Annotated in this window: 55 protein-coding genes (1 of these 55 running past the window's edge); 37 read left to right on the plus strand and 18 right to left on the minus strand. The window is 42.1% G+C overall.

The features are described from left to right. Positions 1-69 precede the first annotated feature (69 nt). The 5 genes from G3569_RS06645 to G3569_RS06665 all read left to right on the plus strand — a co-directional run bounded on the left by G3569_RS06645 (position 70) and on the right by G3569_RS06665 (position 3845). Complete coding sequence (locus G3569_RS06645; RefSeq protein ID WP_165267344.1) at positions 70-588, plus strand: hypothetical protein; 519 nt, start codon at positions 70-72, stop codon at positions 586-588. Positions 589-862: 274 nt separating this feature from the next. Next, the gene (locus G3569_RS06650; protein ID WP_165267345.1) at positions 863-1885 is read left to right on the plus strand and encodes an IS110 family RNA-guided transposase; all 1023 of its coding nucleotides are present in this window, start codon (positions 863-865) and stop codon (positions 1883-1885) included. Positions 1886-2157: 272 nt separating this feature from the next. After that, positions 2158-2391 (plus strand): DUF2281 domain-containing protein, encoded by a 234-nt coding sequence (locus G3569_RS06655; RefSeq protein ID WP_165267347.1) that lies wholly within the window; start codon positions 2158-2160, stop codon positions 2389-2391. 3 nt (positions 2392-2394) lie between these two features. Beyond that, positions 2395-2793 (plus strand): type II toxin-antitoxin system VapC family toxin, encoded by a 399-nt coding sequence (locus G3569_RS06660; protein ID WP_165267349.1) that lies wholly within the window; start codon positions 2395-2397, stop codon positions 2791-2793. A 704-nt stretch (positions 2794-3497) separates the two neighbouring features. Continuing rightward, on the plus strand, positions 3498-3845 hold the full coding sequence (locus G3569_RS06665) for a hypothetical protein (RefSeq protein ID WP_165267351.1): 348 nt from the start codon (positions 3498-3500) through the stop codon (positions 3843-3845). A 520-nt stretch (positions 3846-4365) separates the two neighbouring features. On the opposite strand, the gene G3569_RS06670 is transcribed toward G3569_RS06665, so the two are convergent. Next, complete coding sequence (locus G3569_RS06670; RefSeq protein WP_165267353.1) at positions 4366-6093, minus strand: IPT/TIG domain-containing protein; 1728 nt, start codon at positions 6091-6093, stop codon at positions 4366-4368. Positions 6094-6288: 195 nt separating this feature from the next. Here G3569_RS06670 and G3569_RS06675 point away from each other — a divergent pair, with 195 nt between their 5' ends. Beyond that, positions 6289-6855, plus strand: coding sequence for an ECF-type sigma factor (locus tag G3569_RS06675; protein ID WP_165267355.1), 567 nt, complete (start codon positions 6289-6291; stop codon positions 6853-6855). 65 nt (positions 6856-6920) lie between these two features. Further along, positions 6921-7181 carry a hypothetical protein gene (locus G3569_RS06680; protein WP_165267357.1) on the plus strand — a complete coding sequence of 87 codons (261 nt, stop codon included), beginning with the start codon at positions 6921-6923 and terminating at the stop codon, positions 7179-7181. A 152-nt stretch (positions 7182-7333) separates the two neighbouring features. Here the strand turns inward: G3569_RS06680 and G3569_RS06685 are convergent, their stop codons facing one another. Continuing rightward, positions 7334-9223 carry an outer membrane protein assembly factor BamB family protein gene (locus G3569_RS06685; RefSeq protein ID WP_165267359.1) on the minus strand — a complete coding sequence of 630 codons (1890 nt, stop codon included), beginning with the start codon at positions 9221-9223 and terminating at the stop codon, positions 7334-7336. Positions 9224-9896: 673 nt separating this feature from the next. Between G3569_RS06685 and G3569_RS06690 the strand changes: the two genes are divergently transcribed. The 11 genes from G3569_RS06690 to G3569_RS06740 all read left to right on the plus strand — a co-directional run bounded on the left by G3569_RS06690 (position 9897) and on the right by G3569_RS06740 (position 21275). Then, positions 9897-11645: a serine hydrolase domain-containing protein gene (locus G3569_RS06690; RefSeq protein WP_205720060.1), complete on the plus strand. Its 1749-nt coding sequence runs from the start codon at positions 9897-9899 to the stop codon at positions 11643-11645. Between the two features lie 126 nt (positions 11646-11771). After that, on the plus strand, positions 11772-12755 hold the full coding sequence (locus G3569_RS06695) for a hypothetical protein (protein WP_205720061.1): 984 nt from the start codon (positions 11772-11774) through the stop codon (positions 12753-12755). Between the two features lie 280 nt (positions 12756-13035). Then, positions 13036-13383 (plus strand): hypothetical protein, encoded by a 348-nt coding sequence (locus tag G3569_RS06700; RefSeq protein WP_165267365.1) that lies wholly within the window; start codon positions 13036-13038, stop codon positions 13381-13383. 338 nt (positions 13384-13721) lie between these two features. Continuing rightward, positions 13722-14225, plus strand: a complete 504-nt coding sequence (locus G3569_RS06705; protein WP_165267367.1) for a hypothetical protein — start codon at positions 13722-13724, stop codon at positions 14223-14225. Between the two features lie 333 nt (positions 14226-14558). After that, positions 14559-16004, plus strand: coding sequence for a pyridoxal phosphate-dependent decarboxylase family protein (locus G3569_RS06710; protein ID WP_165267369.1), 1446 nt, complete (start codon positions 14559-14561; stop codon positions 16002-16004). 274 nt (positions 16005-16278) lie between these two features. Next, complete coding sequence (locus tag G3569_RS06715) at positions 16279-16632, plus strand: VOC family protein (RefSeq protein WP_165267371.1); 354 nt, start codon at positions 16279-16281, stop codon at positions 16630-16632. 184 nt (positions 16633-16816) lie between these two features. Further along, complete coding sequence (locus G3569_RS06720) at positions 16817-17698, plus strand: TlpA family protein disulfide reductase (protein WP_165267373.1); 882 nt, start codon at positions 16817-16819, stop codon at positions 17696-17698. A 561-nt stretch (positions 17699-18259) separates the two neighbouring features. Continuing rightward, the gene (locus tag G3569_RS06725; RefSeq protein ID WP_205720062.1) at positions 18260-18958 is read left to right on the plus strand and encodes a DUF5694 domain-containing protein; all 699 of its coding nucleotides are present in this window, start codon (positions 18260-18262) and stop codon (positions 18956-18958) included. Positions 18959-19043: 85 nt separating this feature from the next. Then, on the plus strand, positions 19044-19826 hold the full coding sequence (locus G3569_RS06730) for a hypothetical protein (RefSeq protein WP_165267377.1): 783 nt from the start codon (positions 19044-19046) through the stop codon (positions 19824-19826). Between the two features lie 316 nt (positions 19827-20142). Further along, positions 20143-20604 carry a GNAT family N-acetyltransferase gene (locus tag G3569_RS06735; RefSeq protein WP_165267379.1) on the plus strand — a complete coding sequence of 154 codons (462 nt, stop codon included), beginning with the start codon at positions 20143-20145 and terminating at the stop codon, positions 20602-20604. 200 nt (positions 20605-20804) lie between these two features. Beyond that, the gene (locus tag G3569_RS06740) at positions 20805-21275 is read left to right on the plus strand and encodes a hypothetical protein (protein ID WP_165267381.1); all 471 of its coding nucleotides are present in this window, start codon (positions 20805-20807) and stop codon (positions 21273-21275) included. A gap of 23 nt (positions 21276-21298) precedes the next feature. Here the strand turns inward: G3569_RS06740 and G3569_RS06745 are convergent, their stop codons facing one another. Both G3569_RS06745 and G3569_RS06750 read right to left on the minus strand, forming a co-directional pair. Further along, positions 21299-21763 (minus strand): hypothetical protein, encoded by a 465-nt coding sequence (locus tag G3569_RS06745; protein ID WP_165267383.1) that lies wholly within the window; start codon positions 21761-21763, stop codon positions 21299-21301. A gap of 166 nt (positions 21764-21929) precedes the next feature. Next, positions 21930-22316, minus strand: coding sequence for a response regulator (locus G3569_RS06750; RefSeq protein WP_165267385.1), 387 nt, complete (start codon positions 22314-22316; stop codon positions 21930-21932). 185 nt (positions 22317-22501) lie between these two features. On the opposite strand from G3569_RS06750, the gene G3569_RS06755 reads away from it, so the two are divergent. The 4 genes from G3569_RS06755 (at position 22502) to G3569_RS06770 (ending at position 27999) form a co-directional block, all read left to right on the plus strand. Continuing rightward, positions 22502-22891, plus strand: a complete 390-nt coding sequence (locus G3569_RS06755; RefSeq protein ID WP_165267387.1) for a response regulator — start codon at positions 22502-22504, stop codon at positions 22889-22891. Between the two features lie 183 nt (positions 22892-23074). Next, a complete protein-coding gene (locus G3569_RS06760; protein WP_165267389.1) occupies positions 23075-24556 on the plus strand; it encodes a DUF5343 domain-containing protein in 1482 nt (493 codons plus the stop codon). Between the two features lie 389 nt (positions 24557-24945). After that, on the plus strand, positions 24946-26682 hold the full coding sequence (locus tag G3569_RS06765) for a methyl-accepting chemotaxis protein (RefSeq protein WP_165267391.1): 1737 nt from the start codon (positions 24946-24948) through the stop codon (positions 26680-26682). A gap of 129 nt (positions 26683-26811) precedes the next feature. Continuing rightward, a complete protein-coding gene (locus G3569_RS06770; protein WP_165267393.1) occupies positions 26812-27999 on the plus strand; it encodes an aminotransferase class V-fold PLP-dependent enzyme in 1188 nt (395 codons plus the stop codon). On the opposite strand, the gene G3569_RS06775 is transcribed toward G3569_RS06770, so the two are convergent. From G3569_RS06775 to G3569_RS06810, 8 genes are all read right to left on the minus strand, one after another. Then, entirely contained in the window at positions 27996-29780 is a 1785-nt protein-coding gene (locus G3569_RS06775) for an ABC transporter ATP-binding protein (protein ID WP_165267395.1), read from the minus strand. The genes G3569_RS06770 and G3569_RS06775 overlap by 4 nt on opposite strands. Positions 29781-29792: 12 nt before the next feature. Further along, positions 29793-31052, minus strand: a complete 1260-nt coding sequence (rnz, locus tag G3569_RS06780) for a ribonuclease Z (RefSeq protein ID WP_165267397.1) — start codon at positions 31050-31052, stop codon at positions 29793-29795. 85 nt (positions 31053-31137) lie between these two features. Continuing rightward, positions 31138-32940 (minus strand): ABC transporter ATP-binding protein, encoded by a 1803-nt coding sequence (locus tag G3569_RS06785; RefSeq protein WP_350356551.1) that lies wholly within the window; start codon positions 32938-32940, stop codon positions 31138-31140. A gap of 47 nt (positions 32941-32987) precedes the next feature. Beyond that, the gene (locus G3569_RS06790; RefSeq protein ID WP_165267399.1) at positions 32988-34019 is read right to left on the minus strand and encodes an NAD(P)/FAD-dependent oxidoreductase; all 1032 of its coding nucleotides are present in this window, start codon (positions 34017-34019) and stop codon (positions 32988-32990) included. 91 nt (positions 34020-34110) lie between these two features. After that, positions 34111-35472, minus strand: a complete 1362-nt coding sequence (locus G3569_RS06795) for an acyclic terpene utilization AtuA family protein (RefSeq protein WP_165267401.1) — start codon at positions 35470-35472, stop codon at positions 34111-34113. A gap of 314 nt (positions 35473-35786) precedes the next feature. Next, positions 35787-36455, minus strand: coding sequence for a response regulator transcription factor (locus tag G3569_RS06800; RefSeq protein ID WP_165267403.1), 669 nt, complete (start codon positions 36453-36455; stop codon positions 35787-35789). A 1830-nt stretch (positions 36456-38285) separates the two neighbouring features. Beyond that, on the minus strand, positions 38286-41258 hold the full coding sequence (locus G3569_RS06805; protein WP_165267405.1) for a sensor histidine kinase: 2973 nt from the start codon (positions 41256-41258) through the stop codon (positions 38286-38288). 26 nt (positions 41259-41284) lie between these two features. Next, positions 41285-41644, minus strand: a complete 360-nt coding sequence (locus G3569_RS06810; protein WP_165267407.1) for a hypothetical protein — start codon at positions 41642-41644, stop codon at positions 41285-41287. Positions 41645-41874: 230 nt separating this feature from the next. Between G3569_RS06810 and G3569_RS06815 the strand changes: the two genes are divergently transcribed. Genes G3569_RS06815 through G3569_RS06825 form a run of 3 tightly spaced genes read left to right on the plus strand, consistent with a single transcriptional unit; the run spans position 41875 to position 42488 of the window. Continuing rightward, positions 41875-41970 carry an NAD(P)-binding protein gene (locus tag G3569_RS06815; RefSeq protein WP_165267409.1) on the plus strand — a complete coding sequence of 32 codons (96 nt, stop codon included), beginning with the start codon at positions 41875-41877 and terminating at the stop codon, positions 41968-41970. A gap of 30 nt (positions 41971-42000) precedes the next feature. Continuing rightward, entirely contained in the window at positions 42001-42318 is a 318-nt protein-coding gene (locus G3569_RS06820; RefSeq protein WP_165267411.1) for a phytoene desaturase family protein, read from the plus strand. Beyond that, positions 42318-42488, plus strand: a complete 171-nt coding sequence (locus G3569_RS06825; protein WP_165267414.1) for a hypothetical protein — start codon at positions 42318-42320, stop codon at positions 42486-42488. Before G3569_RS06820 ends, G3569_RS06825 begins: the two co-directional genes overlap by 1 nt. Positions 42489-42542: 54 nt before the next feature. Here G3569_RS06825 and G3569_RS06830 read toward each other — a convergent pair whose 3' ends face one another. Both G3569_RS06830 and nfi read right to left on the minus strand, forming a co-directional pair. Continuing rightward, positions 42543-43070, minus strand: a complete 528-nt coding sequence (locus G3569_RS06830) for a transposase (protein WP_165267416.1) — start codon at positions 43068-43070, stop codon at positions 42543-42545. 279 nt (positions 43071-43349) lie between these two features. After that, entirely contained in the window at positions 43350-44054 is a 705-nt protein-coding gene (gene nfi / locus G3569_RS06835; RefSeq protein ID WP_165267418.1) for a deoxyribonuclease V, read from the minus strand. 71 nt (positions 44055-44125) lie between these two features. Here nfi and G3569_RS06840 point away from each other — a divergent pair, with 71 nt between their 5' ends. From G3569_RS06840 to G3569_RS06850, 3 genes are read left to right on the plus strand one after another with little or no spacing between them, the layout of a single operon-like run. Further along, positions 44126-45547, plus strand: coding sequence for a pyridoxal phosphate-dependent decarboxylase family protein (locus tag G3569_RS06840; protein ID WP_165267420.1), 1422 nt, complete (start codon positions 44126-44128; stop codon positions 45545-45547). Between the two features lie 49 nt (positions 45548-45596). Continuing rightward, positions 45597-46301: an SDR family oxidoreductase gene (locus G3569_RS06845; RefSeq protein ID WP_165267422.1), complete on the plus strand. Its 705-nt coding sequence runs from the start codon at positions 45597-45599 to the stop codon at positions 46299-46301. Positions 46302-46304: 3 nt separating this feature from the next. After that, the gene (locus tag G3569_RS06850) at positions 46305-47411 is read left to right on the plus strand and encodes an aromatic ring-hydroxylating oxygenase subunit alpha (protein ID WP_165267424.1); all 1107 of its coding nucleotides are present in this window, start codon (positions 46305-46307) and stop codon (positions 47409-47411) included. Here G3569_RS06850 and G3569_RS06855 read toward each other — a convergent pair. Then, positions 47393-47734, minus strand: a complete 342-nt coding sequence (locus G3569_RS06855) for a gamma-butyrobetaine hydroxylase family protein (RefSeq protein WP_165267426.1) — start codon at positions 47732-47734, stop codon at positions 47393-47395. The genes G3569_RS06850 and G3569_RS06855 overlap by 19 nt on opposite strands. Positions 47735-47819: 85 nt before the next feature. Here G3569_RS06855 and G3569_RS06860 point away from each other — a divergent pair, with 85 nt between their 5' ends. Further along, entirely contained in the window at positions 47820-48521 is a 702-nt protein-coding gene (locus G3569_RS06860; RefSeq protein WP_165267428.1) for a DUF5673 domain-containing protein, read from the plus strand. Between the two features lie 2 nt (positions 48522-48523). On the opposite strand, the gene G3569_RS06865 is transcribed toward G3569_RS06860, so the two are convergent. Continuing rightward, a complete protein-coding gene (locus tag G3569_RS06865; protein ID WP_165267430.1) occupies positions 48524-48943 on the minus strand; it encodes a CoA-binding protein in 420 nt (139 codons plus the stop codon). 105 nt (positions 48944-49048) lie between these two features. Between G3569_RS06865 and G3569_RS06870 the strand changes: the two genes are divergently transcribed. After that, positions 49049-50143, plus strand: a complete 1095-nt coding sequence (locus G3569_RS06870) for a DUF2914 domain-containing protein (protein WP_165267432.1) — start codon at positions 49049-49051, stop codon at positions 50141-50143. Between the two features lie 76 nt (positions 50144-50219). Then, positions 50220-50657 carry an FKBP-type peptidyl-prolyl cis-trans isomerase gene (locus G3569_RS06875; RefSeq protein ID WP_165267434.1) on the plus strand — a complete coding sequence of 146 codons (438 nt, stop codon included), beginning with the start codon at positions 50220-50222 and terminating at the stop codon, positions 50655-50657. A gap of 61 nt (positions 50658-50718) precedes the next feature. Here G3569_RS06875 and G3569_RS06880 read toward each other — a convergent pair whose 3' ends face one another. Next, a complete protein-coding gene (locus G3569_RS06880) occupies positions 50719-51345 on the minus strand; it encodes an O-methyltransferase (protein ID WP_165267436.1) in 627 nt (208 codons plus the stop codon). Between the two features lie 88 nt (positions 51346-51433). On the opposite strand from G3569_RS06880, the gene G3569_RS06885 reads away from it, so the two are divergent. Then, a complete protein-coding gene (locus tag G3569_RS06885) occupies positions 51434-52096 on the plus strand; it encodes a lysophospholipid acyltransferase family protein (RefSeq protein ID WP_165267438.1) in 663 nt (220 codons plus the stop codon). A gap of 2 nt (positions 52097-52098) precedes the next feature. On the opposite strand, the gene G3569_RS06890 is transcribed toward G3569_RS06885, so the two are convergent. After that, a complete protein-coding gene (locus G3569_RS06890; protein WP_165267440.1) occupies positions 52099-53184 on the minus strand; it encodes a hypothetical protein in 1086 nt (361 codons plus the stop codon). Positions 53185-53285: 101 nt separating this feature from the next. On the opposite strand from G3569_RS06890, the gene G3569_RS06895 reads away from it, so the two are divergent. The 5 genes from G3569_RS06895 to G3569_RS06915 all read left to right on the plus strand — a co-directional run. Then, complete coding sequence (locus tag G3569_RS06895; RefSeq protein ID WP_165267442.1) at positions 53286-54452, plus strand: glycosyltransferase family 2 protein; 1167 nt, start codon at positions 53286-53288, stop codon at positions 54450-54452. A gap of 71 nt (positions 54453-54523) precedes the next feature. After that, positions 54524-55447, plus strand: a complete 924-nt coding sequence (locus G3569_RS06900) for a tyrosine recombinase XerC (protein WP_165267444.1) — start codon at positions 54524-54526, stop codon at positions 55445-55447. 14 nt (positions 55448-55461) lie between these two features. Continuing rightward, positions 55462-55761 carry a ribosome hibernation-promoting factor, HPF/YfiA family gene (gene hpf, locus G3569_RS06905; protein WP_165267446.1) on the plus strand — a complete coding sequence of 100 codons (300 nt, stop codon included), beginning with the start codon at positions 55462-55464 and terminating at the stop codon, positions 55759-55761. Positions 55762-55767: 6 nt separating this feature from the next. After that, positions 55768-56796, plus strand: coding sequence for an HPr(Ser) kinase/phosphatase (hprK, locus tag G3569_RS06910; protein WP_165267448.1), 1029 nt, complete (start codon positions 55768-55770; stop codon positions 56794-56796). Positions 56797-56916: 120 nt separating this feature from the next. Further along, a protein-coding gene (locus G3569_RS06915; RefSeq protein ID WP_165267450.1) for a M23 family metallopeptidase crosses the window boundary here: on the plus strand, positions 56917-57671 show its 5' portion. Its footprint extends 220 nt past the window's final position; only the first 755 of its 975 coding nucleotides appear in the window; the start codon lies at positions 56917-56919; its stop codon lies off the right edge, out of view.

A 57671-nucleotide genomic window follows, 5' to 3' on the forward strand; every position in this document is an offset into this window, starting at 1 on the left:
CTCCGGCGCCTGCAGCTGTAGCGCCATCCGTTAGGGCAAGTAATCAATTTCCAAATTTTAATAGCTTTTATGTCAAATATTGATCTAGATGAAGTAAAAAAATCTGCCGCTGAAGTCATAGTAAACTGCAGCCTCATTGAAAAAAAAGTTAAAAATATTCTATCCAGTTATATCGATTCATCTAAGAGCTTTTTTATAAGTGAGATACTTCTTAACAATTCATTTATTTCTCTAGCTAAAAAATTTAAGCTGCTTGGATATGTTATTAGAAAAGAAGACATCAAAGTGAATAGTGATTTTCGGAAATGGTGTTTTATCCTAATGAGTAAAAGAAATATGATTGCTCATTCCGATAGATTGTTGGAAGACTATGCAATCGTTGACGTTGATGTCGATGCAGGTCCAGAAGGTGTTGAATATTTTCCGGTTTATGAAGATGCTCCTCCTAAAGTATCAACTATTGAAAACGGGAAATTTAGGTTTGAAGAGGTCGAAAAAACCTGTAAAGATTTCGACAAATATTATGAGAAGCTTGACAAGGAGTTAGATAAAATTTCGCACCAAATTAAAAGACTTAATTCAAGTTAATAACTTGCCCTAACCCGCGCATTTATTAGACTACCCTACCAAGTTGAGATGTGCAAAACCATCTCTCATATTTAACAATACCAGCACGGCGGGAGACAAGCTAGCCCGCGCATAAGGCCTAGAGCCTAACGCCCCAGTCAGTCCTCCCGCCGATGGTATTACCAAAACCTAAATAGCATTCCAGCCGGGATTACTCCCAGGCATTTAATAGAGTCAGGTTCCGTAATACAGTGCTGGTATTATCAGCATACCATGAATAAGATGAGCATTTGTTATGGATACTACAACTCCTACTCCCTATCAGCTTTTCCTGGGCATCGACGTCTCAAAAGATACCATCGACTGTTGGCTGCGTCCCCGAGGGGAATACAGCCAGTGGACCAATCGCGATGAGGGCTTTCAGCGATTACATCGGTGGCTAAGCTCCCACAACTGCCCCCAACAGCACACCATCATCTGTATTGAAAATACCGGTATTTACAGCGAGCGTCTGTTGGCCAGCCTCACCCGTCGGGGCTGGAAATGCGCCCTGCTTAAAACCACTGCAGCCAAGAACGTTGCCCCGGAGCACCATCGCAAAGACGATCGCTTTGATGCCCGCCTGCTGGCCGAGTATGGCGATCGCTACGCTGATAAGCTCACCCTGGCATCGCCCCCTCAAGAGCGTGTTAAGCGGCTTCACCAGCTCTACGCGGAACGACAGCGGGTAATTGCCGCACGCAGTGCCACCCAAAATCGCAGCCAACAAGCCACCCACGCCCAGGTACCCTCTGCGTTGCTCGAGGAGCAGTGGCAGCAACAACTGCAGCTATATAAACAACAAATTGAACAACTGGAAGATCAGATCCACCAGCTTATTACCACTCATCAGGGACTGAATCGATATTACCAGCTGCTGCTAAGCATCCCCGGCATAGGAAACGTCACCGCCTGGCTGTGGCTTACGTTGTTTTATGGACAGCAAACCCTCAATCACAAAAAGATTGCCTCACGGTTTGGGTTTGCCCCGCACGGTCACCGCTCCGGCACTTCGGTACGAGGTCGGACCCGTTCCTCCGGACATGGCAATAGTCAGATGAGGAGCTGTATGACCATGGTGGCCCGATCAGTAAGCCATCACCACGAACGGTTTGCCCGTTATAAACAGCGCAAACTCGATGAGGGGAAACCGTGGCCAGTGGTTCGCAATAATCTGATCAATAAAATGATTAAAATTATCTGCGCCATCTGGAATAGCGGCCAGCCGTACCAGCAGGATTATGAGTCTCGTTTTGATCGGCAAAAAAATGCAGCATAATACTTGACAAAGTCATAGCATTCAAGTGGGACGTGCCTCGCTCACCTACGCTTCAAAACCAAAGCTTCGGTGAGCAGGCCACTGCCAACTTCTGGCTTTTTAACTCTCCGTTTGTTATTTAATAAATTAACATTCATTTGCCTGCACCTTATGCGCAATGTCGTTAGGCCCACCACTCAACTTTCAATTCTTGGTAAGCTTAATAAAAGATTTTCTGCTTTTTGGCGTTGTTTTATTACTTTTAATTAATAGTTGAATTAAATAATACCGATATGAGTAAGAAGCCAGTTTTAGACAAATTTGATAAACTTCCTCCTGAAGCAAAAAAAGAAGCTAATGACTTTGTAGAGTTCTTATATGATCAGTATGTCAAATCCACTTCTAAAAAAACAAAGCAACCTATCTCTGAAAGTTCTTTTGTCGGGATGTGGAAAGATCGTTCTGATTTAAGCAATAGTTCAGCTTGGGTAAAGAAACAACGCCAAACCCAGTGGACTAAACGCTAAGTTATGGCTGACCAATTTATTCTTGTTGACACAGATATTCTCATTGATGTCAGTCGTGGTATTACGCAAGCCATTAAAACACTTGAAGACCTACAACAAGACCATATTCTCTCAATAAGTGTTGTGACACAAATGGAATTGATGGTCGGTTGCGAAAACAAAAAGGAGTTCAAACAACTGGAGAACTTCTTAAAACGATTTAAGATTATGCAACTTTCTGTGAGCATTTCAACGAAAGCTGTTGAACTCTTCAAAGAATACCGTCTTAGTCATGGTGTTTTGATTGCTGACATGCTCATTGCATCTACCTCCATAACTCACGAAATCGAATTGATTTCTAAGAACCAGAAAGACTATACCTTTATCGAGGATTTAGAACTTAGAAAATATATTAAAGAATAGTGCTGGGCCTAACCAGCGCATTTATTAGACTACCCTACCAATTTTTAGTTCCTAAATTTCTGTAGCACATTTTGTTTTTAAATCAACGCCTAGCTGCACGCACCTTATGCGCAATGTCGTTATCAGCGGGCAGGCCTGTGCCTTTTTGTTTTCTTGGTACCAACAACTAAACTGCAATCGAATTCATGGCAAACCTTGCGTCGGTTATGCACAATTCCGCCATATTGAAACGTTTTTTATTTGGATCCAACAATCCCTGTAGTTCCAATATCTTTTTAGGATATGAGAAAACGGATCAACTAATAGATTTTTTTGAGAGGGATCTATAAATCTGAATCTCAGCAGCGATAAACAGGCTAAGAAACATTTAGAGAATGCCCGAGACCAGCTAAAAAATCCTTAAATCCTTCTAGTCATATAACAATGTCTTTAATCGGACAATTTTGCGTTTTTCGGCTCAATAACGTTGGTCTTCTCGCCGCTTAAGCCCTGAGCCATTCATCACAAAAAAAGTCCAATAACATTTTCAGTCAGCCGATTTTTTGGGTTGATATAATGGAATTTCACATGTCTGTGTGGTGATATTCAGGATGAAAGATATTTTTTTACGGGTGATGAAACGTTCATCAAAAACAGGTTAGTCCACATGAAGGCACACAGGTGGTCTAACTTAAAACCCATTGTGCCAAATTAAGGAGAGAATTATGGAAAAGTTAGAAGGTGATCTTGGCGAATTCTTACAAAAAAGCATCGAGACTGAGGAAACAGTTTCAGATTGCGTAAATTTCAACTTTGACATCAAGATATTGAGCGTCAAGGGGAAATTCTGCAAATCTGGAATTTTAGACGTCACAGTTACAGTAGCCGGAGTTCAAATACAACACTTACAAATAGATCTTTCGGACGGTGAATACTGTAACAAAGTAAGTGTTGGCGTCGAAGAGGTGCGGTATTGTTTTTATGTGAAGAAGAATTGCCTTTACACAAAGGGCTACGTCGACGGCTGGTTTCATCCTAAAGAAACTTGGGATGAAAAAATAGTTTGTATCTAGATGTAGTTGAGGCCTAATAAATAATTCCAGCGGACGGGATTGGCTTCCGCTTAACCTCGTTCCCAACCACCCGGTTGGGAATACCATAGCGGGCCACCCGATCCGAAGGAAAAGCTGTAAGGAATTTCTTTATCCTTCAGTAGTAGGTCTTTTGGCAATTCAGACTGATTAAGGCTAATAATCGAGTAGGCGGCTCCGCCCAAGATTGAGCGGAGTGCGCCTCTCACATCATCGTACGTATGGATCGCGTATGCAGCGGTTCACTAACCATCACTCCAACCGTACTTTTCACCGATTGAAACTATCCCAACCTTTCATCCGGGGCTATAGCGCTGCTGGAAAACTATCCGTAACGCCCTTGCAGTTTACTTAATGATTCAAAAACCCAATCCCTTCAAAAAGGAAAATATCAGGCAGACCGTTACCTGAAGATCGCAGTACTAGAAATATTTCGACATAAAAAAACTGCTGCATCCTGCGAGGGTGCAGCAGTTTAGGAATGGAGCTATAATCAGCGATTTTATTTGGGTGTTCCCCAGTCCGGCCCGCCGTTGCCGCCCGGCATAGGTGCCCCACCGGCTGTCATCTTATATAGTTGAACTCCCGGCACCCATTTTCTATTCGACCCGTCGGGCATGATATAGGACAGGTAGGTATCACCGTCACTGTCATATTTACCATGAAAAGCGATATAGGATCCGGTCGGTGACCACGTCGGGTGGTACGACTCTTCGTCAACCAACAGCGTCATATTACTTCCGTCGGCATCCATCACATAAATTTTACGTGGTTTGTAGCCGGTGTTATCATCCAGGTAGGCATGGAATGCTATTTTAGAACCATCGGGAGAAATACTTGGTTCACGATAGGCGTAACTATCGTTTGTCAACTGTTGGAAATCACTACCGTCTACTTTAACTGTACAAAGCTGGGTGGCGGCGGCGCCAAATCCCTGGTCACAACGGAAGAGAATTTTACTGCCATCAGGGAACCAAGCCGGGCTCTCAACGCCATCGGTATTTGTTTTATCGGTAATTTCAACCTCATTGCTACCATCTGCATCCATCAAAACAAGATTAGCCGAACGGACAAACGCAGTTTTTTTTCCATCGGGAGACCATGCCGGAGTACTCGCATTATCGGCCAGTTTGGTATTGCCGGAGTTATTGGCATTGACTTTCCACACAGAAGGACTATTCTGATTCATCTGATAAATCAACTGCGTTCCATCTGGAGAGATATCAGGCAGCAGCAGGTTGTTATCACGATCTCGCCTAATCAGCCGCTTATCGGTACCATCAGGATTGATCACGTAGAGTGCCTGATTACCGGTACCGGAATGGGTTTCCACAAACACAATCTTTTTGCTCAGATCATTTTCAGTACCGCCCGTTGATGTACAAATCACCTCCATCGCTACCTTGGTAGTATCTCCCGCTGCCACATCACCATCCCTGGGGTTGGATCCACTCACATCACAATTATCAGCCATATTGGTAAGCTCAACGGTATAGGTATCTGGCGATAGATCCTCAAAATAAACGGTATCCTCGCTGGCAGTACTTTTGCCGGTACCCGCATTGGTGAGAGTCACCATATAACCATCCTGGTCTTTATCTTCACCAGTTGTTTGAACGATAAATTCGAGTGTACCCTCCGTTATAACATCAAAGTCTGTTGGGCCGGTAGCAGTTTTCCCGTCTACAATCACTTTAACAGGCCCATCTGTGGCTCCGTCGGGTACCTCTGTAACCAGCTCCGTTTCCGATGCCTGTTTTACTACGGCATTTGTACCATTAAAAGTGATATTGTTCTCAGTAGCAGTTACACTAAAGTTCATTCCAGTGATGACCACTTCCGTACCTACCGCCCCGCTTTCAGGATTTATAGCTTTAATGCCGGGTGATTGCTCCTCAACAGTAAAAGCCGGGCCTTGGGCCGTCATCCCTGCTACCGATACGCTTACAGAACCGGTGGAAGCGCCATCCGGCACGGTTGTCTTAATTTGAGATGTCGTAGCAGATTGTATCTCGGCCGCTGTACCGTTAAAGGATACGCTGTTTGAGGCTGGCGATGTGCTAAAATTACTCCCGTTGATCGTTACAGCAGTCCCGACGGGACCGCTTTCAGGTTGAATGCCCGTTATATCGGGCGGTGCTTCTTCACTTGAAGTTGCCTTCTTACAGCTTGTGAATGCTACTGTAAGGAGTATTAATAGAAAAATTATTGGAGATAGTAACTTCTTCATAGTTTTCTTGTTTGGGTTCATGTTATATAGAACAGCATGATGATTAGGTATTTTCAAATTGTTTTTTATTGTTGCATATTTGTAGTATTTGATTCAAATCATCTCGCAAATAGTTCGGGCTTCTACTTATACTAGGCGCAAAATAAACGCAAGAGAGGCTCACTACCAGCTCAACAAAAATGGAGACGTAATTAAATGGATGAGATAACCGCTATTCTGAGAGAATCCACAGATAATCCCGATGCTGCATATGACAAGCTGATGCCGCTTGTGTACAATAAGCTTCGTAACATTGCAGGTATGCGGATGAATAAAGAGTCGCTGGGACACACCTTTTCCAAAACTGATCTGGTTCATGAGGCCTATATCAAGCTGGTTGATATCAACCAGTTAAAATGGCAAGGCCGTGCCCATTTTTATGCTGTGGCCTCCCGCTGTATGCGACGTATTCTTATCGATTATGCCCGCAAGAAGAACTCTCAAAAACGGGGCGGAAAGCAAGAGCCTCTCACCTATCTTGATCACCTTTTTTCTGCTCACAAACAGGCCAAGTGGCTGATTGACTTGGATATGGCCCTAGATGAACTGGCTGATCGTAACGAACGATTAGCACAAGTGGTTGAGTGCCGTTATTTCGGAGAGATGCAGATCGATGAAACTGCAAAGGCCCTAAATATATCCCCGGCAACCGTCAAACGTGACTGGAAAAAAGCGAAAGGCTGGCTATACCACCGGCTGCGAAGTGATATCACCTCTAAATGACCTCTCTAGACTGTTATTTCCGCCTGTAATAATAAGAGCTTAAACCCAAACTACATCTCTCCCCTATGGAACCGCGGCAATGGGATTTTATCGAATCAGTGCTGGATGAAGCACTGGAACTGCCCAAAAACAAGCGAGAAAGCTTTGTATGTAAACAGTATTCCGATACCGGGCTCCGCAAGCGAATACTGCAACTACTTAATTCGATAGACCAAGCAGAAAAAAACCAGTTTCTTGAGCACGGTTCTTCCGAAAATGAAGAATTATGGGAGGAGATGAATCCGGAAGATCTATGGGATATTTCAGGTTTGGGCCGACCTAAATAACTTGCCTGCTGTCTTGGAAAAAAGGGCCAAACAGAGCAGGCTTTGGAATATTCAACCATATTTTGAGATACGCTCAACATTGCTGGAACAAATAAAAGCCCCGTCTGTAATTTACGACAGGGCTTTTTGTTGGCACTATGTAACGGAAAAAATTACTCCATCCGGTAGCTCTTTAGCCCCGTTGGAGTTATTGTCATCAGTAGCTGGGATCTTCTTAATGGAGCATATCCCATATTATAAATATTGCCTCTTATCCGCTGTTCCGGGCGCTCGAGGGTAAACGCTGTGACCTTTCGGTTAGCTTTAAGATCATACACATATAACGTCTGCTTTTCAGAAAGCAGTTTCTCGGTCATGGCGTAATAGTACCGGTCATCAAGCCGGTAAGTTTGCAGTCGGCCTGCATATTCGGCCCCATATTCTGCCTTAAGACTGTCTTTACCGATCATTGCAAAACCGTTTTGACCTCTCACCAAAATCTCGTTTGTCCCCTTCTCATGGAGCATATAGATGGTGCCCACATCCGGATCTTCAAGGGTACTCTCTGCCATCACTTCTCCGCTGTTCAGGTCAAACTTGAAGACTGAATTTTTGCCAGCAGCCCATCCTTCCCTATCCCCGTAAATCACGTTTGAGATATGCTTTGAAAATGGCTCAGTATAAGACCAGAGCTCTTTCCCGGTATCCTTGTCAAAAGCATACATTCCCAGCTCTTTAGTACCACCTACAATATTTCCTTTAACGCCCAACCCCTCATCAGGAGTGTTCATCGATATTCTGGCAAGTACGACATCATCCCGAACTAACAGGTCACGAATATCCGGCGTCTTTTCCAGTACCGGGCTTTCCCATACCACTTCACCCGTGCGGTAGTTAAATTTGGTGATTTTTTTGTCGGGCATACCAACGACTCGTGTTCCGGCAGGGTTCACAGCATACACAAAATCTCCTTCAAATTGTGGTTCAGCCGTATCTCTGGTTTCCATTATACCGTATTCGCCCCCCATTGCACTTGCAGTACGTGTTGTACCCATCATGTTGCTATCACGAGTACCAAAATTTCGCGTCCCCTTGTCGGAATTGAACAGTTCTACAGAACCTCCATAAAAGCTGATATGCACGAGGTTATCAACTTTTTTAATGCTTCGGACCTGCTCCTCACGTCCCAGGTATTTGGTGGCCCACTGTAGCTTACCGGTGTCGGCATCAAACAGGTAGAGCTGCTTCATGGTCTCCTGGGCGTCTGCACTTTTGATAATATCTTTAAGTCCGGCCATATCTCCGGCTACCAGCAGCTGATTAGTTCCCTCCAGGTAGGTTACCGCGGCAATACCAGTACTACTCATATCTTCTGTCTCCCAGTGCTTCTTGCCGGTATCAGTATCGATCATCTGGAAATTACCATCTACTGTACGGAATAAGAAAGCATTCTTTCCGGGCACCTCTGCAATCATGCCGTCAATAGCACGTGTCTGAAGCATAACATTCGTGAGTACATCGGCCCCCATTGCCGTCTGGAGTGAGGATTGGGCAAGCAACTCTACAGCAAAATTCGCCTCATCACGAAACTTCTCCAGGTTCCAGGGTAGCTGGGTGGAGGTCCATTTCTCGGTACCGTCAGCAGGTTGTATGGCCCGGATGGTTCCCTCATCTTTGCTTCGATCGAACAGAAGAAGAACCTCTGATCCAGGTAAAAACTTATGCCAATATCTTATGCTCACATCATTTTTTGCAGATAATGGATTTTGTACTGATTCCTTTATCGCCTTGCCAAATGCTGCAAAAACTCCGCCACTGTTTTTCCTCACTTCGTTTACAACTGCCGCTCCCTTTCGATCTTCAAGAATCAGCAGGTCCTCCTCGTTTTGTAATACTGCGTAAGCATCGCCCACTAATTCCGCGCTGGTAAACAGTTGCCAGTCAACAGATTGGTTCCATGCTGTAGCAATGGTGGCTTTTTTTGTTGAAGCACATCCCACGGCCAATAACAGGCCAGCTATAGATAATGCAGTTATAAATATTGGTCTTTTAATGGATTCCATGAGCCCTTATTTTTCATTTTCGTTATTGCTGTAATTGGTATCTACTCCTATAGGCGAAAAAGAAACCTATTGTAGCTCAAAAGAAACGGGATTACATGGACAAGATGTCCAATGCGGTCTCATCTGCTTGTTCGTTTATTTCTTTTTTAAATATCTCGCTGTAACCCTGCCTCCCCTCCTGTGGGACAAGTCTGACGACCGGCCTCAATAATAAAACTTGGATTCACCTCTCTTCTTGGCCCGGCAAAATCTACTGAAATCCAAACCAGGTCGCTTAGCTACTTTGGCGTAGTGGACCACCAAATCGGTATGTTATAACTTCAAATAACTAAAAGGAATCGTAACTATTTTCTCTAAAAGGAGTATCCCAGTTGTGAAATTGTTCTACTCTCTAAACCAACATGACAAATACTTATAATTACTCCTCCATGGAAAGAGTAATTTTTATACTCCCATTTTTCCTTTTCATCAATTCAACAGCATATTATCATTCCAATAATTCCTGTTTAACCTATAATTGTCGCTATTAGTTTTTTCACTTCTGATCGTTATTCAACAGATCAATATTCATCCTTGCGCAGTTTATGTCCAAGATCGTTAATTTATCAATCTTCTCAGCTTCCTTGTGAAAATATTTACTGCTACACTTCTTTTGTTATTTATACTGCAGCCCTTGAAAGCAGAAACTAATGAGTCCGAGCTCGATGATAAAATCCGTAAACTACTTGCGGAGCAAAAGTTAACAGGAATTGTATGGTCAGGTTACAGTCATGACGGCCCTATAATGGGTGCGGCTGGGATGGCTAACATTGCCAACGGTATTGAAATGTCGGTTGATACCAAAGTTAATGTTGGTTCTGTGACCAAGACCGTCCTGGCACTGGGCGTGTTAAGACTGATTTCAGAAGGCCGGCTTGCCCTGGACGCCAACGTTGAAAAACTGCTGCCTGCGCTCAATTGGCAGAATTCATGGGGTGGTGCGACTCCAATTCGGGTACAGCACCTATTGGAACATACTGCCGGGCTTGATAATATTCGGATGTGGCAATTCCTCAATACAAAAGTTACACCGGACACCCCACTTAGCGACGCCTTTACCTCATCCCATGATGAGTTATTACAAGTGCGAACAAAACCAGGTAACCAGTATTCTTATTCCAATATGGGATATACCTTACTGGGTATGATCATCGAAACAGTAACGAAACAACCTTATGAAGATTATCTGAAGCAATCACTGCTTGGACCGCTTGGTATGAACAACAGCAGCTTTCATTTTATAACCCAAGCAGAAGACCCAAGGCTGGCTATGGGGTATCTTGAACAAGGAGTACCACAACCGTCTGTGCCAATTTATTTACGTCCGGCGGGACAATTTACCACTACCGCCCCTGATATGCTGCGACTACTCGAATTCATGCTGGGAAATGGTACCATCAATCAGCGGCACTTTATTTCGCCAGAACTTATGGCAATGCTCGGTAAACCATCATCCACAAAAGCATTTAAGGAAGGGCTTGATATCGGACATGGCCTTGCTTTAGCTTCGAGAGATCGCCATGGTGTATTGAGCTATTGCCACCCCGGAACGACCTTTGGTTTCAGGGCATATCTGTGTTTATATCCGGAAGAGGATAAAGCATTTTTTTATGCTATCAACACGGATAATGAAAAAGCAGACTATGAAAGATTTAATCAACTATTCATTGAGCAGTTGGAAGTAAAGCCGGTGAAGCAGGTCAAAACAACATCCGTGCCAAAGGATTTATCTGATTATACCGGGCTATATGTACTTTCGCCGAACAATATGGCCCAATTTGCTTGGCTTGATTGGATGTTTAACTCTATTTGGCTCAGTGAACAAAATGGGTACCTTGTAATAAGGTCGCTGCAACAGCCTGAACGCAGACTCGAAGCAATAAACACAACATTATTCCGGGATACAAACAGGCAGTTGGCCTCGCATATATTTATCACAAATGAAGAAGGAATAAAGCTGAGCAATGGCCTGAAGACGTATCAAAAGGCTTCACCCTTTTTACTGCTTATCAATTGGGTAGGGTTAATATTGGGATTGCTCGGATTGGTATATATTCTTCTTCGTGGCACTTGGCTTGTCCTCCATAGAAAGCGCACTATTCCCACTGCTTTGCTTTTGCCGTATCTAAACATAGTTTTATTTGCTGTCCCTGCCTACCTTTACTTCCACCAGCACTTTTTGGAATTTGGTAATAAAACAGCTGCAAGTATATCCCTCGCTACCTTCACCGGAATGATACCCATTGTGCTATTGATTTCTATTGTCTTGATGATAAAAAATAAACCTGCGAATAAATTCGATTATTTAGGACTTGGGGCACTCTTACAGCTATGCCTCGTTTTGGTGTATTGGGATGTTCTACCAATGATATTCTGGTCATGAAACAAAAAACTGACAAGAGAATAAACAATGAATATGCTATCAACTTATATAATATTGGCATCAATATTGATAACCTCCTATGGTAGCAACCAGGAAATGAAGCCTACGGGCTGTGCTGATATAAAGATGAACAAGAATCTAAACTATGAAGACATAATTCATGGGATAGACAATAAGCTGTTGTTACAGACAACTGAGCGACCTGACTCAAATGGAGCATTATCAAGAAATAAAGAGGGTTATTTTAGCGTACGATTCCAGATGGGCATGTCTAAATTGGCTGATATAGCAATCAGAAATAAAAGAACAGACGCACTGCAGGAGTATATTAAAACTTTGGAATACGCTTTTGATCATCAAAATCCAGACGGGAGTTACAAATTAATTCTGCCAAAAAATGTAACAAATGTCCCAGCTATAGATGCACCAACGAAAGGTGATTCTGTAAGTGCTATTGCCTTTTTCGGTTATTCTCTGGGCATTAGCCTTAATGCAATAGAAGAATCAGGCTGGTTTGTCAATAAGAATGATATCCCTCAGATTAAACATGACCTTGAGTCATATAGGTCAAATATAGACAAAACATTAACCTACTTAATGGACCATGAAAATATATTGAGACAAACAGATGCTGATGCTCCGAACAGATTACTTTTCGATGCCATTGCATTTTATACCTTGGGGAAATATACCGGAAATACCAAAGCTCAATCACTGGGAATTGATTTTCTAAATCTCGCACTTAGCTCTACGAATCGAGAGGAAGGATATTTTATTGAAAATGGAGGATGGGATAGCAGCTATAACGGGGTGGCAGTTAAACTTGGATTAGAACTGTTTTCAATTCTGCCTGCAACTCATTCCTCAAAGGATTTGTTGGCAAGACGTCTTGCATGTGCAACAAAATGGCAAGAATCAAGAATTTTAGCGAGTGGTGAAATATCTACGGATGGAAATACTCGAGTTTATCCGGGTGGCGAATCTTTTTTAGGTACAGAAAAAGAGGTTGATGTTGAAAAGACGATAAGAACATTCTATTACTCTTCGATACTTACCGATAACAAAAAGTACAAAAAATTAGCAGCCGGGGTATTAGACTATTACCGATAAGCAGTATGATGAGTGAGCTCTTTTTTTCATCCTCATCAGTCCTTTTTCCATATCCCCTATTACGTTCTTACTACTTTGCACCTCATATACCTGTCAAATGCGCACAACTTTGAAATATAATGACTGCAACTAAAGTAATAGTATAACAAGCACATAAACAAAGGGACGCAAATATACCTTTAATTTTAGGTGTTGCTAATTTCACATTTTCATTCGATAATAAAGGTATAATCCCCACATCCTTATACGCCGGTCGCCGGTGTCTAATCTAAACTGCGCTATGGATTCTACTGTACAACAACAGAAAAACTTTGCAATCGAATTTGCAAGAAAATTGGCATCACAAGACTATGGGACTGCTTATACCATGACCGCCACCGGTTATAAACACAGCACCTCATTAGAGGATATGCAAAATAAGTTTGAAGTGATCGTGACAGATGATTGGAACATTGGTCAAATCGTTGCTGGGGAGTACATGGCGTCTTGGCCAAACAAACAGCCCGAAGATCTTGGGTGGGTCTATGTTGCCATAAGCGGCGACCTTTACAGTGAGGCCATCACCGTAACTATTTGTAACGAAAATGATCAGCTCAAGATCAGAGAAGTTGAGTTCGGCCGACCATAGTGGGCAGACATCCATAGTAAACTCACTTAAACACCCCTTAGGTAAAGGAAGTCATGAACCGAGGATGTTTGTTAATTGCAGTATTTAATGAGTAAATAGAAAGTAGCCCGTCGGAGCACGAGTGAACATCCTATGAGAAATTAAAAGTACTATAATCCACAGCTTATTATAACACCGCTAAATACAGCTACAGGAAAGTTGATATACACACACTACAAATTTGAATTGCGGCGGATCTGTTTGCAATTCATCTACTGTCTGTTAAATTGTGAACTCAGTTTCACCTCAGTTATCTGCGGGTCATTAGCATATTTCTATCTACTCTAACATTATTACCCATGAAGAACCTTACTGCAACCGGACTTCGCCTGATTGCTATCTGGGCTTTACTACAGGCTTTAGGTTATATTCAGTTTCTTCCGGTTTATTTCACAGATCAATACCAAAATGTGAATGCTGCCGGTCTGGGAATGCTCATTGTATTTCTTATTTATATTACTGCTGCTGCAATACTATTTTTCAAAGCCCCCGCAATTGCGATAAAAATGAGCGGGAACTTTGAAGAGCCACAGCTCCAGATAAATAATTATCAGAAGTTTACAGCTATTTTGTTTGCAGCGGTGGGCTTACTGATCTTTTTTAATGCCCTCGAAACCTTCAGCTATAGTGTCGGAAATATTTATAATGATCGGGCTATGAATCCACAAGCTCCTAATCGCTTATTCAGAGAAATAAGAATACTCCTGTTCGGTGGAGGTATTCAAATAATATTAGGAGCTGGCTTATTTGTTGGCGGCAAGAAAATCGCAAACTGGTGGCACAATTTCAGAAACTGGACCTGAAAGGCTGTTTTATATAGATGCTTTAAAAAATCACCATCCCAAGGCAGGCTGCAAGAAAGCTTTGCAAAGCCCGGCATGTCATCCTGAATTCAGTTCAGGATCTCGGTTTTAAGACTAATAACTGTATATAAGATGCTGAAAAAGATACTTCGACAGGCTCAGTACATGGTTCAGCGTGACAAGATATGACTAGTTTTGCAAAGCCCCTGCAAGAAGGTCCTTTCGTGGCTGTTGTCCTTAAGTGTTTTATGTAGCCTAGAACCCTATATCGTTTAAGCACAGGGGCAAAACATATTCTTTCTTACTAATTGCAAAACAAAACAGATTATTGAAATGAACCAACAAGAATTACCTGCTAATGCTTTTATAGATCCATCAGGATTCAATAAAAAATCAATTGAAAAATTCCTGTCTAAAGCTTTACATCGCATTATTTCTCTCATTTCATCTTCAGACACTCGTTCTGCGATCCCCGAAGAAATTAATATTTCTACCCAAACTATTCCCGAAGAATCAATAGGTGATGAGCAATTAATTGATCAGTTGGAGACTATACTTTTAAGCTCTATGAATCCCTCACATCCCGGATGGATCCCGCATATGGATCCACCCCCTACCACCGCTTCAATGATTAGTGATTTTGCGGCGGCATCTGTCAACAATAATATGCTTAGTGTTGAAATGTCGCCTGCTTTTTCCAGATTGGAACAACAAGTTATACACAAAATATGCCAACTGTTTAATCTCGGGCCAAATGCGTCAGGGGTGTTATGCAGTGGCGGCAGTCTTGCAAACTTACAAGCATTGGCCGTTGCGAGAAATGCAAAACTCAAAACCCAAAAAAGCGGCATTCAGACATTGTCGCAAAAGCCTGTACTATTTGCCTCTGAGGTAGCACATACTTCTATCCAAAAAGCGGCAATGGTGTTGGGGTTAGGGCAAGATTCGGTCCTAGCTATTTCGGTCGATTCGCAATCGAGAATGATTGTTGAGGAACTAAAAACTGCCTTAAAACAGGCAAGAAAGGAAGGAAAAACTCCTTTTTGTGTGATTGCTACTGCCGGTACAACAACTACAGGAAATATTGATCCACTTGAAGAGATTGGCCAAGTATCCCAAAAAGAAAACCTGTGGTATCATGTTGATGCCGCTTATGGTGGGGCGTTAGCCTTTTCCGATACTTACAGAGATAAACTTACTGGAATTTCCGATGCTGACTCTATTACCTTTAACCCCCAAAAGTGGCTGTACGTTGCCAAAACATCTGCAATGGTTCTGTTTAAAAACCAAGACCAATTAGTCGAGAATTTTAGCATTGGTGCGCCATATATGGAAGAAGACGAAGACCTTATTAACTTGGGGGAAATCAGTTTACAAGGAACACGCCATGCTGATATTCTAAAACTATGGGCTTCATTTCAGCATATCGGTAGAAAAGGCTTTCAGCAATTAATTGATGAAAGTTATCATCTAACCAACTTTCTCCATGACAAACTTAAAAGAGTTGATTGTATACAGTTGGCCAGCACTCCGGAAATGAATATTATCTGTTTTCGGGGCCAGCCAGAATGGATCTCTTCGTCAGCTTGGGACAAATGGAATAAAGGGTTACAAGAGTATATACTTGATAAACATGGTATTTTCTTCTCCTTGCCAACCTATAGAAACAGTAAATGGCTGCGAACAGTTATTCTCAATCCCTTTGTAGACAAGCAAACAATAAAAAATATAAATCAAGGTATTACTTCTTACATAGAAGAAACTAAAAAACAGACTTAATAAGCGATTTAACCAAGTGGTCCCTGCCTTTGCCATCTAGCGCTATCGGCCAAAAATATTTCGAAGCCAGGTTTCCTGATTAGCTTTTTAGTTCTTCATTCATTATTTAATAATTCTCATTCATCTGTGCATCGTCGTAGGCGCAAGTGCGTTTTATAAGATAAAACCAAGAAAGCTTATCAAGCCATGCCATATAACTAATGCTTTAACACAAAGCCTATCGAGAAAGACCGTTTTATAACAATAATAGAATTCTTAATTATAATTACTCTATATGTCAGTTAAGAGAATAGTCCCCAACATTGAATCGGAAACTCCCCAGAAAAGCATCGCATTTTATGAAGAATTTATAGGACTAAAAATTGCAATGGATATGGATTGGATTATTACTTTTATATCAGAAAGAAATCCAACTTCCCAAATCAGTGTGATCCGCCATGATGGTTCGGATGTGCCACACCCGGATGTCAGTATTGAAGTAGATAATGTTGATCAAATGTTTGCAAAGGCAAAAAAACAAAATATCAAGATTGTATACCCCATCACTGATGAACCTTGGGGTGTTCGCCGTTTTTTTGTTTCAGATCCTAATGGAAAAATCATCAATATTTTAAGTCATCTTGAATAAACCAACATATGTAGCAGTATTACCAACTCATTACCCCACCAAAAACTTCTCGTAAACTCCCAATTTCGATTTGCCCGGTTTCCATCGTACATTTTAACTAATCTGAGGATAGAGACACACGGCTTATTCACCGTGTGCATATTTTTAAATACATATAATCGGGACTATTAAAAAGGAGAGCATTATGAGATACCTAAACATTATCTTTATATCATTACTATCGACCTTTCTGTTGGTTTCCAGTACTATAGGCCAAAATAAAAAGAAAGATCTACAGGGCGTTTTTGTAGATCTTACCAAACATGAGGGCTGGGGGCCGTTTTCTCCCAGAGAAGAATTTGAACCGATATACTATACAGGAACGTTCTCTGTCGGCGGTACAGAGTACAAGGTATTTCAACTGAAACATAAAAGTGATCCATATGAAGAACGTTTTATATTTCGTAAAGTAAATTCAGAAGTAACATTTACAGAAAAAGAAGGTGGAATAATATATTATCGCAATGATGAAATTAACCTCGCAGGTATTACCTTTGATATTTTTGGCTATTCTAAACGAGCTGATCAGTTTGTTCTTATCGAAAAAGAGAATGTAAATTATGTCCAAAGAGGTTTAAAGCCCGGCACAACTGCTCCTACATTTAAGGCCAAGGATTTATTTGACCAACCTATTTCTTTGAACGATTATCAGGATCAATATGTGCTGTTGGATTTCTGGGGTACTTGGTGTGGGCCTTGCCTAAGTGAAACTCCTTATCTAAAAGAAGCACACAAAAAGTTTGGGGATAAGGTGCAATTCATAGGAATTGCTGTTGATAACAAAAAGCGGCTTATCAAATATTTAAAAGAACAACATATCCAATGGCCCCAAATTTATATTCCCCGGGATTCAAAATCACAGGCTCCACTTATTCAAAAATATAACGTATACGGATATCCAGCTATGTTTTTAATAGATCCGAATGGTAATATCATAATTGGTCCTGAACAAGAGCATAGACTACGTGGAGAGTCACTTTCGGAGACCTTGCGAAAAGTATTATCCCAAAAAAATACCAGAAAATAACGATAATATAGAAGCAGACTAGTTTTTTAGGATCCATTTTTATACAGATGGTTCAAGTAACGACATTTGAAAATGAAATAGAGAAATACTGAACAGGCAAGAACGTATACCCGGGCAATTTATCTCTGGGACTCCTTTTCAATGTTACTCAACGTCATTATGAAACTCATTCTGCCGTAGTAGCGGTTGTCCCGTTTTACCAACAAGTGGATTACCTAAATTGAAGTCTTTACTAGGTCATACGGTGGAAAATTGAGGCATTGAATTCATTCAGCTGTTTGCTCAATCCTTCAAGTGCAATCAATATCATTGCCCGATCACGGCTTCCCAGGGGTATTGTTATCGTAGCATCTATTAATTAACCTTAGCTCTTAGTATTAAATCATCATTTATGAAAAAAGAACAGGTGTAATGAGGTATTTTAACGTATTTATATTTATAGCGAGCATCTTTTTTCTAATTTCTTGTAATAACAGTAAGTCCGGTAACAGGGCTAACAATACCCCAACTCACGATCAGCCCCATCCAACAATCCCGGTCCTCAATTTTGGAACCTTTCACATGGGATTCACCAATGATGCAAATAAAACAGAATTTGACGAACACGACCGAAAAAACCAGGAACGGGTGCATAAGATAGCCGAAATGCTTTCTGAGTTTGACCCAACCGTCATTCTGGTTGAACAGGAACCACAGTACAACAAACAGATACAGAAGGAGTACAAGAGCTATGTTGAAAATCCTGATACCGTTTTTACGAATCCATCTGAGATAGAACTTCTGGCCTATGAGTTAGGAAGACTCAGTGGAACTGAACGAATTTATGGTATTGATCATAAAATGGGATATAACTACAGGATCGGTCACGAAATTAACAATACGGTTGACCCCGAATGGTACAACAGGTACTATAAAGACCCATTAAAACATTATCCCTCGGTAGATCTGAAACGAGACAGCTTAAGCCTGTTAAAGAAGCTACAGTATACCAATCGCGATCGATACCTCGATTTTCTCATTGCTGCTAATACCGATATGCTCACTCATGCCGGTACCGACGGTAATTTTGAAGGAGCTGATGAAGCTGCCAAATATTATAAAAGAAACCTGAGAATGTATTTAAATATGAATCGTATTGACCTTACAAAAGAGGATAGAGTCTTTATCCTGATGGGAGCAAGCCATACAGCATTTTTCAGAGATTTTATGAGCAGAGATCCAAAGTATAGGATGGTAAATACCTTTGACTACTTGAAATAAATGATGGAAAATATACTGGCTTCGATATAACAGCCAAAAATACTTCATGTGACAAATTCTACTGGATAAAAATAGGTACTTAAACATGAAACGTATTCATTTATTCGAATTCGAAGATTTTAACTGGTACCCGGACTGGTTGCGAAGATCTACTAATCGATTGATCATCGTTATGCACACTCTGCTTGGTACTGCTAATAAAGTGGCAGAACTACTTGCTCCAATAGTGAGGAAAGAGGATTCAACTTCTATTGTGGACCTATGCTCCGGCAGCGGCGGCCCGATGCCGAGAGTGCTACAGATCCTTCAGAAAGGATATGATATACAAGAGATCAACCTAACGTTAACTGATCTGTATCCGGATCAGTTAACTGCAAACGCACTTAATTCAAAAAGCGGTAATAACATTAAGTATCTAACGACTCCTGTTGATGCAACACAAATAGATAGAGAGCTAAATGGGATAAGAACTATGATTGGAAGCTTTCATCACATGAAACCGGATGAGGCGAGAAGTATATTAATATCTGCACAAACAAACCGTAAACCGATCTGTATTTTTGAAATAAGTGATAACAGTACTCCAATATGGCTTTGGTGGATCGCCTTCCCCATCAATTTTATTATGACGTTTTTTATAACCCCCATGGTCCGCCCCATGTCTTGGCAACAGATTGTCTTTACATATATCATCCCCATTATTCCGATCTGTTTTGCCTGGGATGGAGCAGTTTCTAATGCCAGAACCTATACCCTCGATGATTTTGATGAGTTATTACATGGTATAGAAACTGAAAACTACAGGTGGAGAAAGGGAACATTTGATGGCAAAACCAAGCAGATATATATACTGGGTATTCCTGCTTGAAACATTGATTTTTTTAAACGATAAATATACACAGGAACAGTGACATTTGAGGATTAAGACCGGTACGAATCCCTGTCAAAATACGGTCCTCCACTCCGACATTTATCATTCCTTTCTGTTAATGCAACTGTTATGCAAATCACGGTATACCGAAATCATTCTTTGACAAATTTTAGTAATAATGAAAATAAAACCGCTAAAATAATACCCCATTCAAAACCTTACCCCTTAACAAATTTTTGGTTATCCTGCCTAGAGAAACAACTTACAGATACTAGGTCTCTAAAAAACATAGTATTAACCAGCACCCTCAATAATGGAAGTACGAGAATTTCAAAAGGCCGATATTACGCAGATTGCCCAGCTTTTCCATGATACCGTACACCATGTGAACAGTAATGACTATTCAAGGGAACAGATCAACGCTTGGGCTCCTGATGATATCTACTTTCGTAACTGGACAAAAGAATGCTCTCGTAAAAACACCTTTGTAGCAGAAAAACAACACATTATTACAGGCTTTGCTGAGCTGGATGATAATGGTTACATAGATTGTTTTTACTGTCATATGGACTATCAAGGCCGTGGAGTTGGAAAATTACTCTATCAGGCGATTGAAGAAAAAGCAATTGAGCTGAACTTGGAAAAAATATATGTGGACGCAAGTATCACTGCTAAACCTTTTTTTAAAAGGATGGGTTTCTCTCCACTGCGGACTCAGGAAGTAGAAATACGTGGCCAGAGATTTGTGAATCACAAAATGCTCAAGCAGCTATAACAGAGCTCCTAAAACGTTAACACAAGCCCCAACATGATTTTATCGACTATCTATCTCCTATAAACTCAGCTAATCTGTATTTTTAATACAATACTTCATCTGGAAATCGCATTAAAAAAATCCAATTGGCTTGTCATTTTTTCAGCGATTAAATATATATCGATATCGGGTTAATAGTAACCAGATCACTTATTATCTATATGGAAAAATTTGAACTACAAGTTGATACCAGTACCCCCTATATCAAAATAGTTCGGTTTATCGGGGCTCTTATGCTTGGTTTTTTCATCGGAGTAATTGCCATAAAATACAAAATAGGTAGCCCTATAGATTGGCTAAATGCATTTACAGGAGCAGTACTTGCTACCCTATTTGCACTTTATCCCGGCCCTGCTCAAAAACAAAGACTAACTATCGATGAAGATTCTATTGCACTGCACCAAGCCCCAGCTTTATTTGGTAATGACAAAACAATTAAATGGGAACATATTTCTGCTGTTGGTATATCTGGAAATCATCTTCAAATTAGAACCAACAATGGTTCTAACCAAAAAATAAGGTTACCGCTTTATACCAAAAAGCAATACCAAAACCTTACGAACTATTTATCCCAAATAACAAAAAAGAAGCAGCTTACATATACTGGAAAGAAACAGAGTATCGGAGGATAAGACCATTATAAACGAAGGAAGCACTACTTAAGTACACCCTTACGTTTTTTATAATTAATCCACCGAACACCAAACCGTTTCATATTTACTTTGTCACGAAACTCTTTGGCTGTCTCCATAGCTTCATCATATTTCTTATCGTACCCCTTTTCGTCGGGTACACCTACCTTAAAAGACTTTACCTTTTGTTCATCTTCTTCGTCGATATAGCTAACCCCCAGGTATACTACACCATTTTTGGTGGTTTTGTGGATCCCCAGTTCCCCGGTTACACTATTCTTGTATTGAATCTTTTGATCAGGATTACGAGCAGTTTCTTCCCACTCTTTTATCCAGTTGTCGCGGTATTCGATCGCTTCTTGTTTCGCTTCTTCCCAACTGTCGTAATTACGCCGTCGAAAGCGCTTACTAACCTTACGGTGGTCGCGTTGAATACGGACCCAATAGCCGCGAAAATTTTCGTCGTCTACTTTAGTGATATTTTTCATTAGTCTGACCCCTAAACTTTAACCTAAAATGCTTCTTATATTTAACCTAGTCGTACCCTACCCCCCCAAATATATAAATAAAATAGAAATTGCCCACATTTTTTAGTGAAGCAATATTAATTGGGGTAATTTTTTTCTTACGCTAAGGTATTAATTAAGAACGAGATTATGCAAATATTTTTTTAACATTTGCTAAAATAGAGGTGCGATCCAGTGGTTTTTCAAAAAAATGGTCGGCCGGAGTTCCTTCTACTTTTTTTATAGTAGCTTCGTCATAATGTGAAGAAATAAAAAAGAACGGAATCTGCTGACATTTTTTGTCTGCATATATTTTGGATATGAGTTCAAATCCATCCATTTCAGGCATTTCAATATCTGATATTACTAGAGCAGGAAGCTCATTTTCGAGCTTTTTAATCAACTCTACCCCATTACGAAAGGTAGCTACCTCATATCCCTCATGGCTAAGCACCTTTTCCAAGAGTATCACCTGAATTTCTGAATCATCTACAATAAAGACTTTTTCCATTTCACATGATTTATAATCATACATTGAAAACAGCTCTCTTTTGAATAAAGATATAAATACCGCATATAAGCTTCGCTTAGATTCTCCTAATTAAGAGCATTTTAATTATCATTTATATATAAATTCGTTTAAAACTATATTTGTGGATTGTTTTAGTTCTTCTATTTTTGCATTATTGTGGAAATAATAACTCGCAGATATAACACTTCATGGTTTCAGATATATCTACTGACGCAAAAAAAATCCTTATCGTTGAAGATGATAATATTCAGCAGATCATCCTTGAACGTATGATAGCACAGATGGGGCATACTGTTATTGGATCAAGTGCCGAAGGTGCAAAAGCTATTGAATCTGCATTACGAATCGGGGCTGTTGATCTCATTTTAATGGATATCAACCTGGCCGATGAGATTGATGGTATTGAAGCTGCCAAAGAGATCAGTAAGCACCGTAAAGTTAAACTGATCTATATTACCGCATCTGATGATCCGGAGAAGCTTAAACGGGCTCAAGAAACCGATTTTATCGCCTATCTGCATAAGCCCATTTCACAAGATATCCTTGAGAATACCTTTGTAAAAGCCTTTCCAGAATAATTTTCAGATCATACGGCAATGAGCTTATAAAGCAATTTCACTGTTAAAGATTGAGAAGTTCTATTTTTATACTGCTAGCTGTGCAAGCCAATACAGCAAAGAAATATTAATAGTTTCTAATTGGTGTATTTACTAATAAATACACAACATACAGTATTAATATAAATCATTTATAGCAAGGGTATGAAAGTATCAGAGGCTTTTTTAGTCAATACTAAAAATTTTGACACTATTATCAATGCATTGGTCAATCACAATGCCGAAGAGATTACAATTGACTCGGACCTACTGGAACGTCTTGGATATGCAGATCCCAATGATCTGCTGGTAGTTCGTTTACTCAAAGATCTGGATATTATTGATAACGATGGTAACCCCAGCACACATTTTGAGGAGTTTAAGAACCCTGATACAACACATCTGGCCTTAGCAAAAGGGCTTATCACAGCCTATGAGGATGTTTTTAAAAACTATCCTAAACTTTATCAAGCTTCCCCTGATCAGGTCAAAGAGGCTTTTGTGGACCTGTTTAAGGATAAAAAAACGGACCTGATTATTAAGTATATCTCCAATACATTCTACGAGGTTGTCAATTATGTGGGCATTAATACTGTAACAAGCGTATTAGGTAACCACAATAATGAGCCCGAACCTGTAGAATCTGGTGTAGCCGAACTTTCACAGGCCGGATCGTATCAAACCAAAAACCTGCCCTCGGGAGAAACTATCGGCAAATCTGATGTGGAAGACATTATTAGTCGCTTGTCAGGTGCTCAAAAAAACCTTGATAATAATGCCCGGGTAAAAGATGAAGAAAGCCCGGTTCAGAAAGAACCCGAATCTCCCGAACCAACACCACCACCTGCTGAAGACGAACAAGCAGAAGCCCCCAGTGCAGAAAAAGAAGATTCAAAAGAAAGTGAAACCAATAAAGTCTCTGAAAACCCTGTAAATAACCAACCAGAGCCCTCCCCCGCTAAGCTTGATATGCCTCTCAATAAATCCACAGAGCCTGAGGTAAATACACAAAGGGGGGAACCAGAACACAAAGTTGTTCAAAAAGCATTGTTCCGAAAGTCTGAGCTTCTTTTTAAAATGAAACGGTGGGAGGAGTTAGTACCTACTCTGGAAAAAATTATCAGCCGTTATGATAATGAGAAATATCCCCATCTTAAGAATGCCGTTTCCAAAGCAGTAATGCGGCGAGCTATTTCTTTGTTAAAACTCAATCGGAGCAAAGAAGCTCTACCTGCCCTAAATCAAGTTATCGCTCGCTTTAAAGATTCTGATAATCAAGATTTTTATAACCAAGCATCCCATGCTATGCTCTATAAGGCTCAAATCCTGGAAAATAGCGGGGATTCGCAAGAGCTGCTGCCACTTTATAATACAATCGTAGATCGACTTGATGAAAGTTCAGAAATACAAATGCTTGAAAAGCTTGACGGTATTTATTTAAAACGTTTTGATCTTATCCTTGAGACAAATAAGAAAGATCAGATCCTGGACGCAAGTTCCAAACTCATTGAACGATTTAAAGGCAGTGGTCGGTATACGAACTACATCCAAAAAGCAATGATAAAGCGTGCCGAAACGCTGGATAGCATGAACAGAGATGAAGAAGCTCTTACCGCTTATGATGAATTTTTAGATATGTTCGGTTAATCCCCTTCCTTGACTTCTTTTTGAGCGACAGGAGTAAACCCTCCTGTCGCTTTTATTATATACGCTCTCCTTGCTACCATATTATTATCAATAATTACGCCTTATCCATAATCTCAAATATCGGTTCTTTATCTGATATTTCGGCTTAAGTTTTTTCCCGTGTTACCGATAACACTATTCTTTAAAAGTCGGTAGGATTATAAAACAGATTTGCAGATATAGCACTGCGTCTATAACAGTACGCTGTGTAAAAATATGCACCCAGAACTTTAGGAATTAAATCAACTTTCCCTACCCCCCTTAGATATCCATCCTGGATATAAAACAATCACAATAACCATACTCAGAGTACTCAAAAATTTAAATTAAACTCACAAGTATTACTACTAATGAAAGTTAGAACACGCCTTATCCTGAATGCACTGTTGGTATTTATTTTCTTGGGAATTATCGCAGGAGCTATAGTAATATCCAATGAAAAATCTGAAACTATTCAAACAGCTGTATCCGATACCAAAGAAATATGGACCCAAACATTGCAAATGAGAAGGGCAGAAAAGGATTTCTTGCTTCGGGCCGGAACAAATCCTGACTTCTTTGAAACAGGAAATATCAAGTATATCGATAAATTTAATACCGCCCTACATAAAACCTATTCCCTGCTTGATTCCCTCAGATCTAATGAACTGATTAAAGAAAAAGGGTTCGCAACTCAGGTCTCTTCTTTAAGAGATAATTTTGGAACCTATAAAAGCAAGTTTAAAAACATCACTGATAAAACAGTTGAAAAAGGTTACAAAAATTGGGGGCTGGTTGGCGAAATGCGTTCGGCTGTTCATGGGTTGGAAAAACTTGTTGACAATGATAAAACCCTAGCCGATGTGCTTACCCTCAGACGTCACGAAAAAGATTATTTATTGCGTGGTGATACAAAGTATAACAAGCGAATGAATAAGCAGATACAGAAAATGAAAGGGTATATGCAAAGTGCGAAAGCACAAGAAATTTTGGAGAACTATTACTCGAAATTTTCTGCGATTGTCGCAATTGATGACCAATTGGGACGTGATAAGACATCCGGACTAACCGGCGAACTACGGTCGGCAGTACATGCTGTTGAACCAACCGTTAAAGCCCTAATAACCGATGTGCAAACGGCCGGCGAAAAAGAAATAGCCTTTTTACATTCGGTAATCTGGATAATAATTCTTGTCACTATTGCAGTCTCTACCCTGCTCTCTTTTTGGTTAATGCGATCTATCTCAAAGCCATTGCAAACGGCAAATAAAGCCCTCCACGCTATGGCAGAAGGGGATCTTACTCACAAGATCAAGGTTAGAACCAACGATGAGTTGGGTGATATGATGCGTAACATGAAACAGATGATGGAAAAGCTCCGGGATATTGTGGGTACTATTAAAACCAATAGCAATAACATCGCCTCAGCAAGCAATGAATTGAATATTTCGTCCCAGGAACTATCCAGTGGAGCAAGTGAACAAGCGAGTGCAACGGAAGAGATTTCATCTTCTATGGAGCAGATGACTTCCACAATTCAAAATAATACAGCCAATGCTAAAGAGACCGAAGAGATAGCAGAAACGGCTTCAACAGACATTAATCGAGGTAGCAAAACTATATTCAAAACTATTGATTCAATGCAAACAATTGCTGGCAAGATATCTATCATCGGCGACATTGCCCGTCAGACGAACTTGTTGGCTTTAAATGCAGCTGTAGAGGCTGCCCGTGCCGGTAACCACGGTAAGGGCTTTGCAGTAGTAGCCGAGGAGGTCAGGGGCCTTGCAGAACGAAGCCAAGAGGCTGCTGTAGAAATTAATGATCTCTCAGAGTCCAGCATGTCTGTTGCGAAAGAGTCGGGGCATATTCTGGAAGAGATGGTACCGAATATTGAAGAAACTGCAGATCTTGTCCAGGATATTGCTACCGCCAGCGTTGAACAAAGTACGGGAGCAGACCAAATTAACGCCTCCATACAACAGATGAATGAAGTAGTTCAAAAGAATGCCGCTACAGCTCAGGAGCTCTCTTCCAGCTCCGAAGAATTAAGTGCCCAAGCCAATCAAATGCAGGAAGTGATCAATTTTTTCAAACTTAATGACTAACCCCCATTAAGTATAATAACCCTCAGGCAGTAGCAATTGAATTTGCTGCTGCCTTTTTTATTTGTTGACAGTTAACGGTATTCCTCTTTTACTAGAACTGCAGATAGTAGTCACCCAAAAACGTAAACAATGGATATACAAAAGCTTCGCAACCAAACACCCGGCACATCTGAAGTAATACATTTCAATAATGCCGGGGCCTCGTTAATGCCCTCCCCTGTTTCTGAATCCGTAATTTCATATCTCAGGGAAGAAACATTGCGTGGGGGCTATGAGACAGCTCGCAAACATCAAGAAGACATTAACCGGGTTTATTCCACGATTGCTAATTTTATCAATGCAGCTGATCATGAAATTGCCCTACAAGAAAATGCGACGATGGCCTGGAATATGGCTTTCTTCGCTATCAATTTCGAGGATGGTGACCGAATTCTTACTTCTGTTTCGGAATATGCCAGCAACTATATTGCCTACCTCAAGCTACAAGAAGAAGTAAACGTTAGTATTGAAGTAATTCCAAATGACGAAACCGGAAGTACGTCTGTGGAAGCACTATCGTCGATGATGGATGAAAAGGTTAAACTTATCAGTATTACCCATATGCCCACTAATAGCGGGCTTGTAAACCCCGTTGAGGAGATAGGAACCCTTGCAAAAGAACACCCCTGCTTGTATTTAGTTGATGCTTGTCAATCAGTTGGGCAGTACCCGGTGGATGTGGAAAAAATAGGCTGTGATATGCTTTCGGCTACAGGACGAAAATACCTGCGAGGTCCCCGTGGTACAGGGTTTTTGTATGTTAATGATGATATCCTGCCCCATTTAACACCTCCCTTTCTGGATCTTCACTCAGCAAAGTGGGTTACAGAAGATGAGTACCAGATGCGAGATGACGCCCGGCGTTTTGAAAACTGGGAAACAAATTATGCCGGTGTAATAGGGCTCAAAAAAGCAGTCTCATATGCTGCTCAATTGGGTATTGATGAGATTTGGCACCGTATTAGGGATCTCGGCGAAAAGCTACGCAGTACACTGAGCCAAATTCCAAATGTGACGGTTCACGACATCGGAAAAACCAAAGGGGGAATCGTTACTTTCACTATTGACGGTGTATCTGCTGAATCGGTATTGAAGGAACTCTCAGAAAAACATAACATCAACGTAAGTACTTCAGGAAAACATAGTACGCTGTTAGATATGGAAAAACGTTCGCTTGATGAGCTGACCCGAGCATCAGTTCATTACTACAATACTGATGAGGAGATCCTAAAGCTTACCAGAGCCATCCGGAAAATATCTGAAGAAGTAAATTCTTAAGCTGATTTTGAGGTTGGCACAAACTCATCTTTATACTGCAGTTCGTACAACTTGCGATAGATACCATCTTCCTTTTCTACAAGCTGCTGGTGGGTTCCGGTCTCACGGATCTCACCTTTGTGCATCACTAAAATTTTATCAGCGCCCTGTATTGTAGATAAGCGGTGAGCAATAACAATTGAAGTTCTGCCCTCCATCATCTTATCACAAGCCTTATTAACAACCTCTTCGGTTTCAGAATCAACGCTGGAGGTGGCCTCATCTAATATCAATATATTGGGGTCGTACACCATCGCACGAATGAAACAGATAAGCTGACGCTGCCCCATTGATATTGATTTCCCGCGTTCAGCCAGCTCATATTCAAATGCACCGGGAAGCTTGTTAATAAATCGATCAGCCTCAATTTGGCGAGCTACTTTTTTAACCTTCTCTTCTGAAATATCGGGATTACCCAAAGTGATATTTTCCATTATAGTACCGGAAAACAAGGCATTATCCTGTAAAACAAGCGCGAAGTTTGTACGCAATTCATCCAGCTTCAAGTTACGAATATCAACCCCATCCAGCTTAATAGATCCACTGTCGATATCATAAAATCGCAGCAGCAAGTTAATGATGGTTGATTTTCCCGCCCCGGTAGCTCCTACAATGGCTATTGTTTCTCCGGGTTCTGCATCAAATGAAACATCTCTGAGCACGGTTTCTTCCTCATTATAGCCAAACCACACATCTTCAAATTGTATTTGTCCCTCTCGTTCATCAACCGTTTCCGGGTTCTCGGGATCAGTAATTTCATTTGTAGTATCAAGGATATCAAAGATTCGCTCAGATGATGCCAGCGCAGATTGCAGGGTATTAAACTTCTCAGAAAGTCCTCGAATGGGTCGAAAGAAATCTCGTACATATTGTACAAAGGCGACCAATATTCCGAAGGTGACCTCTCCCATCATTGCACGCCCCCCTCCGTACCAAATAACCAGTGCCATAGCGAGACTGGCAATAATTTCAATGGCGGGCCAAAAAATTGCAAAATAAAAGATCGTTTCGATATAAGCCTCTTTATGGCCTTCATTGATATCGCGAAACTTTTTACGCTCCCGCTCCTCCTTGTTAAAGAGCTGTACAATAGACATTCCATTAATATGCTCTTGTACAAAGGAGTTGAGCCTTGAAATTTGGTCCCGAACTTTTAGAAATGATACGCGTACTTTTGCCTTAAAGAGAAAAGTAGCATAAAAGAGTAACGGTAATACTGAGATGGCAACCAGCGAGAGTTCCCAGCTCATGCTGAACATAAAATAAAGGATAAAGAACAGGCGAAACATATCACCTATGATGCTTACCACTCCATCACTGAGTAAGTCGCTGAGTGCCTCAATATCGCTGGTTGTACGCGTAATAAGACGACCAATGGGGTTCTTATCAAAAAACTGTACGTGTAACGACTGTATTTTTTGAAATACAGCATTCCGCATTTTAAATAATGTACCCTGCCCAAACCACCGTGTGAGGTAGGTATTGGCCACAAGTAGAAAGAACTCACCAATCAGGGCTCCAACGAGCAACACAATAATCCATAGTAATCCCTGGAAATCCCTGTTTCGGATATATTCATCGATAGCAAGCTGGGTAAGTTTTGGGCGAATAGTACCCAAAAATGCAGCACTAAGTGTTAGTACAATGCCGAGCAGCACATACCACCGATATGGTCGAATAAATTGATAAAGCCGCCGAAGCAAGTCCGAGTCGACGGCTTTATCTTCCTTCTCTTTTTTCACGCTATAGAAGTTTTAGAACCGATCGAAATCATCAAATGGCGTACGCGGCGTAATCTGCTTTGGCTTACGCTGCGAATCCTGGTTATTATTGCTACTATTATTGTTTTTGTCCTTTTTCTTCTTTCTTTTCCGTTTTTTCCGATCGCTACTGCTGCTGCTCTTATTATACTTCTTGCGGGATTTCTTTCCGGAATACTTCTTCCGTTTTCGGAACTTCTTTTTCTTTTTTCCTTTACTACGGCGTTTCCGTTTTCTTTTACCGGAAGAGTTCTTTTTATTTTTCCCGCCCTTATTCCTGTTATTGTTGTTTATCTCTTTCAGATAAACTTTCGGCTCTATAATGCCTTTCTCATGGGCCGGATCCGTAAAGATCGGTCGCAGCTCCGTAGCTACCCAGGTTGGGAAGAAATCGTCGCGAGCTTCTCGCAGCAATACATATTCGTTGGTATATCGTGCAGAGAAATGGGTAATAACCAAGAGCTTCGTTTTAGCCTCATTGGCAACGCGTGCAGCATCTTTTGCCGTAGAATGTCCGGTCTCTTCTGCTTTATCAGAAAGACTATTGCTGAATGTAGCTTCGTGGAACAATACATTCGTATTTTTACCCAACTTCACAGAGTTCGGACAATACTTGGTATCTGTGATATAGGCAAAACTGTCACCGGGTCGCGGATGTCCAACAATATCCATTGATTTAACGACGGTACCATCGTCCAGTTCAACATCATTTCCGGCTTTCAGCTCTTTATATTGCCAGTCTTCGCTAATGCCCTGTTCTTGGGCTTTTTCAGCATCTACTTTACCGGGCTTGTCTTTCTCCTGGAATCGGTAACCAATACAAAACTTGGTATGGTTAAGCGGACGAGCCTCAATGTAATATTCATCTTCATCGACTACCCGTTCCTCTTCAAAACCTTCTTCCACCTCAACAAATTCAATGGGATAATTGAGGTCGATATTGGCAAATTCAAAATTCCATTCTACAAAATCTTGCAATCCTTCCGGACCAACAAGCGTAAGTTTTCGGTCTCTTCGTTGTAATTGCAGAGTTGACAGTAACCCGATAAGCCCTGAGTAATGGTCTGTGTCGAAATGTGAAATGAAAATACAATCGATTTGCGAACGCTTAAGGCCTCCCTGAAGCATTCTCATTTGTGTATTTTCACCACAGTCGAAAAGAAAAACACTTCCCTCTCTCCATACTGCCACCGATGAAAGGTGACGGGTTGCTGTGGGTGTTGCTGATGCAACTCCTAATGGTACAATAATCATCTTAGTACTCCTATGTAATTTGGGATTGAATTGCGATCAAACAATCAATCTTGGGTTCGTTAGTTGAATGTTTACTATTTGGGTGTTAAATCTCAGCCAGTTCTTGTTCTATGAGTTGTTTATTATACATGACTGAATAACGACCTTCATTTTCTAATAATTCGTTGTGCGTGCCTTCTTCTACAATTGTGCCATCTTCAATATAATAAATGATATCTGCATCTTTTATAGTTGATATGCGATGGCTAATCATTAAGGTTGTGCGTCCTTCCAGCTCATTCCTTAAATGTTGTAGAATAGCTTCTTCGGTCTTTGTATCGACCGCACTCAACGAATCATCTAATATAATAATTTTTGGATCCCGAATCAGGGCCCTGGCGATAGCGGTTCTTTGCTTTTGGCCGCCCGACAGGGTTATACCTCGTTCACCTAGTATAGTCTCAAATTTTTTCTCGAATTCCAAAATATTGTCCCGAACTTTCGCTTTTTCAGCAGCTTCTTCAATCTCGTTCTGTGAAGCTCCCCGGGTTCCAAATCCTATATTTTCTCCAATGGTATCAGAAAATAAAAATGTGTCTTGTGGTACAAGGCCAATATTTTCCCGTAAGAGCCTGACTGGTATCGACTTAATGTCTTGGCCGTCTATCAGTATTTTACCTTCTGTTGCATCAAAAAGTCTTGGTACCAACTCAACAAGCGTCGTTTTACCACTACCGGTTCGGCCGACTATAGCCGCATTTTGACCCGCTTCAACTTTAAAACTTACATCTTTTAATGCATATTCATCGGCCCCCGGGTATTTGAACGAGACATTACGGAATTCTATTGTGCCATCAATACTATCAATATCCCGATCCGTTTCGGCGTGATCTTCGATATCTACATCTTCTGTTAAGATCTTATCAATACGTTTCCAGGAAGCCATGGACTGTTGGAACCTGTTTACAGTATAGCCCAACGAAGCCACAGGCCATGTCAGGTATGCTACATATACAATATACTCCAGAATGTTACCTACCGTTAGTTGACCTTCTATCACCAACTGACCGGCCTTCCATACTACAATAACTACCGAAAGACCAATCAGTAGATTTAAGGTAGGATGAAACAGTGATTCGACCAGGTCGAGCCGTAGTTTCTTCTTTCGGTACGATTCACTCTCATCTTCAAATCGCTGTTGCTCATACTCTTCCCTGTTATAAGCTTTTATCAACCGTACACTGGAAAAAGATTCTTTGGCACGTCCTGCAATGGTAGAGTATTGCTCCTGTATTATTCTAGAGTAATCATTGATATATCCACTTACCCAATATGCAAATGCAGAAAGAAAGGGAAGCGGAAGCAATGCCCACATCGTCAGTTCTGGACTTACTATAATCATCATAGTTATGATGAACCCCATACGCGTCAATGTATTGATGGTATACATATAGGCCGGACCGAAATACTCGCGCACTTTTGAGACATCCTCGGTAGCCCGTACATACACTTCACCAGAACTGTAGTTGCTGTAAAATCGCTGGGGGAGCTCCAATAGTTTGTCAAAAATATCGTTTCGTAAATCAAACTCTATCTTCCGTGATGCTACGATCAAGGTTTGACGGGTAGCAAAAAGAAGTATCCCGGATAATAAAACAGCCCCAACCAAAAAGAGTGCATTTTTTGCCAGTGGCCAGCTTGCTGAACTACTAAAAAGCACCCCTAATATACTGTCGAATGCCTCTGGGGAGTTTTCGAGATCAACTTTTGAAATCTCGTCTACCGTTCGGCGCAAAAATACCGGGATCCATACCAAAAAGAAATTGGATGCGGTAAGAAAAAGCGAACCGAATATAATGGTGCCCTTATATTTTTTGAAATAAGTGTTAAGCTTTCGCAGAGAACCCACGGAATACCTTTATATTTTCGAAATACTACGCCAAATACCAATGCTTATTACGCAGGCACTTCACTGAATTTATTGATCCAATACTCTGCCAGGTTATATCCTGAGACGAAAGCATTGTCCAGCGAACTGCCTCCCAAGTAGTCTCCTATCAACGCAAGCGGTGCCTCTGCCATTTCCAATTCCATAAAATATTCATCGATGGGATTTTGGGCCTCAAAATACTTCCAGCGGTGCAAATAGGTAGATTTAGGCTGCCGTACGGATGACCCAATAATGTTTGATGCCTCTTCGAGCAGAAGTTCTTTTACTCTTTTATCATCTTCTTGTGCGTGAGAGCGATAAAATTCCGGTGAGGAATGGATAACAAGTCCGGCTTGGTCAGCTCCTCGTTTCGAGGATTCGTTTGTTATCAAACGGATATCACTGTACTCCACTTCTATAGCCTTCCATTCTGGCGGAGCATGATCAAAAGTGCATGCCAAAGAAATCCGTCTATCATATCGCACTTCATCAATATGGCGAATAATTTTTCGGGTAGCCGTTCGATTTTGCACGGTTTGGATGATCCCGTAAGCTTCAACAGCCGGAGTAGCTAGAATTACGGCATCACACTCAAAAACACTGATGTCCGTCAGGTTAATCATCCAGGAACGCTTTTTAGTAGTATCGGGACCGATATATGTAAGTCCCCCGGCCTGCTCTTCCGATTTGATATCTACCCAGCGACTCAAGTCTTTAGCAATAGCCTGATTTCCCGCCGTTCCTATATAGTTCATCTGTGAATTGGCATTGGGGTCCGTTTCCAAAAGCTCTTTGCCATCATACAAGCCGAATTCATCCGTCCATTCGGCTACTGCTCCCGTTTCTGTCAACTCATCAACAAATGATTTAAACGTTTGGGAATTAGCCTTAAAATGCGGCAGCCCATAATCAAGGGTTATGCCGTCAAGGGTGATTGATCCCAAGCGCCCTCCAACAGAACGCTCTTTCTCAATAATCGTAACATCATGACCAGCATCCGCCAATCGTTTTCCTGCAATTAGTCCCGAAATGCTAGCACCAATTATTCCTATAACCATGTAATCGGAAGTTGTTTTAATCCGTTTAAATTAAGACTGCGTAAAATCCGAAATATTACGCCAAAATTCTAAGTTATTTACAATGTATTCATTAAAAGGTTCGCACGCGCGGTGATACGGCCTCTTTATCCAATAAAGCAGGCCAATACGCTACAACACCGCTTGCTTTGGGGCGTCCGCCGGCAAAACCGGTAACTCCGCTGGGGCCTGTCAGGATAAGAGGAGCTACTTCTTTCCCAAATCGGTTCAGATCTTTTTTACTGGAACCCGAAAGCGAAACTCTCATTTGCACTTCTTCGTGCTCTTCCTTGAACAGTTCATCTGTCACAGGTTCTTCGCTACAACCATTAACGCCGACATACTCTACTCGGAAATCATCAAAATCAAGACCCAGTGCCTGCGCGCGGCCTTCTAAAATTTCTCCGGCTTTTTGTGCTTTTTTAAGCGCATCCGGCCAAGAGTAAACCAATGTAGACGACAATTTATAGCCATCATTATAGCTTGCCGAAATTTTATATGTATCTGTTTCTGGCTTTCCGGTAATGCCATACACATGCACCTTATTATCCCCTGCCGACTCTAAATTAACAGAGGTGAAGTCTGCAATACAATCGGGCGTAATATATTCCGCAGGATTCCCCACCTCATACATCAACTGCTCTTTTACGGTCATCTCGCTTACCAGTCCCCCGGTGCCCTCATGCTTTGTAACGTAGAAGTTGCCGTCGGGCTTTGCCTCAATGATGGGGAATCCGATATCAATAAAATCATCCACTTGTTCCCAATCGGTAAAGTTACCACCGGAAACCTGCCCCCCACATTCTATGATATGCCCGGCAATAGTACCGGCACTCATTTTATCATAATCGTCTAACGACCACCCGAATTCATGAACCATTGGGGCCAACGTCAATCCGGTATCCGTAACACGACCGGTAACCACAATATCGGCTCCTTTATCAAGCGCTTCTACTATAGGTTGACATCCAAAATAGACATTGGCACTAAGCAGCTCATCCTTAACAGTAGTAACCGGCTCGCCTGTTTCCATATTTGCCAGCTCATGACCTTCAGCGATAAGCTCATCAAGGTTATCAAGGATATTATCCCCATCAACCACAGCTACTGTAATGTCTTCATACCCCTGCGCATCAATAGCTTCCAGGATTTTATCCTTACATGCTTCGGGATTTACGCCCCCCGCATTTGATATTACCTTAATACCTTTTTCTGCGATATCCGGCAATACTTCGGTCACCACATCAACAAAATCACGGGCATAACCATATTCGGGATTTCGCATTTTCTGTTTCTGCATAATGGACATCGTCACCTCTGCGAGGTAATCCATTACCAAATAATCGATAGGCCCCTTGCGAACCTGGTTAATAGGAGCATTGGGCAAATCGCCCCAAAATCCCTGTCCTGATGCTATTCTGATAGATTCTTTCACGAGAATAATTTCTTGTATTACAATTCTCTGCAAAGATAAGATTTCGTGCTACACTAACAAAAATAAACGACTCATTAACACCTTTTATAAAAAGTGAAACCCCGACCTCTCGCCAGGCCGGGGTTTCGTGGTTCTCTCTCTTACTCGTTTGCGCTAAAAAAGGGGGCTCTCTTACAATTTTATGCCGTTTTCATGTATGGACTACTAATGTAATGGTTGGGCAGACTCCAGTCACTACATAAACATGTGGAAATAATTGGGCTAAAATATTAACGAGAAGGAAATTCTAAGAAGGAATATTGCTCTAAACAGTTTTATTCAGAGAGGTCGGGATTAATGAGCCGCTGAGAAATGCCTTTGGAAACCGCTTCCGATCTTGAATTTACGTGGAGTTTCCGATAGATATTTCGGATATGATACCGAACCCCATCAACCGAAAGGTAAACCTCTTCGCCAATGGCAGCATAGGATTTCCCTTTTGCGAGCTCTGCTAATATCTCTAGCTCTCGCTCTTTCAATTGTTCTCCTTCATCATTTGCCGCAGGCTGATGGAATGTTTTGATCACTTTTCGGGCAATATTGGGTGTCATCGGAGAACCGCCCTCATATGCATCTCTGATAGCTTTTTTCAACTCTTCCGGGGAAACCTTTTTCATCAGATACCCTACTGCCCCGGCACAAAGGGCATCAAATACATTTTTATTATCATCAAATACAGAGGCCATTATAATGATCAGCTCTGGATATTCTTTCTGCAGGTACTTCACCCCCTCAATTCCCGACATGCCCGGCAACTCAATATCCATCAGTACCACATTGGCTTTGGATATTTCATCTGAATCGAAGGCTTCTTCGCACGACTCAAATGCATTTAGTACCAGAAGGTCCGGAGCAAAATCCAGGATGGTAGTCCACCCCTCCCGCATATATTTATTATCTTCAACTATAACAATTTTGATAAGCTCCTGTACTGAATTTTCCATAGACATAATATAACGATTGAATACTCTCTTGCCACTACATAACTATGTGGTTTCATGTGGTATTAACATAATTGTTGTAGCAAATTTGTTATTGAACAGTTAAAAAGCAAACCGGATAAGCAGGATGCTTGCGATATAAGTAAGTCTGATATTAAGCACACCACCAATAGCGCGAGCGTCCCGCTCGTGCTCATGTTATTGATTTGCTGTTTGGTGCTTTGAAAAAGAGGTACTTCACCTAGTGGAGTTCTACTGCCTTAAACCTTCGCTTAAGTAAAACCACTGAGTAAGATTCAGTCGTCGATCTGTCTGTGCAACTCTATAGCTTTTAATACTCAATCATTTAATTACCAAATAAAACACCCCTCCCGCTTCGCGGCACTCCCCTCAAGGGGAGATGATCTGTGTTCAAGTGATTGATGCAATACAGCGGTTTTTTAAGGTTTGCCGGTCAGAAGAAGAGTAATTAAATTTTCTTACTGACCGAACGTTTAGGTATTGCTATACGGTTTTAATGCGCTCGGCGCAAATGCTAAATTATTACTCTCTCAACCTCTTCTTGACTTCTCCTTTCGTAAAGAGAAGAAACGGAAGAGCTAAGACATGTCGACTTAATATTTGGGGGCTTTGCGAAACTAGTCACATCTTGTCATGCTGAACTTGTTTCAGCATCTCATATACAGTTATTAGCATTAAAACCGAGATCCTGAACTGAATTCAGGATGACATACCGAGTTTTGCAAAGTTCCTTTTTATATCAATAATCAAAAGTTGGATTCTGGGCGAGAGAAGAAAGGGCTATACATTTAGCAGCTTTGGTTGCTTGTTCTGTTCTGACCCCATCTTGTTCTTCCCCTACGCGCAGGGGAAGAGACTTTTTTATTGAGTATTCAGCTAGTAATTAAACTGAGTGTCTCTGAAAGGATACACGCATTAAAACCCAGCACATATTGTATATAAGCGTCCCTCTCCCTGCGAACAGTAGGGAGAGGTCAGGAGTGGGTCAGCATGCCGCAGTGAAGACTTGGAACTTTCGACTTTTGAGTAGCCTAATTCCCGGTTATTTTTCAACCTCCTCTTGACCTCCCCTTTCATAAAGAGCAGAAATAAATGTGCCATCTTCATGGGTTACAGCAACAATAAAATATAGGGTCCTGCTTTAAATGTATTGTGCTATTAGTTTTACATCTCAGCTACAAAATTCCCTTCCTTATCAAGGAGGGGTTAGGGGTGGTTGCCAAACCTGGACCTGCTATATTTGAGTAGACACCTAGTTAAACCATAGATTTTCAGCGAACCTTATATCCCAATAGTTGCCTGCCCTTTAACTTACTCCAGGGCATAATCTCCGGTTCAGTCATATTATTGTGAAGGTGCTATCTAAGGTTTTACTATTTTGGGATGTAATGTGATACCCCCTCCTCTTGGCCTCCCCTTCATAAGGAGGAGAAACGAAAAAGCAAAAACGTGTAGACGTAGTATTTCAATCAGGATTAACATACAGCTGTAACATGAGCAAAATGCTCATGCTATGTTTGCTTCAAAATAATAACAGAAACCCATTCCCAGACCCGTATCAGAGATATCTAACAATAGCGCGAGCGTCTCGCTCGTGCTAAAAACATAATTGTTTTGTCGAACAAGCCGGATAGTAAAGAGCAAAGCATCTTGCTAACGAAAGGCATCTCTTAATCACCAAATAAAACACCCCTCCCTCTTCGCGGCACTCCCCTCAAGGGGAGCTCAGGTGGTCGTTTCCCGGTCGTCCGTCGTCGATCTTCCCCTTGCCGCGCCCCGTTTGACGGGGGCACTTCGCAACTCAATCACGAATCACATACCCAGCGTCATTTTCCAGCAAGTGCCTCCCTCCTCATTACTGCCTAACTCAAGATCTGCCCCTATTTTCTGTGCTCTTTCCTTGATGCTCTTTAATCCCTTGCCATTGTATTGATCCACCGGCTTTTCCAGGCCGATACCATTATCACGGACACGAAGCTCCAATCTGTTTCGCTGCATACCCAGATGAATCTCTACTTTATCAGCCTGTGAATGACGCGCCGCATTCACGACCATCTCCTTGAAAATCAGCCACAGGTGCTGGCGCAGCTCGATATCAAGCGGCTGATTAATATCACTATCGATATTCAGCTTATATTCAATGTCTTTGCTCTCAAACAGATCCGAAGCAAAACGGCGACATTTCGAAAGCAGATCCACCCAAGAATCCTTCTCCGGGTCGATCGACCAGATGATATCGGTAATCTTTTCTTTTGCATCATCGGCACTCTCAGAAATGAGATTTACGAAACGCTCTGACTGCTCTTCATCAGGCACCTGCCGAATAGCCTGGGCAAAATAGGAGATGGAACTAAGAGTGGCACTGACCTCATCGTGCAGGTCGCTGGCAATACGATTGCGAATACGATGCTCACGCATCAAGCGGTTAATACGAATTTTATGAAGCCCATACAACAGTCCACCAATTACCAATATATATAAACTGTAGGCCCACCAAGTGCGATACCACGGCGGCAGTACCGCAAACGAAAACGTATCGGTTTTGCTGATGCTGTCATACACATTTTTAGCACGTACCTTGAAGGTATAGTTCCCCTCCGGGATGTTCGTATAATCTTTCTGTACTTCGGCAGTCCAGCTGCTCCATTCCTCTTCGAACCCCTCCAACTTGACCTGGTAGCGAATTTTAGACGGTTCTTTGTAGTAAGTCGCCGAATACTGGAATCGAAGCTCATTATTTTCGTAATCCAACTCATATCCCCTGTTCTTCAAGCCCGCATTGATGAGCGAATCGCCCCGCACACGCACTTCCCGAACATGTGCCGAATAAGATTCCTCGTACTCCGGATCCAGGAATCGGTCTTTGGAGGGGTCGTACTGGATGATACCCTCGTTGGAGGCCATCCATACCAGCCCGCTTTCATGGGTATAGATGCGGTTTACCTGGTTGGCGTCGATACGCTTGAGGCCCGCCTCGGCGTAGCGGTAGCCCTCCTCTTCTTTGAGCAGCACCTGGTGCTCACGATTCGACCGTACATAGATATTGCCCTCGGCATCCTCCTCCATCAGGAACACCTGCCGCTCGGGGTCGGCCATCTCCTCCCCAAAACGATGATCCCGAACCAGCGAATCACTTTCCGCGTCATAACCGTATAAACCGGCAGAACTGCCAACCACTGCCTCTCCGGAAATGTTGAATACGCGCAAAGCCTGGTCATCTTGGCTATGCGGGACCTCATAATGGTGTATATGAGAATCAAAGTTGTTCAAACTTTCAAAAAAATTCGATTCTATCCGAAATACACCATTACTTACCGTTCCGATCCACAAATCACCGTCATTTTCTTCTACCAAAGATATTACTTCATAGCCAAAACCTTCATTCGTATAAAAGAGTGAATGGTTAGCATCAAAGATCTGAAACTTACTTCTACTTAATACATAGTAGTATCCTTGATTAATTCTCGATTCTTTTATCAATCGGATGTTAGATCCCGAAAATAATTTAACCACATTACTATCTTTAATACGGTATAAGGTATTATTGCAACTAGCAAGTAATTCGTTATCATAGTCATATCGAGAAAGACTATTACACCGACTAGAACGATCAAAAAGAGGTTCAAACTGAATCTTTGGGGTTCGCTTGTTCTTTTCTTGCATTATATTCAATCGGAAAAGTCCTTCATTGGTAGCAGCATAGATATTTTCTCCAAGTACGGCTATATCTATTACGGTCCCGGGCAAATTATTCCGATCATCAAGATATGAAAAGGGGCTCATCGGCTCGATAAGGCTCAACCCATTCCCCAGTGCAACCCAAACGTTGTTCCCCTGATCCAAAAACAAAGAATGTACCTGATCACTCAATAATCCTTCTTCACTACTAATTTTAGCAAGTAGGTCTCCATCTCTGTCTACATGTACAATTCCACTATTTAAACTCCCAAAAAGATATGTGCCGTCAGGCAATTTTATGCCTGTATAAACCTTATTTTTTATCAAAAATTCATTTACAGGTGATTCTATTTCTCTGATATCTGTACCATTAAATATGGATAACCCATTTGTACCATCTGCAATCATCCAAGAGCCTTCATCAAATGGTAAAACCACCATTACTTCTCGATTGATGTATTTATCAGAATTGGGAATAAAATCCAGCTTCTTATTAATCTCATAAAGCCCATGTTCTTTATCAGAAATCAATATTTTATCTACTACATTAAACCCTCTTAAAAAACGTTTCTTAGGTTCAAAAACATCAATTTGGCCATTGTGATACTGAAACATTGCACTTCTCTGACGAAAATAGACTAGATCATCTTTAGTAAATACATTCCAAACATTGGAAATACTTACGTCACGGTCTTCCAATTTAGGAACCAATGAATAGTAACTTGGAGTAATCGAGGTATCCTCAACTGATTTATCTAAAAATCCCAAAGACCCAATACCGCCTACATATAGGCTATCATCTTGGTCACGCTCAATAGAAAGAGCTCTTCGATTTTCCACCTCAATAGACCTCCAGCGTGCACCGTCATATTGGAGCACTTCTCCAACATTGGCTATGTATATTATTCCACTGGCATCCTGTGTGATATCCCAATTTTGGATATAACTATTATAATCCTGATTAGTGAAATTTTGTATGGGTGGATTTGAATAGGTACTAACGTTTCGATCCTGTGCATATAAAGTATGGGGACAGAAAAGCAGCATGAAGGCTCCCAAAACATAGAACTTCACTAAATTTTTCTTATCCCCAATACTATTAAACATACATTCTATCCCTCTGATAATTTGCCTTAAGATCTATCATCTTCAGTTGGCATATCTGGGTCTACTAATTCAACATCCTCATCGTCACTGCCAACCCAATCCTCATTAAGGTCACAAATAACCAAATGATAACTATAAGTATCATGCTTAGGCTGGCTCTGGATGACACTGGCTGAAAGCACCTGTATGTGATTGTGGAATACCGTTTCTATATCCTTTGTTTTGGGCGCCCGAAATTGCAGTCGCACGTGCCCAAGATCCTCTTTAGGAATAACAGCTCCATCGTGTGACCCTAATTTCTTGAATGGCTTTCCGCTCCCCGACTTTTTGACTAATCGATATTCTACTGCAAAATCCAGGTCGTTCTTGATTGTTCTGTCTGACATATTTGTCCCTTAATTTTTTTATATATTTAATTTTTAAGAAGGGGTAAAAGCAGTTTATAGCTTTTTAAATACCCCCCATCGCCAACAGTGGTATATAACCATTTTTTTTACAAATAATCCAGTATCATAAGTAATTGTCTCACAGATAGTTATTACAACGACGATAAGTATATTTTTTGAGAAGATATTATCCCCTTCACTTATGAAGGATTACACTTAATCATTGTCTTATGGCTGATTCAATTGTAATTGGTTCGGGGCCCAACGGGCTGGCCTGCGGTATTCGCTTGGCCAAAGAGGGGTGTTCAGTCACCATCTATGAATAGGCCGATACGGTAAGCGGCGGTACTCGTACCATGGACTTAACCCGACCCGGCTTCCGCCACGACGTTTGCTCGGCCATCCACCCGCTGGCCAAGGCCTCTCCTTTCTTGCAGTCTCTGCCACTGAATGAGCATGGACTCGAATGGATTCAGCCTGAAATACCGCTAGCGCATCCTCTGGATGACAGACCCGCTGGAGCCCTATTCCGCTCGCTTCAGAAAACTGTTGGTTACCTGGGCAAAGATGGCAACAGCTACCATAAACTGGTGAAACCTTTTGTTAGGCATTGGGAAGAGCTGCTCCCGGATATCCTTGCCCCTTTTACCTCTTTCCCAACCATCCCCTGCTGATGGCCCGCTTTGGTTTTTGGGGATTACAACCCGCCGAAACCCTCGCCAAACGATTTGATACCCAAAAACCCCGGGCCACCTTTGCCGGTCTGGCCGGATCCGGGTGGTGGCGTACATGGCATGTGTGGGTTCCATGCGGCGGAGTCGGCGCTACGAAAACAGCCCTCTAGCACTGGTAGGGTCCAACTGAAAGTTGGGCCATACCTTCGAAATAGCTTCATCTATTATATAGAGATTGATCTTTCAGAGAATTTTCGAAACTTCTCTACAGAACCAAACTCTCGCTTTACCAGAGAATGATCAACCAACGTACCATTTCTATAGCCTGCTAAATCAAGGTAACTTGAAAAGGGCCACGACTTGAGATCCTTAACCAATCCTGCCCTAATCGGATTCTGGTGAATATAGGAAAGCAACCTAATCAAATAGGCTTGATCGTCAATAAGTTTTGCTTTTGTATGCTGTTGAAATAAACTACCATGTCTCCCCAATGCTTTGTTCAGAGCTTTGGTATAAGCACTCAACTGTATGCCGATATGCTGCTTAAGTTGGTCGATCTCCCGGGTTTCAACTTTAATCAAAAAGTGAAAATGAGTGGGCATCAAACAATAAGCAAAAACAGACAACAGGTCTTCAAATCGATTCCGAAAGTTATCTAAAAAATACAGGTAGTTATCAGTGTTCCGGAATAGCCGCTCGCAATTATTGGAACGATTGTAAAGATGGTAATAACAGCCTGTCTCTAAATCCATCAGTCGAAAATTAAATGGTCTTTTTTAGTAAGACCAATAGATTTAGTAATCCTTACAATCTTTCCCAGCACTGGTACGGTTCAACTAACAGTTGGGCCGTACCTTCGAATAGCCTACACATTGGGCTGTACCTTAGTAATAGCCTCTTCCATAAGGAGGCCACATCCAAGTGGACTCCATTCCTAGCAAGCACTGGTAGGGTCCAACTACACGTTGGGCCCTACCTTCGAAATAGCCCCTTCCATATAGAGGCCACTTTTAAGTGGTCTCCATCATTAGCTAGTATTCAACATAGCCCGGCTCGGCTTCCCCCTTCCGCAGCTTGTTGGCCCACCGGTGGGCCTGCCTGGTCGTTTCCGGTAGTTTATACTTGTTCAGTGATTTCATCACCGTATCATAAGTATCATCAAAAGACACTTTGTGGCCCGGAGATATATAGATCGGATTCACATTCGTACGGCTGCGCAGTACCATCCCAATACGCTCCTCTCCCTCCTTCAAATCAACATACTCCCCCTTTTCCAATCCCAGTTTGTCATGCGAACCCGTTAGAATATTCTTGGCACACCCAATGGTCGGCCAGTCCACTTCAATACCGAAATGAGTGGCAATTCCCATACGCCGGGGATGCGCTGTTCCATGCCCGTCCAGGATGAGCACATCCGGTTTTTGTTGCAACTGCCCCCATGCCTTTATCAATACCGGGATCTCCCGAAAGGCCAGCAGCCCGGGGATATAAGGAAAGGTTGTTTCATCTGTAACAAGTGAGCGAGCTACAGGACTAAGAGCCGGCAACTGCAATACCACTATAGCAGCATGCATCAGCTCAGAACCCCGATCAAAAGAGATATCAGCACCCGCAACGAATTGTGGTGCTGTTACCAATCCCTGTAACGAAATCTTCTCCTTTAGCTCCTGTTGAAGCTCCTTGGCCTCCGAAGCGGCCAACGTCTTATAATATTCCAATCGATTTGTTAGTGGCATTAGACCGTAAAAGTGTTATAAATTTTGTTTATTGAGGTTCATCTTAAAATAAGATCAACAACGTATTACCCATGGATAATAAGGAATTTCGAAAGAATGCTCATGAACTCGTCGACTGGATGGCCGACTATTTTGAGCAAGTGGAAGACTATCCCATTAAACCCGATCTGCAGCCCGGTGATATTTTAGCCCAACTACCTGATTCTGCTCCTGAACAGGGCGAACCTTTCGAAGCGATGTTCGAAGATTTTAAAAAAACAATTATGCCGGGGATGACCCACTGGGAAAGTCCCCACTTTATGGGCTATTTCCCGGCCAACAAAAGTTATCCTTCTGTGCTGGCAGAAATGCTTACCGCCACCCTGGGTGCCCAGTGTATGAGCTGGCTGACCTCGCCCGCAGCCACCGAGCTGGAAGAGCAGGTCATGGAATGGGTGCGTAAGCTGATCGGCCTGCCCGATCCTTTTACCGGTGTTATCGAGGGCACGGCCTCTACCTCTACCCTTTGCGCCCTGCTGATGGCCCGCGAACAGGTTACCGATTTTGAGGTCAACGAATCCGGTTTTTCAGGCGATCAAGACTATATTGTTTACTGCTCCTCGGAGACCCATTCATCCATTGAAAAGGATGTTAAAATTGCCGGCTTTGGTCGCAAAAACCTGCGCAAGATTCCGGTGGATGAAAACTACGCCATGGATCCCGCGGCCCTGGAAGAGGCGATACGTGAAGACCTGGAAGACGGTAATAAACCTACGGCAGTAGTAGCAACTATTGGCACCACCGGTTCTACCGCTATCGATCCGCTCAAAGAGATCGGCCCCCTCTGTTCTAAATATGAAATTTTTCTCCATGTAGATGCTGCCTATGCCGGCACGGCCCTTCTGCTTCCCGAAAAGCGCTGGATGAACAAAGGCATCGAACATGCGGATTCGTTTGTCTTTAATCCCCATAAATGGATGTTTACCAACTTTGACTGCTCGGCCTTTTACGTACAGGATGAAGCACTGCTGGTTCGTACCTTCGAAATATTGCCGGAATACCTAAAGACGCCCGAAGATGAGCGTGTGAAAAATTACCGTGACTGGGGTATTCCGCTTGGACGCCGATTCCGCGCCTTGAAACTGTGGTTTGTAATCCGCAGCTTTGGTATCAAAGGATTGCAGGATAAGATTCGCGGTCATATTTCCCTGGCCCAACAACTGACAGCAACAATTGAACAGCATGACGATTTTGAACTACTGGCTCCTGTGCCTTTGAATACGATCTGTTTCCGTTTCCATCCCAACCATATTGACGATGAAAAGAAGCTGGATGAACTCAACAGCAAACTGCTTAATAATATCCAGCAAGATGGCACGCTCTTTTTAACACATACCAAACTGGATGGGAAGTATACTGTTCGCATTGTTTTAGGGAATACAAACCTCGAAGAGCGACATGTAGATAAAGCCTGGAACGTTATTAAAGAAAAAGCTTTTGAACTGATTCAGTAGCACCTTTTTTCAATTTTATTGAACCTAATATTAAAAAGAAATTATTGACATGGATTTATCAAAAGTACAAGCATTAGTAACAGGCGGTAGCTCAGGAATTGGAAAAGCGACAGCCAAAGCCATTACCGAAGCGGGAGGCGATGTTGTTATCGCAGCCCGAAATAAAGCTCGCTTAAATGAAGCGGCCGAAGAGATCGGGGCCACCCCGTTACAGTGCGACGTCGGGGACGAAGAAGCCGTGGTCGATCTCATCGAAAAAACTATTAACGTATTAGACGGCTACAATGTCCTCATTAACAATGCGGGCTATGGTACCTTTTCAAAATTGGTGGACCTCTCGGCCTCCGACTTTGCAGAACAGCTCAGAACAAACACTATTGGCGCCATGGTTGTGGGTCGCGAATCAGCAAAATATTTCATCAATCAAGACTACGGAAATATTATCAACGTCTCTTCAACAGCCGGTAAAAAGGGATTTGAAGGCGGTACCGCTTATGTAGCAAGCAAATTTGCTCTCGGCGGCATGACCGAATGCTGGCGTTCGGAACTGCGTCCCCATAATATTCGGGTGATGCAGATCAACCCCAGCGAGGTACAAACGTCGTTCCCGGAAAATGCCGGTATGGAGGAACGAGCGTTTAATGAGACCAAACTTGTTGCTGATGATATTGCCCAAACCATCTGCAGCATGCTGTCACTGCCCGATCGTGGCTTTATCCCGGAAACCAGCGTCTGGGCAACAAATCCACAGTAGCCTATGGACACCCAAAATCTGCCGAATATCACATCCGAAAACCTCCAGCAAAAGCCGATCGAATGTGCCGAAACTATTCCATCGAGCTGGTATCATTCTGATGAGATATTGGAATTTGAAAAGGAGACCATTTTCTCGAACTGCTGGCAACTGGCTTGCCATACGTCAGAACTCCCCCAAGCCGGAGATATGCACACGCTGGAGGTGGCAGATAATCCCCTGTTACTGGTTCGGAATCAAGAGCAACAGATCAATGCCTTTTATAACGTCTGTAAACATCGGGGCGGGCCGGTGGCCGTCAAAAAGGGAACCACCTCGGTATTGCAGTGTCAATATCACGGGTGGACCTACCTGCTCGATGGCTCACTACGGGGCGTTCCCCACTTTCGTAAGGTTGAGCTCTTTGACAAAAAGGATTTTGGACTGCAACCGGTAAAGCTCGACCAATGGCAGGGACTGCAGTTCATATCCCTGGATGATGAAATTAAGCCCATAGGTCACTTTCTTGACGGCATTGCAGATACCATTGCCCCTGTCGACTTATCAGAATTTCAGTTCGTTGAATCCCAATCCTATACCATCAACTGCAACTGGAAAGTTTATGTCGATAACTTCCTGGAAGGATACCACATTCCCATTGTCCACCCCGAACTGGCAAAACTACTCGACTATGGCGAATATAAAACCGACACTGCCGACTGGTATTCGCTACAACACAGTCCATTTAAGAATAAAGGAGATGATAATGTATACCAGACCTCCGATGGGCAAGCCTACTACTATTTCATCTTTCCCAACATCATGCTAAATATTCTGCCCGGTCGCCTGCAAACAAATGTCATACGTCCTATCACCCCTACCCAAACTGAAGTCATATTCAATTTCTACTACCTGGACCCGGATAATAAACAGCTTATCAAAGACGATATGGAGTACAGCCATAACATCCAGGTTGAAGATATCGAGATTTGCGAGTTGGTACAGAAGGGGCTCAAATCAAATGCCTACGATAAAGGGCGGTTTTCAGTACAGAGAGAAAAAGGAGTGTATCATTTTCAATCACTTTTAAAGCAAGAGTTCGCAAAAAGCATTCACTCCTGCTCGGGATAACACTCTTGGCAGGGACACATATCGCGCAGCGTATCCCATTGATACATCCCGTTGTTATGCCCGTCATTCCAAAATATTTTTATCGCGTGATTGCCAATCTGCTCAATATTTTCGATCTCAAAATGCTGGGTAGGCTCTACAAAGAACAACTCCATATCAAACGTATTCATATTGCCATGTCCTCCTCGACACATCACGCAGGGACAATTTTTCCGCAGCCCAAACAACGAGTACTCCGAATGATGGCCGTCCGACCAATCGATCTCCAAAATCTGCTCACTATTAGAAACTTCAATTCCTGTAGGTGTAATATCGTTATCCATAATCTTCTTTTGTTATATTAGGTGCAAAGGTAAAGCGATACCGCCATGGAATCCAATCATATTATTAATTTATCGATCGAACCTTATGTACCTACTTATAACAGTTTTAGGGGTGGGGATTATACTTTCTTTTGTGATGGGCTACAAACGTATCATATTACTTAGCCACCTCAATAAGCACCGAGTTGTTGCCGGCTTTGTATCTGCCCTGGCGCTGTTCAGCCTCCTTTCCACAGCACAGTGGTTACAGCTCATTAGTAAACAGCTTGCTATCCAAACTACCATGCTGCTCTACTGCCTCATTGCAGGTTTCTTCCTGGGCTTTGCCACAAAGATGCTGCAATTGCGCAAACAGGCAAAAAATGAGGAATACATTCATCGATCATTCTGGACCCAAACAGCCCCCTCCCTAATTGCCCTCGCCATAATATTATTTGGCCTCTCACGCACAGGTCTGCTTTGGTTGGGCCCCTACACCGGCATTGGCATTACATCCGGCCTCTCCCTTATCGGTTTTGGTTGCTGGGGCTTTACCATTAACGTCGTTCCCGAATTTCGCCGAAAGGGCATTCTCATTTTAGATCAATATGTTCCCTGGCCAAAAGTAGTGTCTCACAGCTGGGTATCAGAACAAGTGCTATGCATCGAATATTATAACACTGCTGATGAGCTTACCGACTTTACAACCTATATTCCCGTCGAAGACCGCTATACCATAGAACAGTTACTAACAAAAAAACTCAAAGAGCATCAGGAAGAACGCAAAAAAATGGTGACAGAGAATTAGCATCATGCTACCAACTTGCCATGTTGTACCATAATGCACTCATTCTCAACATACTTTAAGCCCGCATTCTCAGCCAATAACTTCGCCTCCGGAGAAGAGACCGAAAGCTGGGTCCAAATGAGTGGTTTTTGCCCTGATTGCTGCGACCAATCAATAACATCCTGAACCATTTCAGCCGTATATTCAGAATCTCTGAAAATATCCACCACATCTACAGCTTTGTCACTGGGTACCTCCTCCATCGAATCATAACACTTTTGACCCATGATCTCGTCATAGTTCGGGTTCACCGGAATAATGTCAATACCATTCTCTTTTAAATAGTTCGCAATATGATAGCTCGTCCGATATTTATTAGCCGAGCAACCAAGAATTACTACTGTGTTTATATTCTCGAGTTCCTTCTTAATATCAAGATTCATAGCAATGCTCTTTGAGTTTTAACTATTAGATCATTTATTAATTACGGGATTTGAATGATTTCAATTATCATTGGCAAACAAAGTAATAGTATATGAATATAATAAATGGTTTCTACAACTAAACAGTTCATTCGCAGACATAAGAAATATGCTCCACTGGTATTCTTTATCGGAGGATTTATTTGGGACAGCCTCACCTTGGGTCGTATTGACGGTTGGTACAGCAATACCATTTTAACAACCTACCTCATCAGCCTAACAGCTTGCTTGTACATCTTTAACCTGGCCGATGACAACCGTTGGGAAGGCACGTTCTTAGAATCCTACCAAGAGTATGTGCCCTTGGCAATACAGTTCTTTTTAGGGGGACTTACCAGTGCCTACGTTATTTTCTTTTTCCAAAGTGTCTCTTTCTCTAAGGCGATGGTATTCTTTTTAATCCTGGTAGTTCTTTTACTCTCAAATGAACTACTCAAACATCGCATATCGAACAAGTACCTGCAATTTGGCGCCTATTTCTTTGTCAACTTTACGTTTTTCACCTTTTTCACTCCCGTTATTCTCGGGGCCATGAATACCTTCCTTTTTATTATTTCAGGGCTAATAAGTCTTACCTCAACCTTATTTTTTATCCGGTATATTTATAAGACAAGCCCCTCCACAAGAAAAGAAATAACAGCTTGGAAAATCACCGCACTCATTATTTGTATCTATGCTGCTATCAACGGCTGCTATTATTTCAATTTAATTCCACCGGTTCCCCTTTCTCTGCAGAACGGTATGGTAGCATATAATGTGGAAAAGGATAACGGCACATTTCTTGTTTCTTACGAACAAACTGCCTTCTATGAAGTCTTTAAAACCTACGACCGAACCTTCAATTACGCTCCCGATGATTCTGTTTTTGTCTTTACTTCTATATTTGCACCCACAAATTTAAAGAAGTCGGTGGAACATGAATGGCGGTGGTATGCCCCCTCAAAAGAACAGTGGAATACGACCGATCGTATCACATATAACGTCTTAGGAGGCCGAGAAGGTGGTTTTAGAGGGTATACGTATAAAAGTAATATCTGGCCCGGCAAATGGCGCGTAAACGTAACTACCGGCGAGGGAATGGTTTTAGGCAAAATTGACTTTACTATAATAACAGACTCAACCTTTGACAAGAGCCAATTGAGACAACGTAAATTCAACTAGTTTTCGGGTCTCAATTCTCCTGAAAAAGCGTTATATTGACAGAAATTCATGACAATCAAAAACAAACCAAAGTATTTTGTCTAAAGTAAAAGACGGTGACACCGTAAAAGTGCACTACACAGGAACGTTAACGGAAGAAGGAACAGTTTTCGATAGTTCCGAAGATCGCGAACCATTAGAATTCACTCTGGGAGAAGGACAATTGATTCCCGGTTTTGAACAGGCTGTTATCGGCATGGAAGTTGGCGACGATACAACCGTAGAAATTGACTCTGAAGATGCCTACGGTCAGCGCCGTGAAGATCTGGAACTGGAAGTTTCAAAATCTGATCTTCCGGACAACATCGATCCACAAGTAGGTATGCAACTTCAAATGCAACAGCAGGAGAATGGCCAGGCTATCCCGGTTCAAATTACTGCCGTTGAAGATGAACTTGTTAAGCTTGATGCTAACCATCCATTAGCTGGTAAAGACTTAACTTTCGAAATTGAGCTTGTTGAAAAAGTGGACTAATTCCACTCAAGCTTATTACTGATTTTCAAAGCCTGAATTCGACTCGTTCGGATTCGGGCTTTTACTTTTTACGAACGACCGTAACCCCATCACGTACGGTAAGCATCAGCTGTTCTACCGATTTATCATCTCTGATCATCTTGCTGAGACGATCTATAGCTGTGGCTTTTTCACTCTCTCGGGCTATCACCTCTCCTCCCCACAAAACATTATCAATCACCAATAACCCACCCGCAGCTAATCGCGGTAATATCATCTCATAATAGTTGGGATAGTTAATTTTATCAGCATCCAGAAAAACAAAATCAAATGACCCGCTGATTGTGGGAATAGTATCCAGCGCCTTCCCCATCAACAACGATATCTTGTGACCATCTTTACTCTTTTCAAAAAAAGTGCGTGCAATATTTTCATAACGCTTATTGTATTCACAGGTGAACAGTTCACCATTATCGGGCAGTGCTTCGGCCATCGTCAAAGCTGAATAACCGGTAAAGGTACCGACCTCCAATACACGGCGCGCTCCAGATACCTTTATCAAAATCGCTAACAACCGACCAACCTGCCGACCGCTGAGCATATCAGTATGTTCCAAATCTTCCTCGGAAGCGCGAATGAGTTCCTGGATTATAGGCGAATCTTCACTCGTATGTTCAATGGCGTACCGTTCTACAGCCTGTAAATCCATAAATACAAAAACTATCTTATTTATAACTGGCAACTCTGATTAAGCCTAAAGATATTCAGGACAGAAATGCTCAACAAATATTTTACCATTGGATTTTATACCTGCAAAAGAGTCGCCGCTTTTTATCAAAGGATTTCGACTGTACACCTGGCTACTTTTTAAGCGCCGTTTTAAAAAGGTTTGGCTTAAGCAGGAATATCAGCCCTGTGCCAACTGTAAAACAGTCTACTATCTAAACCACCACTCTTGGTGGGATGGACTCATCCCCTTCTTACTTAATGAATTCCGGTTCCACCAGCAGGCCCGGGCCATTATGGAAGACAAACAGATGAGGCAATACTCTTTATTCCAAAAAATTGGAGCCTTTTCAATCAATAGAGACGACCCCAGAAAAGCGCTTCCATCCCTTCGGTATGCCGTACAATCATTTGAGCGAGAACAGGCAAGCCTCTTTATTTATCCCGAAGGGACCATCACCCCCGCGGGTAGCTCCATGAATTTTGAAGGAGGACTCTCCTGGCTGTACAAACGGCTGGCCGAAGTAGACTTTGTTCCCGTAGGCATCCATATGCATACCATCCGCCACGATAAACCGGAGCTCCATTTACACGTCGGTCGACCGGTGAGAATAAAAGAAAATACCTCCGGTGATGAACAAACCGACCAGTTTGAAAAAACATTGGACAACCTGCTTGAAGAGCTGCGCGCAACAGCTGGATTTGATGATTCAGAATTCGAACAGTTTGTATAATACTACCACGTCCACCGGTATAATCGCTTAGAACGTTGCACCCAATGCGGTTTTTCTTTTTTATATCGAATTCGCATATCCACAAAAGGCCAAAAAATACGACTATAAATACGGTTGGGATAAATATACTCGCAAATTCCCTGCTTTTTTTCTACAATTTCCTCATCCGCCAAACGTAAAAAAGCATCACTTTGATAGCGCTGATAAAAGGGACCATTATCCAATACCCTGCTATGCTGTACCTGCACCTCCCCTCGCTCCGACCGCAGCCCGACCTTTCGGGCAGCTTTGAGGCCAAACAGCGTCCATCCTTTATCGGCTAATGATACCTCATCAAAAGTTTCGATAACAGTACTATTGTCATCGCTAAGGAGCCACGCACAATGCCGTTCGCCTTCATGATGGTTCATTACATAGTATACCAAGGTCGCATAATCGAAATGGATACGCCCCCAATACCAATCAATAAACTCATTACACATTGGTTCGTTACCGTTATTATGATCGTGGTATCCCCTGCCCTCAAATACAATCTGCCGCTCTTCTTCTCCCGGCTCTGATATGTTTAGATTTGCTTTACAATGAGCCCGGGGCTGAACTAAATTCCACATATGTCCTTGTTCATCATCGGACCTCTCAGAAAATAAATCAGATTCTGAATATTGACTTTCAAACTTCACGGTACCGTCAAGCTGGTCACCGGAAGCCAACGTTTCAGCTAGCGTTATCTCATAAACAAGGGTATCCTCCTCTTGGTGAGATTCCATGTAGTGTGCCCCCATCTGAATATGAGGATGCTCTTCACTGAAGCTGCAGTCTGCTTCATCAAATTCCGTAAAACTATAATATATCGGTTTCCCCTCCTCATAGATAGAAATACTGATAGCCGGGTAAGCCGAAGGGAGCGGTTCTTTGCTATCACCAAGGGCCCTGTTATAACGGGTCGAAAAGGGATTTCCCTCATAAAAGATAATTACAAAACCATATTTTTCATCATGTGACAGTCCGTCAAAATACCACCACTCATACCCACCCGAACGCCGGGGGGTATGTCGTGCATCTTTGTTAAAATCCGATAATACATTCATAAAACTTGCTCATTAAATCAGATGAAACTATAGCTGCAACTCTTCGGGTTATAGCCTACCACACAGTTTGATCTTTTTCTCTACAATCCTACATTAAAGCAATGACCATACTGTTCTACATAGCGTTGGGATACCTGCTTGTTACAACTGGTATATTATATTTAAACAGGATCGATTTTTCCGTCCTGCCTCCTGTACCTCATCACTATTTTGACCAACAAGCTCCGAAGGTAAGCATCTGTATCCCGGCTCGCAATGAAGCAAACTCTATTGAGCGATGTGTGCGTTCCGCTGTTGACCAACAATATCCCAACTTCGAGGTTTTTGTACTCGATGACAACTCCACCGACGAAACTCCTATGATTCTTGAAAGACTTGCCCATGAGTTTCCCGAAACCCTTTCCATTATATCCGGCCAGCCTAAACCTGCCAACTGGCTGGGTAAATCATGGGCCTGTCAGCAGCTTGCTGATGAAACCATCGGAGATATCATTATCTTTATTGATGCCGACACCTGGATAGAGCCCGAAGCTACAACCAAAGTGGTCCGCGCAATGGGCCGCGACGTAGTTGATTTCATCACCTTATGGCCCAAACAAAAACTTGGTACCTTCTGGGAAAAAACTGTTATCCCCCTTGTATACTGGGGACTGCTAACCCACCTTCCCAGTCGCTATGTATACCGTCATCCTAAATGGCTACCTTCTTTTTTAAAGGATAAGCTGAATCCCGTCTTTGCTGCTGCCTGCGGTCAATTTATGGCCTTTAAAAGAGATACATATCACAATATCGGGGGGCATCGGTCTGTAAAAAACGAAGTAGTTGAAGACGTAGCACTTGCGAAAGAGATAAAACGAAACGGATATTCAATGAAAATGTATCATGGTGCATATACTGTTGGCTGTCGAATGTACCAATCGGCAGAGGAACTGTGGCAAGGGTTTCGAAAAAACTTCTTAGCAGGTTTTGGAAATAATATTTTCCTCTTTATTGGAATGGCGCTTCTGCAGTTTATAACCTTCATACTCCCCACCATAGCGCTCCCTTTTTTACTCTTCTTTGGAACGACAAAGCTAATAGTACTGTGTTTAATTATACTCTCACTCACCGTGTTACAGCGGTGGATCGTAGACCAATGGTTTAACTGGAATTATCTTTATGGCTTGCTCCATCCTTTAGCAGTGAGTTGGTTTCAGCTACTCGGTTTCCGGGTACTCTCAGATTACTTTGAAAATAGTTCGGCACAGTGGAAAGGGCGAGACCTATGACCGTCTGACCCAATAAAATTGACACAAGTTCCTGTTTATTTTTACCGTCAAAGTATCCATATTGAAGGCAGATGAAGAAAGCGATTGATAAATATCTACGCTATTTAAAAATCGAGCGAAATGCCTCGCCACATACCATCACTTCGTATAAAAACGACCTAACACAATTTCTCAACTTTTGTGGTGTTCATTTTGAGGCAGCCCCCGAACAATTATCTCCGGACCAAGTCGAACGAATTACCATTCGTCTCTGGCTGGGAGAACTCTCCGAACGGGGACTGGCAAAAAGTTCTATTGCTCGTAAAGTAGCAGCCATACGATCATTTTTTAAATACTGCTTTAAGCGTGGAATAGTACTACAAAATCCTGCCCACCTGTTGGTAGTGCCTAAAAAAGATACGCCACTGCCCAAAACAGCCAGTGCAGAAGATATTGACCGTATGATGGAACTGGCAGAAGGTGATACCCCACGATCTGCTCAAAATAGAGCATTACTGGAACTTCTTTATGGAACGGGACTCCGCCTCAGCGAGTTGGTAAACCTTGATATCAAAGATATCAATATGAAATTAAACCAGCTTAAAGTACTGGGTAAGGGAGCTAAACAGCGAATTGTACCTTTTGGTAAGCAGGCCAAAAAATGGCTTGTAAAGCATCTCAATACAAAAGATGAACTCTATGGAGAACGTACCGATGGAGATGCACGCCGGGCCGTATTCATTGCAGCAAGCGGACAACGAATGTATGACCGGGCTGTACAACGCATTGTTAAGGATTTTTTACAGCGGGCCAGTGAAGTAACGCAAAAGAGCCCGCATGTGCTGCGCCACAGTTTTGCTACACATCTGCTCGATCAAGGAGCAGATATCAGAGTGATAAAAGAACTGTTGGGCCACGCCAATTTAGCAGCAACACAAGTTTACACACATACTTCAGTTGAAAGACTGAAGAACGTATATAAACAAGCTCATCCACGAGCTGAAAATCAAAGTTAATTTAGGAGGTTTTTATGAAAACAACATTCACAGCCAGACATTTTGATCCGAGTTCTGACCTGCATACTTATGCAGAAGATTCCGTACAAAAACTGGATCAGTTTTATGACCGTATCCTAACCTGTGATATCATCCTGGAGCCGGTTCCGGATGATGATAATCCCCAGCAGGCTGAGCTGAATGTTAAAGTGCCTCAGAAGCTGTTGAACGCTAAAGAACAGGCACCATCTTATGAGCAGGCCATTAATATGGTCATCGACAATATTTCTCGCCAGCTTAAAAAGTACAAACAAAAAACTTTACACCAACGATAATTAATTATGCCTTTCGGTGATAACGAAACTATTCCTAAAACTGAAAAGATAAGCGTATCATACCTTATCGAACGGCTTAGTGAGCGGGTTCAGGTAACACTGAATACCATTATTGCCGAAAGTGATACTGACCAACGTTTTGTGACCGAGGCGGAACTCCACCGTCCCGGTCTGGCGTTGGCCGGATATGTTAAACTATTTACCCATCAACGTATACAGGTTATCGGGAACACAGAAAACCGGTACATCCATAACCTCTCTAAGGAGGAACAAATAGAAGCATTTCGTAACCTGACGCAGTTTAAAATTCCTGTTCTATTTCTTACCCACGGCAATACCTTGCCCAACTACCTTATAGAGATTGCTAAAGAAGCGAATATTCCCATTTACGGCACGCCTGTAGAAACCACGCGCTTTATGCATCTTGTCAGGGATTTTCTGGAAGACCAATTTGCCCTGCAGACAATGGTACACGGTTCAATGGTAGATGTATATGGAATTGGAATTCTTATTGCCGGAAAGTCAGGTATCGGGAAAAGTGAAGTCGCTCTTGACCTGGTCGAACGCGGACACCGCCTGGTGGCAGATGATGTGGTCATTCTTACAAAAAAGAATAACGTACTCATGACCTCAGCTACCGAAATGAATAAGCATTTTATCGAAATTCGAGGACTGGGTATTATAGACATAATGTCGATGTTTGGTGTCCGGGCCATTCGTTATCAAAAACGTCTGGAAGTCGTACTCGAACTTTCACTTTGGGATGAATCAAAAGATATTGAACGAACGGGCTTAAACAGGGATACCGTATCTATTATGGGGGTCGAAATCCCTATGATAAACTTACCTATTACTCCCGGAAAAAATATTACAGTCATTGCCGAGGTTATTGCCATGAATTACTTATTGCGACACTATGGATATGACGCGGCTGAAGCTTTTCAGGATAAAGTTAAAACCCATATTGCCGAAAAAGATCACCCCGGAGCAATGCCCAAACGGGCAATCGAGTACTTTGAAGGCGATATTGAATAGTTTCTACCTCAGTTTTCGAAAATTTAGAATATTTACGTACTTTTTAGCTGTTTTGTAACAAATGGCTCGTACTGTTCTCTTGTATGTAAATCGGGATCAGTTTGAATAAAAATATCATATATGGCTCTCAACAATTATTACTACTACGACGAACAAAACTGTGACTTTGTTCCCGTCGAGTACAATAGTTTAGAACGTATTGTTTACACGGCTTGCGTTTGGATACTTTGTGGGGTGGTGCTGGCAGGAATTGGAATCTCTATCCTCTCCTTTTCTGTAGGTACACCAGCAGAAATTGCGCTAAAAGCTGAAAATCAGGAATTAATCAATCAGCTGCAGAAAACAAAAAGCACGATCAAAAATCTTGACCAAGAGGTCGACCAACTTGCCAAAGCTGATAACGAGATGTATCGATCAGTGTTGGGAATGGATAAAATATCCTACGACGAACGACAAGCCGGTGCAGGTGGTGCTGATGTCTATTCTGAATTTGATGTTTATAGCCAAAAGACGTCTGAAATTCTAAAATGGACCGCTGAAAACCTGGAAAGCCTGGAGCGCAGCATTAATATCCAAAAGCTCAGCTTTAAAGAGATCAAACAGTATTACAATAAAAACCAGAAAAAGCTCAAACATATGCCGGCCATTAAGCCCACTAAAGGTATTGTATTGAGTGGCTTTGGTATGCGTATGCACCCAATACTGGGATATCGTACTCCCCATGAGGGACTTGATTTCAGAGCTAATATTGGTACCGAAATTGTCGCTACCGGTGACGGTACGGTAAAGTATGCCGGACTCAAAGGTACATACGGCCGATTAATCATTATTGATCATAGTTACGGTTATGAAAGCTACTATGCCCATCTCTCCTC

The sequence above is a fragment of the Fodinibius halophilus genome (assembly GCF_011059105.1).
Lineage (GTDB): Bacteria > Bacteroidota > Rhodothermia > Balneolales > Balneolaceae > Fodinibius > Fodinibius halophilus.

Excerpts from the sequence above, each read along its gene's own strand:
- G3569_RS06645 (WP_165267344.1), top strand. The coding sequence starts at position 70 with ATGTCAAATATTGATCTAGATGAAGTAAAAAAATCTGCCGCTGAAGTC.
- G3569_RS06650 (WP_165267345.1), top strand. The coding sequence starts at position 863 with ATGGATACTACAACTCCTACTCCCTATCAGCTTTTCCTGGGCATCGAC.
- G3569_RS06655 (WP_165267347.1), top strand. The coding sequence starts at position 2,158 with ATGAGTAAGAAGCCAGTTTTAGACAAATTTGATAAACTTCCTCCTGAA.
- G3569_RS06660 (WP_165267349.1), top strand. The coding sequence starts at position 2,395 with ATGGCTGACCAATTTATTCTTGTTGACACAGATATTCTCATTGATGTC.
- G3569_RS06665 (WP_165267351.1), top strand. The coding sequence starts at position 3,498 with ATGGAAAAGTTAGAAGGTGATCTTGGCGAATTCTTACAAAAAAGCATC.
- G3569_RS06670 (WP_165267353.1), bottom strand. The coding sequence starts at position 6,093 with ATGAAGAAGTTACTATCTCCAATAATTTTTCTATTAATACTCCTTACA.
- G3569_RS06675 (WP_165267355.1), top strand. The coding sequence starts at position 6,289 with ATGGATGAGATAACCGCTATTCTGAGAGAATCCACAGATAATCCCGAT.
- G3569_RS06680 (WP_165267357.1), top strand. The coding sequence starts at position 6,921 with ATGGAACCGCGGCAATGGGATTTTATCGAATCAGTGCTGGATGAAGCA.
- G3569_RS06685 (WP_165267359.1), bottom strand. The coding sequence starts at position 9,223 with ATGGAATCCATTAAAAGACCAATATTTATAACTGCATTATCTATAGCT.
- G3569_RS06695 (WP_205720061.1), top strand. The coding sequence starts at position 11,772 with ATGAACAAGAATCTAAACTATGAAGACATAATTCATGGGATAGACAAT.
- G3569_RS06700 (WP_165267365.1), top strand. The coding sequence starts at position 13,036 with ATGGATTCTACTGTACAACAACAGAAAAACTTTGCAATCGAATTTGCA.
- G3569_RS06705 (WP_165267367.1), top strand. The coding sequence starts at position 13,722 with ATGAAGAACCTTACTGCAACCGGACTTCGCCTGATTGCTATCTGGGCT.
- G3569_RS06710 (WP_165267369.1), top strand. The coding sequence starts at position 14,559 with ATGAACCAACAAGAATTACCTGCTAATGCTTTTATAGATCCATCAGGA.
- G3569_RS06715 (WP_165267371.1), top strand. The coding sequence starts at position 16,279 with ATGTCAGTTAAGAGAATAGTCCCCAACATTGAATCGGAAACTCCCCAG.
- G3569_RS06720 (WP_165267373.1), top strand. The coding sequence starts at position 16,817 with ATGAGATACCTAAACATTATCTTTATATCATTACTATCGACCTTTCTG.
- G3569_RS06725 (WP_205720062.1), top strand. The coding sequence starts at position 18,260 with ATGGGATTCACCAATGATGCAAATAAAACAGAATTTGACGAACACGAC.
- G3569_RS06730 (WP_165267377.1), top strand. The coding sequence starts at position 19,044 with ATGAAACGTATTCATTTATTCGAATTCGAAGATTTTAACTGGTACCCG.
- G3569_RS06735 (WP_165267379.1), top strand. The coding sequence starts at position 20,143 with ATGGAAGTACGAGAATTTCAAAAGGCCGATATTACGCAGATTGCCCAG.
- G3569_RS06740 (WP_165267381.1), top strand. The coding sequence starts at position 20,805 with ATGGAAAAATTTGAACTACAAGTTGATACCAGTACCCCCTATATCAAA.
- G3569_RS06745 (WP_165267383.1), bottom strand. The coding sequence starts at position 21,763 with ATGAAAAATATCACTAAAGTAGACGACGAAAATTTTCGCGGCTATTGG.
- G3569_RS06750 (WP_165267385.1), bottom strand. The coding sequence starts at position 22,316 with ATGTATGATTATAAATCATGTGAAATGGAAAAAGTCTTTATTGTAGAT.
- G3569_RS06755 (WP_165267387.1), top strand. The coding sequence starts at position 22,502 with ATGGTTTCAGATATATCTACTGACGCAAAAAAAATCCTTATCGTTGAA.
- G3569_RS06760 (WP_165267389.1), top strand. The coding sequence starts at position 23,075 with ATGAAAGTATCAGAGGCTTTTTTAGTCAATACTAAAAATTTTGACACT.
- G3569_RS06765 (WP_165267391.1), top strand. The coding sequence starts at position 24,946 with ATGAAAGTTAGAACACGCCTTATCCTGAATGCACTGTTGGTATTTATT.
- G3569_RS06770 (WP_165267393.1), top strand. The coding sequence starts at position 26,812 with ATGGATATACAAAAGCTTCGCAACCAAACACCCGGCACATCTGAAGTA.
- rnz (WP_165267397.1), bottom strand. The coding sequence starts at position 31,052 with ATGATTATTGTACCATTAGGAGTTGCATCAGCAACACCCACAGCAACC.
- G3569_RS06790 (WP_165267399.1), bottom strand. The coding sequence starts at position 34,019 with ATGGTTATAGGAATAATTGGTGCTAGCATTTCGGGACTAATTGCAGGA.
- G3569_RS06800 (WP_165267403.1), bottom strand. The coding sequence starts at position 36,455 with ATGGAAAATTCAGTACAGGAGCTTATCAAAATTGTTATAGTTGAAGAT.
- G3569_RS06805 (WP_165267405.1), bottom strand. The coding sequence starts at position 41,258 with ATGTTTAATAGTATTGGGGATAAGAAAAATTTAGTGAAGTTCTATGTT.
- G3569_RS06810 (WP_165267407.1), bottom strand. The coding sequence starts at position 41,644 with ATGTCAGACAGAACAATCAAGAACGACCTGGATTTTGCAGTAGAATAT.
- G3569_RS06815 (WP_165267409.1), top strand. The coding sequence starts at position 41,875 with ATGGCTGATTCAATTGTAATTGGTTCGGGGCCCAACGGGCTGGCCTGC.
- G3569_RS06820 (WP_165267411.1), top strand. The coding sequence starts at position 42,001 with ATGGACTTAACCCGACCCGGCTTCCGCCACGACGTTTGCTCGGCCATC.
- G3569_RS06825 (WP_165267414.1), top strand. The coding sequence starts at position 42,318 with ATGGCCCGCTTTGGTTTTTGGGGATTACAACCCGCCGAAACCCTCGCC.
- G3569_RS06830 (WP_165267416.1), bottom strand. The coding sequence starts at position 43,070 with ATGGATTTAGAGACAGGCTGTTATTACCATCTTTACAATCGTTCCAAT.
- nfi (WP_165267418.1), bottom strand. The coding sequence starts at position 44,054 with ATGCCACTAACAAATCGATTGGAATATTATAAGACGTTGGCCGCTTCG.
- G3569_RS06840 (WP_165267420.1), top strand. The coding sequence starts at position 44,126 with ATGGATAATAAGGAATTTCGAAAGAATGCTCATGAACTCGTCGACTGG.
- G3569_RS06845 (WP_165267422.1), top strand. The coding sequence starts at position 45,597 with ATGGATTTATCAAAAGTACAAGCATTAGTAACAGGCGGTAGCTCAGGA.
- G3569_RS06850 (WP_165267424.1), top strand. The coding sequence starts at position 46,305 with ATGGACACCCAAAATCTGCCGAATATCACATCCGAAAACCTCCAGCAA.
- G3569_RS06855 (WP_165267426.1), bottom strand. The coding sequence starts at position 47,734 with ATGGATAACGATATTACACCTACAGGAATTGAAGTTTCTAATAGTGAG.
- G3569_RS06860 (WP_165267428.1), top strand. The coding sequence starts at position 47,820 with ATGTACCTACTTATAACAGTTTTAGGGGTGGGGATTATACTTTCTTTT.
- G3569_RS06865 (WP_165267430.1), bottom strand. The coding sequence starts at position 48,943 with ATGAATCTTGATATTAAGAAGGAACTCGAGAATATAAACACAGTAGTA.
- G3569_RS06870 (WP_165267432.1), top strand. The coding sequence starts at position 49,049 with ATGGTTTCTACAACTAAACAGTTCATTCGCAGACATAAGAAATATGCT.
- G3569_RS06880 (WP_165267436.1), bottom strand. The coding sequence starts at position 51,345 with ATGGATTTACAGGCTGTAGAACGGTACGCCATTGAACATACGAGTGAA.
- G3569_RS06890 (WP_165267440.1), bottom strand. The coding sequence starts at position 53,184 with ATGAATGTATTATCGGATTTTAACAAAGATGCACGACATACCCCCCGG.
- G3569_RS06895 (WP_165267442.1), top strand. The coding sequence starts at position 53,286 with ATGACCATACTGTTCTACATAGCGTTGGGATACCTGCTTGTTACAACT.
- G3569_RS06900 (WP_165267444.1), top strand. The coding sequence starts at position 54,524 with ATGAAGAAAGCGATTGATAAATATCTACGCTATTTAAAAATCGAGCGA.
- hpf (WP_165267446.1), top strand. The coding sequence starts at position 55,462 with ATGAAAACAACATTCACAGCCAGACATTTTGATCCGAGTTCTGACCTG.
- hprK (WP_165267448.1), top strand. The coding sequence starts at position 55,768 with ATGCCTTTCGGTGATAACGAAACTATTCCTAAAACTGAAAAGATAAGC.